The organism is Mycobacterium sp. shizuoka-1, from assembly GCF_002723835.1.
In the GTDB taxonomy this organism is placed as follows: domain Bacteria; phylum Actinomycetota; class Actinomycetes; order Mycobacteriales; family Mycobacteriaceae; genus Mycobacterium.
Map to the genome: position 1 here is coordinate 1 of NZ_BEWG01000006.1, position 57671 is coordinate 57671.

General features: G+C 68.1%; 49 protein-coding genes and 1 pseudogene (1 of these 50 running past the window's edge). 18 read left to right on the forward strand and 32 right to left on the reverse strand.

Annotated features, from left to right (window positions below):
* Positions 1-351 (forward strand): annotated as a pseudogene (locus tag MSZK_RS01155) (MFS transporter); the annotation flags it as partial.
* Here the strand turns inward: MSZK_RS01155 and MSZK_RS01160 are convergent.
* The gene (locus tag MSZK_RS01160) at positions 352-771 is read right to left on the reverse strand and encodes a ChaB family protein (protein ID WP_099243990.1); all 420 of its coding nucleotides are present in this window, start codon (positions 769-771) and stop codon (positions 352-354) included.
* Between the two features lie 227 nt (positions 772-998).
* On the opposite strand from MSZK_RS01160, the gene MSZK_RS01165 reads away from it, so the two are divergent.
* Positions 999-2393, forward strand: a complete 1395-nt coding sequence (locus tag MSZK_RS01165) for an acyl-CoA dehydrogenase family protein (RefSeq protein WP_099243992.1) — start codon at positions 999-1001, stop codon at positions 2391-2393.
* Positions 2394-2477: 84 nt separating this feature from the next.
* On the forward strand, positions 2478-3926 hold the full coding sequence (locus MSZK_RS01170) for a wax ester/triacylglycerol synthase family O-acyltransferase (RefSeq protein ID WP_099243994.1): 1449 nt from the start codon (positions 2478-2480) through the stop codon (positions 3924-3926).
* 2 nt (positions 3927-3928) lie between these two features.
* Here the strand turns inward: MSZK_RS01170 and mgtA are convergent, their stop codons facing one another.
* From mgtA to MSZK_RS01185, 3 genes are read right to left on the reverse strand one after another with little or no spacing between them, the layout of a single operon-like run.
* On the reverse strand, positions 3929-6559 hold the full coding sequence (gene mgtA, locus MSZK_RS01175) for a magnesium-translocating P-type ATPase (RefSeq protein ID WP_099243996.1): 2631 nt from the start codon (positions 6557-6559) through the stop codon (positions 3929-3931).
* Positions 6537-8831 carry a phosphoenolpyruvate synthase gene (gene ppsA, locus MSZK_RS01180; protein ID WP_099243998.1) on the reverse strand — a complete coding sequence of 765 codons (2295 nt, stop codon included), beginning with the start codon at positions 8829-8831 and terminating at the stop codon, positions 6537-6539. Before ppsA ends, mgtA begins: the two co-directional genes overlap by 23 nt.
* A 29-nt stretch (positions 8832-8860) precedes the next feature.
* A complete protein-coding gene (locus MSZK_RS01185; RefSeq protein ID WP_099244000.1) occupies positions 8861-10318 on the reverse strand; it encodes an AAA family ATPase in 1458 nt (485 codons plus the stop codon).
* Positions 10319-10449: 131 nt separating this feature from the next.
* Here MSZK_RS01185 and MSZK_RS01190 point away from each other — a divergent pair, with 131 nt between their 5' ends.
* Complete coding sequence (locus MSZK_RS01190) at positions 10450-11433, forward strand: NAD(P)H nitroreductase (protein WP_099244003.1); 984 nt, start codon at positions 10450-10452, stop codon at positions 11431-11433.
* Between the two features lies 1 nt (position 11434).
* Here MSZK_RS01190 and MSZK_RS01195 read toward each other — a convergent pair whose 3' ends face one another.
* Entirely contained in the window at positions 11435-12070 is a 636-nt protein-coding gene (locus MSZK_RS01195) for a hypothetical protein (RefSeq protein WP_099244006.1), read from the reverse strand.
* A 121-nt stretch (positions 12071-12191) separates the two neighbouring features.
* On the opposite strand from MSZK_RS01195, the gene MSZK_RS01200 reads away from it, so the two are divergent.
* The 6 genes from MSZK_RS01200 (at position 12192) to MSZK_RS01225 (ending at position 18904) form a co-directional block, all read left to right on the forward strand.
* Complete coding sequence (locus MSZK_RS01200) at positions 12192-12482, forward strand: dsRBD fold-containing protein (RefSeq protein ID WP_099244008.1); 291 nt, start codon at positions 12192-12194, stop codon at positions 12480-12482.
* Positions 12479-14515: an erythromycin esterase family protein gene (locus MSZK_RS01205; RefSeq protein WP_099244010.1), complete on the forward strand. Its 2037-nt coding sequence runs from the start codon at positions 12479-12481 to the stop codon at positions 14513-14515. The genes MSZK_RS01200 and MSZK_RS01205 overlap by 4 nt, the downstream gene beginning before the upstream one ends.
* A gap of 3 nt (positions 14516-14518) precedes the next feature.
* Positions 14519-15493 (forward strand): 1-phosphofructokinase family hexose kinase, encoded by a 975-nt coding sequence (locus tag MSZK_RS01210; RefSeq protein WP_099244012.1) that lies wholly within the window; start codon positions 14519-14521, stop codon positions 15491-15493.
* A 99-nt stretch (positions 15494-15592) separates the two neighbouring features.
* Positions 15593-16462, forward strand: a complete 870-nt coding sequence (locus MSZK_RS01215; RefSeq protein WP_099244014.1) for a universal stress protein — start codon at positions 15593-15595, stop codon at positions 16460-16462.
* A gap of 34 nt (positions 16463-16496) precedes the next feature.
* Positions 16497-17144, forward strand: a complete 648-nt coding sequence (locus tag MSZK_RS01220; RefSeq protein WP_099244016.1) for a response regulator transcription factor — start codon at positions 16497-16499, stop codon at positions 17142-17144.
* 26 nt (positions 17145-17170) lie between these two features.
* Positions 17171-18904, forward strand: a complete 1734-nt coding sequence (locus MSZK_RS01225) for a GAF domain-containing protein (RefSeq protein WP_099244018.1) — start codon at positions 17171-17173, stop codon at positions 18902-18904.
* Between the two features lie 3 nt (positions 18905-18907).
* Here MSZK_RS01225 and MSZK_RS01230 read toward each other — a convergent pair whose 3' ends face one another.
* On the reverse strand, positions 18908-19789 hold the full coding sequence (locus MSZK_RS01230; RefSeq protein WP_099244020.1) for a universal stress protein: 882 nt from the start codon (positions 19787-19789) through the stop codon (positions 18908-18910).
* 168 nt (positions 19790-19957) lie between these two features.
* Between MSZK_RS01230 and otsB the strand changes: the two genes are divergently transcribed.
* The gene (otsB, locus tag MSZK_RS01235) at positions 19958-23965 is read left to right on the forward strand and encodes a trehalose-phosphatase (protein WP_099244022.1); all 4008 of its coding nucleotides are present in this window, start codon (positions 19958-19960) and stop codon (positions 23963-23965) included.
* Positions 23966-23986: 21 nt separating this feature from the next.
* Here the strand turns inward: otsB and MSZK_RS01240 are convergent, their stop codons facing one another.
* From MSZK_RS01240 to MSZK_RS01345, 21 genes are all read right to left on the reverse strand, one after another.
* Positions 23987-24991 carry a nitroreductase family protein gene (locus tag MSZK_RS01240; protein WP_099244024.1) on the reverse strand — a complete coding sequence of 335 codons (1005 nt, stop codon included), beginning with the start codon at positions 24989-24991 and terminating at the stop codon, positions 23987-23989.
* A gap of 224 nt (positions 24992-25215) precedes the next feature.
* On the reverse strand, positions 25216-25539 hold the full coding sequence (locus tag MSZK_RS01245) for a hypothetical protein (protein WP_099244026.1): 324 nt from the start codon (positions 25537-25539) through the stop codon (positions 25216-25218).
* Positions 25540-25881: 342 nt separating this feature from the next.
* Positions 25882-26619 (reverse strand): SDR family NAD(P)-dependent oxidoreductase, encoded by a 738-nt coding sequence (locus tag MSZK_RS01255; RefSeq protein ID WP_099244030.1) that lies wholly within the window; start codon positions 26617-26619, stop codon positions 25882-25884.
* A 4-nt stretch (positions 26620-26623) separates the two neighbouring features.
* On the reverse strand, positions 26624-27070 hold the full coding sequence (locus tag MSZK_RS01260) for a nuclear transport factor 2 family protein (RefSeq protein WP_099244032.1): 447 nt from the start codon (positions 27068-27070) through the stop codon (positions 26624-26626).
* A 3-nt stretch (positions 27071-27073) separates the two neighbouring features.
* Complete coding sequence (locus MSZK_RS01265) at positions 27074-27277, reverse strand: bacterioferritin-associated ferredoxin (protein ID WP_099244034.1); 204 nt, start codon at positions 27275-27277, stop codon at positions 27074-27076.
* A gap of 9 nt (positions 27278-27286) precedes the next feature.
* On the reverse strand, positions 27287-27880 hold the full coding sequence (locus tag MSZK_RS01270; RefSeq protein WP_099244104.1) for a fatty-acid--CoA ligase: 594 nt from the start codon (positions 27878-27880) through the stop codon (positions 27287-27289).
* A 57-nt stretch (positions 27881-27937) separates the two neighbouring features.
* Positions 27938-28240 (reverse strand): hypothetical protein, encoded by a 303-nt coding sequence (locus MSZK_RS01275; protein ID WP_099244036.1) that lies wholly within the window; start codon positions 28238-28240, stop codon positions 27938-27940.
* A gap of 18 nt (positions 28241-28258) precedes the next feature.
* Positions 28259-29752, reverse strand: coding sequence for a class I adenylate-forming enzyme family protein (locus MSZK_RS01280; RefSeq protein ID WP_099244037.1), 1494 nt, complete (start codon positions 29750-29752; stop codon positions 28259-28261).
* Between the two features lie 25 nt (positions 29753-29777).
* Positions 29778-30503 (reverse strand): twin-arginine translocation pathway signal, encoded by a 726-nt coding sequence (locus MSZK_RS01285; protein ID WP_099244039.1) that lies wholly within the window; start codon positions 30501-30503, stop codon positions 29778-29780.
* Positions 30500-31231: a hypothetical protein gene (locus tag MSZK_RS01290; protein WP_142389828.1), complete on the reverse strand. Its 732-nt coding sequence runs from the start codon at positions 31229-31231 to the stop codon at positions 30500-30502. The genes MSZK_RS01285 and MSZK_RS01290 overlap by 4 nt, the downstream gene beginning before the upstream one ends.
* Before the next feature lie 243 nt (positions 31232-31474).
* The gene (locus tag MSZK_RS01295) at positions 31475-32935 is read right to left on the reverse strand and encodes a FadD3 family acyl-CoA ligase (RefSeq protein ID WP_255414173.1); all 1461 of its coding nucleotides are present in this window, start codon (positions 32933-32935) and stop codon (positions 31475-31477) included.
* Positions 32932-34122, reverse strand: a complete 1191-nt coding sequence (locus MSZK_RS01300; RefSeq protein ID WP_099244045.1) for an amidohydrolase family protein — start codon at positions 34120-34122, stop codon at positions 32932-32934. The genes MSZK_RS01295 and MSZK_RS01300 overlap by 4 nt, the downstream gene beginning before the upstream one ends.
* A 96-nt stretch (positions 34123-34218) precedes the next feature.
* Positions 34219-36618 carry a CaiB/BaiF CoA-transferase family protein gene (locus MSZK_RS01305; RefSeq protein ID WP_099244047.1) on the reverse strand — a complete coding sequence of 800 codons (2400 nt, stop codon included), beginning with the start codon at positions 36616-36618 and terminating at the stop codon, positions 34219-34221.
* Positions 36618-37598, reverse strand: a complete 981-nt coding sequence (locus tag MSZK_RS01310; protein WP_099244049.1) for an enoyl-CoA hydratase/isomerase family protein — start codon at positions 37596-37598, stop codon at positions 36618-36620. Before MSZK_RS01310 ends, MSZK_RS01305 begins: the two co-directional genes overlap by 1 nt.
* Positions 37591-38739, reverse strand: a complete 1149-nt coding sequence (locus MSZK_RS01315) for a Xaa-Pro peptidase family protein (protein ID WP_099244051.1) — start codon at positions 38737-38739, stop codon at positions 37591-37593. The genes MSZK_RS01310 and MSZK_RS01315 overlap by 8 nt, the downstream gene beginning before the upstream one ends.
* Entirely contained in the window at positions 38729-40000 is a 1272-nt protein-coding gene (locus MSZK_RS01320) for a Xaa-Pro peptidase family protein (RefSeq protein ID WP_099244053.1), read from the reverse strand. The genes MSZK_RS01315 and MSZK_RS01320 overlap by 11 nt, the downstream gene beginning before the upstream one ends.
* 77 nt (positions 40001-40077) lie before the next feature.
* On the reverse strand, positions 40078-41247 hold the full coding sequence (locus MSZK_RS01325; protein ID WP_099244055.1) for an amidohydrolase family protein: 1170 nt from the start codon (positions 41245-41247) through the stop codon (positions 40078-40080).
* Positions 41248-41288: 41 nt separating this feature from the next.
* Positions 41289-42527 (reverse strand): cytochrome P450, encoded by a 1239-nt coding sequence (locus MSZK_RS01330; protein WP_099244057.1) that lies wholly within the window; start codon positions 42525-42527, stop codon positions 41289-41291.
* Between the two features lie 3 nt (positions 42528-42530).
* On the reverse strand, positions 42531-42725 hold the full coding sequence (locus MSZK_RS01335; protein WP_099244059.1) for a ferredoxin: 195 nt from the start codon (positions 42723-42725) through the stop codon (positions 42531-42533).
* Between the two features lie 2 nt (positions 42726-42727).
* On the reverse strand, positions 42728-43390 hold the full coding sequence (locus MSZK_RS01340; protein WP_099244061.1) for a TetR/AcrR family transcriptional regulator: 663 nt from the start codon (positions 43388-43390) through the stop codon (positions 42728-42730).
* Positions 43391-43435: 45 nt separating this feature from the next.
* Complete coding sequence (locus tag MSZK_RS01345; RefSeq protein WP_099244063.1) at positions 43436-44251, reverse strand: SDR family NAD(P)-dependent oxidoreductase; 816 nt, start codon at positions 44249-44251, stop codon at positions 43436-43438.
* A gap of 187 nt (positions 44252-44438) precedes the next feature.
* Between MSZK_RS01345 and MSZK_RS01350 the strand changes: the two genes are divergently transcribed.
* The 4 genes from MSZK_RS01350 (at position 44439) to alr (ending at position 49119) form a co-directional block, all read left to right on the forward strand.
* Complete coding sequence (locus MSZK_RS01350) at positions 44439-45320, forward strand: LysR family transcriptional regulator (RefSeq protein WP_099244065.1); 882 nt, start codon at positions 44439-44441, stop codon at positions 45318-45320.
* Positions 45321-45425: 105 nt separating this feature from the next.
* Positions 45426-46952 carry an APC family permease gene (locus tag MSZK_RS01355; RefSeq protein WP_099244106.1) on the forward strand — a complete coding sequence of 509 codons (1527 nt, stop codon included), beginning with the start codon at positions 45426-45428 and terminating at the stop codon, positions 46950-46952.
* A gap of 30 nt (positions 46953-46982) precedes the next feature.
* A complete protein-coding gene (locus MSZK_RS01360) occupies positions 46983-48002 on the forward strand; it encodes an aminotransferase class IV (RefSeq protein ID WP_099244067.1) in 1020 nt (339 codons plus the stop codon).
* Position 48003: 1 nt separating this feature from the next.
* Positions 48004-49119: an alanine racemase gene (gene alr / locus MSZK_RS01365; RefSeq protein ID WP_099244069.1), complete on the forward strand. Its 1116-nt coding sequence runs from the start codon at positions 48004-48006 to the stop codon at positions 49117-49119.
* Here alr and MSZK_RS01370 read toward each other — a convergent pair.
* A complete protein-coding gene (locus MSZK_RS01370) occupies positions 49107-50510 on the reverse strand; it encodes a xylulokinase (RefSeq protein ID WP_099244071.1) in 1404 nt (467 codons plus the stop codon). The two genes, alr and MSZK_RS01370, sit on opposite strands and share 13 nt — an antisense overlap.
* Positions 50511-50728: 218 nt before the next feature.
* Between MSZK_RS01370 and MSZK_RS01375 the strand changes: the two genes are divergently transcribed.
* Genes MSZK_RS01375 through MSZK_RS01385 form a run of 3 tightly spaced genes read left to right on the forward strand, consistent with a single transcriptional unit; the run spans position 50729 to position 53851 of the window.
* Complete coding sequence (locus MSZK_RS01375) at positions 50729-51910, forward strand: cytochrome P450 (protein ID WP_099244073.1); 1182 nt, start codon at positions 50729-50731, stop codon at positions 51908-51910.
* Between the two features lie 34 nt (positions 51911-51944).
* A complete protein-coding gene (locus tag MSZK_RS01380; RefSeq protein WP_099244075.1) occupies positions 51945-52784 on the forward strand; it encodes a mycofactocin-coupled SDR family oxidoreductase in 840 nt (279 codons plus the stop codon).
* The gene (locus MSZK_RS01385) at positions 52781-53851 is read left to right on the forward strand and encodes a phosphotransferase (protein WP_099244077.1); all 1071 of its coding nucleotides are present in this window, start codon (positions 52781-52783) and stop codon (positions 53849-53851) included. The genes MSZK_RS01380 and MSZK_RS01385 overlap by 4 nt, the downstream gene beginning before the upstream one ends.
* A 65-nt stretch (positions 53852-53916) precedes the next feature.
* Here the strand turns inward: MSZK_RS01385 and MSZK_RS01390 are convergent, their stop codons facing one another.
* The 4 genes in view from MSZK_RS01390 to MSZK_RS01405 are tightly spaced (at most 13 nt apart) and all read right to left on the reverse strand, a layout consistent with a single transcriptional unit that may run on beyond the window.
* Positions 53917-54744 carry an alpha/beta fold hydrolase gene (locus tag MSZK_RS01390; RefSeq protein ID WP_099244079.1) on the reverse strand — a complete coding sequence of 276 codons (828 nt, stop codon included), beginning with the start codon at positions 54742-54744 and terminating at the stop codon, positions 53917-53919.
* A complete protein-coding gene (locus MSZK_RS01395) occupies positions 54741-55721 on the reverse strand; it encodes a cyclase family protein (protein WP_371411269.1) in 981 nt (326 codons plus the stop codon). The genes MSZK_RS01390 and MSZK_RS01395 overlap by 4 nt, the downstream gene beginning before the upstream one ends.
* A 13-nt stretch (positions 55722-55734) precedes the next feature.
* Positions 55735-56556 carry a coniferyl-alcohol dehydrogenase gene (locus MSZK_RS01400; RefSeq protein ID WP_099244083.1) on the reverse strand — a complete coding sequence of 274 codons (822 nt, stop codon included), beginning with the start codon at positions 56554-56556 and terminating at the stop codon, positions 55735-55737.
* Positions 56557-56558: 2 nt separating this feature from the next.
* Positions 56559-57671, reverse strand: the 3' portion of a protein-coding gene (locus MSZK_RS01405; RefSeq protein ID WP_099244085.1) for an LLM class flavin-dependent oxidoreductase. Its footprint extends 195 nt past the window's final position; 1113 of the gene's 1308 nt are visible here — the last part of the coding sequence; its start codon lies off the right edge, out of view; the stop codon is at positions 56559-56561.

The following is a 57671-nucleotide window of genomic DNA, read 5'->3' on the forward strand; positions in this document are numbered from 1 at the left end:
ATCTCGGTGGGCGGGCCGGGATCGATGGTCGGCTTCGACTTCGCCCGCACCTTCAACCCGCGGTCCACGCTGGGCACCGCGCAGGGTGCGGTGAACATGGGCGGTTTCCTGGCCTCGCTGCTGGTGATGCAGGCCATGGGCATGATCATCGGCGCCAACGGTGGCTATTCGTTCGAGTCGTTCCGGCTGGCGTGGTGTGTGCAGTACGTGGTCTGGGTGCTGGCCGTGGTCGGCATTCTCATCACCCGCAAGAAGGCCCGCCGCACGATCGGCGACATCGAGGAGAGTCGCTACCTGCTCGAGTTCTTCACCGACAGCGAGTTGCAGCCGGCGTCCCGACGTCCCCGGTGATCAGCGCTTGCGGCTGCTCTCGCGCCGGTTGGCCTTCTCGATCTCGGTGACCAACTGGTCCTTGGTCATCGTCGAGCGGCCACTGATGTCGAGCCGTCTGGCGACGTCCAGCAGATGCTTCTTGCTGGCCGTCGCGTTCACGCCCTCGGCGCTGGTGCCTTTCGGGTTCGGTCCGCCGCTGCGTGCCCGCGAATCCGACGGGCCCTTGACGTCCTTGGGTTCCCAATGGTCGCCGACCTTTTCGTAGCTGTGTTTGAGCGCGCTGTAGGCCACCCGGTGCGCGCGTTGGCCTTCGCCGTACTCCTTGACTGCCGAGTCATGCGCTTTGGCGAAGGTGCGCTGCGCCTTGGCGTCCGACTTTTGCAGTGTGCTGGGCAGCTCGCTCTTCTTGGCGGCGCCCTTCTTGGTTGTCTTGGGCATTTCCGATCACCTCCGTTGCGGTCGGCTACCCCTGCCACAGCGGTCGAAAACGTCCGCGGTAACGCGCCGCCGGCGGCGATCGATATCCCAGTCAGCCCCGAGCTGTCGTGTAAAACCCGACTCCGCGGCAGCCCGGGCTCCAACTTCTCGGCGGTTCCCGTCTCGCGAACGCGACGTTTGGTTACGCGGTACCGGAGGTATCACCCAGGCATCGGAAGGGATGCACCATGGGTTTGGACCTCACGCCGACCACGGCACAGCACGATCTCGCACGCCGCACACATGAGTTCGCCGAACAGTGCATCCGCCCCGTTGCCGGCGAGTACGACCGGCACCAGGAATTCCCCTGGCCGGTGCTCGAGGAAGCGGCAGTCCGGGGCTTCTACAGCCCGCTGTTCTACCGGGACCTGATCGGTGATCCGACGGGTCTGTCACTGCCGATGTTCATGGAGGAGCTGTTCTGGGGTTGCGCCGGAATCGGATTGGCGGTGGTCATGCCGGCGTTGGCGCTCTCCGCGATCGGCCAGGCTGCCACGCCGGAGCAGATGCTCACCTGGGCCCCCGAATGTTTCGGCACGCCGGGCGATCTCAAACTGGCCGCACTGGCCATCTCCGAGCCGGAGGGCGGTAGCGACGTCCGCAACCTGCGCACCCGGGCCCGTCGTGCCGGCCCGGGAAAGGATGCCGACTGGATCATCGACGGACACAAGATGTGGATCGGCAACGGCGGCATCGCCAACGTCCACGTGGTCAATGCCGTGGTCGACCAGGAACTGGGGCATCGCGGGCAGGCGTTGTTCGTGGTTCCCGGCGGCACACCGGGTTTGGAGTTGGTCCGCAAGCTGGACAAGCTGGGTTGTCGCGCCTCGCACACCGCCGAACTGACCTTCACCGAGGTGCGCGTTCCCGCCGAGAACCTGCTCGGCGGGGCGGACCGGCTCGAACACAAGCTGGCCAAGGCCCGGGAAGCGGTCGCCGGCGGTCGGCGCTCGGGCTCGGCCACGCTGGGAACGTTCGAACAGACCCGCCCGATGGTGGCCGCCCAGGCGCTGGGCATCGCACGCGCCGCCCTGGAGTACATGACCGCGTACGCGAATCGCCGGGAGGCGTTCGGCGCCCCCATCATCGACAACCAGGGCATCGCCTTTCCGCTTGCCGATCTGGCCACCGCCATCGACGCCGCCCGGCTGCTGACCTGGCGGGCATCCTGGATGGCGGCCAACGGCGTCCCGTTCGAACGCGGCGAGGGCTCGATGGCCAAGCTGGCCGCCAGTGAGGCCGCGGTACGGACCACCGAGCGGGCCATCCAGACCTTGGGCGGCTGGGGCTACATCAGCGATCATCCGGTGGAGAAGTGGTACCGCGACGCCAAGCTGTACACGATCTTCGAAGGCACCAGCGAGATCCAGCGGATCGTGATCTCCTCCGCCCTCGGCGCCGCCGACGGCGGCCCGCCGCTGCACGTCGAGCTGGAACCGTCCGGCGGTCCGTTCAACCGGCTGTTCGGCCGCGGCACCCCGGCGCGCAGCCGGATCGCCAGCGCCGCACTGGCCATGCGTGACCGGGTGCCGGAGCCGGCCATGCGGGTGGTGATGAAAGCCCTCGCACCGCCGCGGCGATGATTCCCGTCATCCGGTGACTTCCGGCCCTCCCGCGCCCCCGGCGGGTCCGACACACTGACCATCGGGGTTACGGAAAGGCCGGCCATGGCTCGCGAGAAGGCTCACAAGGCGACGCAGCAGGTGGTCAACCACCTCACCACCTTGGACGCCGGCTTCCTCCAACTCGAGGACACCGACCGGCACGTCAGCCTCGCGATCGGCGGTGTCGCGGTGTTGGCCGGCCCGCCGCCGGAATTCAGCGAGCTGATGGAGACCATCGGCACCCGCTGCCTGGCCAACCCGCGCGCCACCCAGGTGCTGCGCACCCACCCGCTGGATCTGGCGGCACCGGAATGGGCCGACGACCCTGCCTTCGACCTGGCCCGGCATGTCCGCCGCACGGCGCTGCCGCACCCCGGCGACGATGCGGCGTTGTCCGCCGAGATCGCCTCGATCATGGAACGCCGGCTGGACCGGTCCCGACCGCTGTGGGAGTGCTGGGTCATCGAGGGTCTGGCCGGCGACCACTGGGCGGTACTGATCAAGGTGCATCACGCGCTGGCCGACGGGATCGCGGCCACCAACCTCCTCACGGCGTTGTGCGATGACGTCGACATCGCGAGCTTCGCCACCGCGATCGGGGCCGCCCAGCATCCGCGCCGCCGGGGTCGCCCACCGCTACCGAGCCTGAATCCGCTGGATTGGCTGGGTGATTCGGTACGGTTCTCGCTCGGCGCGGGCAGGGTCGCGCTGCGCGTCGCGGGTGGCGCCGCCGGACTGACCGCCGGCCTGTTGCGCCCGGCCGCGCGGTCGTCGCTGAACGGGCCGGTGGGTGACTTGCGCCGCTACGGCGCGGCGGTGGTGAAGTTGCGCGACGTCGAAGACATCGCCCATACGTTCGGCGCCACGATCAACGACGTCGCTCTGGCGGCGGTGGCCGACAGCTACCGGGCCGCGCTGCTGCGCCGAGGGCTGCAGCCCCGACCGGATTCACTGCGCACCCTGGTCCCGGTCTCGGTGCGTGGTAGCGACGCCATGGATGTCTCGGACAACCGGGTTTCGCTGATGCTGCCGTTGCTCCCGGTCGATGTCGCTGATCCGCTGCACCGGTTGCGGGCCGTGCACGATCGGCTGTCGGTGGCCAAGTCCAGCGGCCAACGCCAGGCGGGCAGCATGCTGCTGTGGGCGACGAACCTGCTTCCGTTTCCGGTGACGGCGTGGACGGTGCGGCTACTGTCGCTGCTGCCGCAACGGTCGGTGGTCACCGTGGTGACCAATGTGCCGGGTCCGCGGCAACCCTTGACCGTGATGGGGCACAAGGTACTTCGGGTGCTCCCGATCCCGCCGATCGCGGCGGGCTTCCGCACCGGTATCGCGATCTTCAGTTACGCCGACGAGTTGGCCTTCGGACTCCTCGTCGACTTCGACGCCGCGCCGGACGTCGACGAACTCGCAGCGGGGATCGAACGCGGCGTGCAGCGACTGCACCGGCTCACCAGGGCCAGTGGACGCTCGCGACGCAAGGGCGATCTGCTGTTGCTGTCCAACGGCTGAGGTCAGCGCGGCGGGGGTAACCGGCCGCCGTGGCTGAAACGTGCTGCGCGACGCCCGATTCGGTGATCGAGGCCGCGGGTGCGGGCAGTCGGTGCTCCCGAACGGATCGGCTCGGCATAGAACACCACCTTGGTGATCTCCACCAGCACCAGGTATGCGATGGTGAACAACGCCAGCGCGCCGTAGAACTGCCACGGCAGCGGCGTGAAGCCGAGCGGGTGGGCCAGCGCGGACACGGTCAGGCCGACGCCGATCGCGATCACGGTGAAGGTGGCCGCGGTCAGCACCCCGCCCGGCCTGCTCCGCAGGAAGGGCACCCGGCGGGTACGGATCGCGAAGATGATCAGGGTCTGGGTGGCCAGCGACTCCACGAACCAGCCGGTGCGGAATTCCACCGGCCCGGCGTGCAGCACGCCGAGCATCAGCCCGAAGGTCAGGAAATCGAACAGCGAACTGATCGGACCGAAGGTCAGCATGAAGCGCCGGATGAACGCGATGTTCCAGTGCGAGGGCGCGTGCAGTTGTTCCTCGTCGACCCGGTCGGTGGGGATGGCCAGCTGCGAGCTGTCGTAGAGCAGGTTGTTCAACAGGATCTGGCTGGGCAGCATCGGAAGAAATGTCAGGATGGCCGACGCGGCGGCCGCCGAGAACATGTTGCCGAAGTTGCTCGACGTGCCCATCAACACGTATTTGATGGTGTTGGCGAAGATCCGCCTGCCCTCGGCGACCCCGGTGGCCAGCACACCGAGGTCCTTCTCCAGCAGCACCACGTCCGCGGCGTCCTTGGCGACGTCGGTGGCGGTGTCGACGGAGATTCCCACATCGGCGGAGTGCAAGGCCAGCGCGTCGTTGACGCCGTCGCCGAGGAATCCCACCGATCGGCCGGTGCGGCGCAGCACGGTGATCAGCCTGGCCTTCTGTTCCGGTGAGATCCGGGCGAACACGCTGGTGTTCTGCGCTGCGGCTTCGAAGGCGGCGTCGTCGAGTTCGGCCAGCGCGGCTCCGGAGATCGTGCCTTTCGACGGCAAACCCAGGTCGGCGCAGACCTTTTCGGCGACCTGCGGGTTGTCGCCGGTGGCGATCTTGACCTCGATGCCGAGCGCGGCCAGCCGGGCCAGCGAATCACGGGCGGCCTGTTTGGGCGGATCGGCGAACACCAGGAAACCGTCCAGCCTGAGCCCGGTCTCGTCGGCGGCGGTGATCTCGGACAGGTCCGGGGCCGGCCGACTCGCCACCGCGACCACCCGTCTGCCCTGGCCGAACAGCCGGTCCAGGATGGGCTGGGCGCTTTGCGGCACCGACTCGCAGTGTGTGAGGACCTGTTCGGGCGCGCCCTTGACGATCAGCCGCCGGCCACCGGCGTCGTCGACCAATGCCGACGTCGCCCGGCGGGTGTGGTCGAACGGCAGCTCGGCGACCCGGCGGGCATCTCTGGTGACGACCTGGCGACCGGCCTCGCAGTCCCACAGCGCGGCATCCATCTCGTTGGCGCTGGTGCCGCCGCACGCCGGATCGACGTCGGTGGCCAGCAACCCGGTTCGCAGCACCGCGTCCGAGGTCACACCGGCCGCGTCGACGGCCTCGATGAGGGTGATTCGACCTTCGGTCAGCGTGCCGGTTTTGTCGGTGATCAGGATGTCGATGTCGCCGAGGTCCTCGATGCACACCAGCCGTTTGACCAAAACCTTGAGCCGCGCCAGCCGCCGCGACCCGGTGGCCAGGCTGGTGCTGACGACGGCGGGCAGCAGCTGCGGGGTGATGCCGACCGCGATCGCGAGCGCGAACAACACCGAGTCGATCACCGGACGGCGCAACAGCAGGTTGGTGGCCAGGATCACCACGGTCAGCGTGATCGCCACCTGCAGAAGCAGATACGAGAACCGCCGCAGGCCGGTCTGGAAGTCGGTCTCGGGCTGCCGCTCCCCCAGGCCGGCCGCGATCTTGCCGAACTGTGCGTCCAGGCCGGTGGCGTAGACCACCGCGGTGGCATCCCCGGCGCTGACGACGGTGCCCATGAACGCGAGATCGCCACAATCGGCCAGCGCGGCATCCGCGGGTGCGGGTGCGACGGACTTCTCGGCGGCGGTGGACTCACCGGTGAGGATGCTCTCGTTGCATTCCAGACCGTTGACGGCGATCAGCCGCACATCGGCCGGAACCAGCTCGCCGAGGGACAGCGCGATGATGTCGCCGGGTACCAGCTCGTTGACGTCGAGCTTGACGAGGTGGCCGTCGCGGCGCACCACCGCGTTGTGCCGGACCCGCGAGTGCAGTGCGGCGGTCGCCCGCTCTGCGCGGTACTCGTTGAGGAAGCCCAGGCCCACGCTGACCACCAGGATCACCCCGATGATCACGGCCTGGGTGGAGTCACCGAGAAAGAACGACAGCACGGCGGTGGCCGCCAGCAACGCCAGGACAGCGTTGTTGAGCTGTCTGCGCAGCACCGCCCAGGCGCTGACCTGATGCGTGCGAAGCGAATTGGGACCCCAGCGGGCCAGCCGCGTGGCCGCCTCCGCGCCGGACAGTCCATCGGTACCGGTGTGCAGCCAGTCCAGCACCTCGGCCACCGGCGCCGCCGCGACGGCGGCAGCGGTCAGCGACGCAGAGCGTTCATCGGGGACGGTTGCCGTCACCGGCCAGCGCCGCTTCCAGGAGCAGATGTCGCTCGGCGGCGGCGACGGTGCGCCGGGCGCGACCGGCCGCGTCGGGATTGACCGAGATCGACGTGATGCCCATCCGGACAAGATGTTCGGCGAAGGCTGGTTTGGTCGATGGCGCCTGCCCGCACAGCGAGGATGTTATGCCCAACCGGCGGGCGGTGGAAATGATGCGGCCGATCGCGTCCAGGACGGCGGCGTCGGACTCGTCGAACAACTCCGCGCACAGATCGGAGTCGCGGTCCACACCGAGCATCAGCTGGGTCAGGTCGTTGCTGCCGATGGACACGCCGTCGATCCCCATCCCCACGTACTCGGGCAGCCAGTGCACCACCGACGGCACCTCCGCCATCACCCAGCGGTGCAGGCCGCGTTGCCGGCCCAACGGGCTGGCGTCGACCAGCGACAAGCATTCCTCGAGCTCCCAGCGGGTGCGCACGAAGGGAATCATCAAGTGCAGGTTGGGGTTCTGCTCACGGACCCGGGCCAGGGCACGCAACTCCAAGGCGAAGACGTCGGGCTCTTTGACATACCGGTAGCAGCCGCGGTAGCCGATCATCGGGTTGTGTTCGACGGGTTCGTAGGCGTCGCCGCCCTGCAGCCCGCGGAACTCGTTGGTCCGGAAATCAGTGGCGCGGTAGACCACCGGCCGGGGGGCGAAGGCCGCGGCGATCCGCCCGACCGCCGCCGCCAGCGCATCCACCAACGTCTCCTGCTCGCCGCGGGCGATCAGGTCACGCGGATGCCGGTTGCGCAGGGCGTCGGTGAGGATGAACTCCGCACGCAGCAGGCCGACTCCGTCGACGTCCTGGGCGGCAACGCGTTCGGCGCTGTCGGGCATGGCCAGGTTGACGTAGATCTTGGTGGCGGTGACCTCGGCGGGCGCCACGCCGACCGAGTCGGCCGCCGGCGCGGCGGCGGGTGCGGTCTGGGCGCCGCCGGTCGCGCGGCCGGCCAGTACCCGGCCGTGCGTGCCGTCGACGGTGACGACCATGCCGTCTTTGAGATCGGCGGTGGCGGTGCGCGCTCCGACAATGCACGGCACCCCGAGCTCGCGAGCGACGATCGCGGCGTGGCAGGTCATTCCGCCGGTGTCGGTCACCAGCGCGCAGGCCCGGCGCATCGTGGGCAGCCAGTCCGGATTAGTCATCTGGGCCACCAGCACCTCACCGTCCTGCAGGCGGGCGCCGTCGGCGACATCGGTGAGCACGCGCACGACGCCGACCGCCTCGCCGGGTACCGCGGGAAGGCCCTGGGCGACCACGTCGTGGGTCTCTGGCACGGGCTTACCCACCCGGTGCAGTGTGGTGATCGGACGGGTCTGCACGATCCACGTCTTCCCGTCGGCGATCGCCCACTCGGTGTCCTGCGGGCAGCCGCTGTGCCGTTCGCTGCGGACCGCGATCTCGGCGATCAGCCGCACCTCGTCGTCGGACAACACCTGCGCCAGCCGGTCCGGCTCGGGCAGGTCGATGTTCTGGTCGCTGCCGTCGGCGCCGCGGATGATCTTGAAGGACTTGTATCCGATCCGCCGGGACAGAATCTCACCGGTTTCCTTGGCGATCACATAGGTGTCGGGCTCCACCGAGCCGGAGACGACGACTTCACCCTGGCCGAACGCCGCCTCGATGACCACCCGGTCCTCGGCGTCGGTGGTGGGGTCGGCGGTGAACGCCACACCGGCGCGCTCCGAGGCGATCATCGTCTGCACCACCACCGCCATCGCGGGGTCCGCGGAGAAGCCCCGGCTGGCCCGGTAGGCCACCACCCGCGGGGCGAACAACGATGCCCAGCAGCGCTGGACGGCATCCAGCAGTTCGTCCTCACCGCAGATGTTGGTGAAGGTCGCGTTCATGCCCGCGAACGATGCGTCGGCACCATCCTCTCCGGTGGCCGAGGACCGCACGGCAACACTCGTGCCCGGCCCGAGCCGCCGATAAGCGCCGAGCACCAGCTCGCGAACCTCGTCGGCAATCCCCGCCTCCAGGACCAGGCTCTGCATCTGCTGGCACATCGCGGTCAACTTGTCGGTATCGCCGATCTGGGTCATCGCCTCCCGGTGCGCCGCGTTGAGCTCGTCGGCGACACCGGCACCGTTCATCGACGCCAGGTAGCAGTCGCGCAGCAGGACGAAGCCCGGCGGGACGGGCAGTCCCGCGGACACCATCTCGCCCATGTTGGCGCCCTTGCCGCCGGCCTCCTCGGCGTCGCTCATCCGCAGCTCGGCGATGTCTTCGACGAAATGCATCTCAGATCTCCTCCATGGTCACAGGGTGCTCAGCTGGCCGGCGAACAGGCGTGCCGGGCCTGCGCCACGGCATCGGCCAGCGGCGCGGTGGTGTCGATGCGTACTGCGCCGGCCCATGCCTGCTCGGTGCGCTCGGCCAGCGCGGTGGTGATCTCCGGCGTCACTTGCGAGGTGGTGTGGGTGCGGTCCCGAACCCGGGCCAGGGTGGCGTCCAGCGATGCGGTGCAGGCGAATTCGATCTCCGTCGCGCCGGCTTCGGCAGCGATGTGCCGGGCCATTTCGCGGTGGCGCGGATCGTGCCACGTCCCGTCCAGGACGACGCTGCGGCCCTCGCACAGTCCCAGGTGGGCCCGGCGCAGCACCCCCTCGTACACCGCGTCGATGTTCTCCCGGGTGTAGATGCCCTCGTCGAGCACCCCTGGTTCTCCGGTGATCTCGCCACGGCGGACCATCTCGGCCCGCACGTCGTCCGTGGAAATAACCTGTGCTCCAAGCTCTTCGGCCAACGCCCGAGACAACGTCGTCTTACCGGTGCCGGGGCCACCGCCCACCAAGATCAACCGGACCGCCCCGGCCCGCAGATGAGCGCGAGCGATGTCCAGATGCCGCCGCGCATCCGCGGCCGCCGCGCCATCACCCTGAAGGTGGCGCACACAGTCCACCTTCGCTCGCACCACCGCGCGGTAGGCGATATAGAAGTCCAGCAGGGCGACCGGCGCGTCATCCTCGGCAAGCCGCAGGTACGTACGCAGGAACTGCTCGGCCAACTCGGTGTGGCCGAGGAATTCCAGATCCATGGCCAGGAACGCGGCGTCGTCGACGATGTCGACATAGCGCAGGTGGTCGTCGAACTCCAGGCAGTCCAGCAGCGCGGGACCGTCGTCGAGACAGAAGATGTCGTCGGCCAACAGGTCGGCGTGGCCGTCGACGATCTTGCGTTCGGCGATCCTGCGGGCGAACAGTACCGACCGACCTGTGATGAAATCGATTGCCAGTCGGGCGATATCGGCGACCACGTCCGGCTCCAGCCCCGGGACGACGCCGTCGGCGTAATGCCGGAGCTCGGCGAGGTTCTCCTGCCAGCGCGCGGTGATCGCGTCCACCCTGGCCTGGGCGTCCACCTCGCGGCCGCGGGCGGCCGAGGCATGGAAGCGGGCCAGCACCAGCGCCACCGCCGTCAACTGCGGCCCGACCGGTTCGCCGCCGCGCACCAACGTCGACAGCCGCAGCTCGTCGGGATGGCGGACCATGACGATCACCGGTTCCGGACTGCCACCGGGTGCCGTGAAATGGGCGACCCCACGATAACTCTCGGGAGCCAGCCGGCTGTTCAGAGCGACCTCGTGCGCGCAGGCGCGTTCACGGCTCTGCAGAGTGGAGAAGTCGAGAAAATCGGTGACGACCGGCTTCTTGATTTTGTAGGCCCGATCGCCGATCAGGAACACCATTCCGGTGTGGGTTTCGGCGATCTCGGGGCGGAATCCCATGACGTCGATCCTGACCCACCACCAGCGGGGACACAGCGGCACTACGGCCACTTCTGAAGTGACTTCTGGCCCCTGCCTGCCGGGCACAGCGGTCCTATCGTGGACCACGGAACAGAAAGCGGTGGTTGCCCATGGCCGAATCGGCGCTCGATCCCCAGGTGTTGGCGAACGCGGTGGAGCTGGCCTGCCGGGCTCCTTCGGTGCACAACAGCCAGCCGTGGCACTGGGTGGCCGAAGGGTCCTGCATCAAACTCTTTCTCGAGGCCCATCGGGTGCCGCACGCCACCGACCTGAGCGGCCGCGAGGCGATCATCAGTTGCGGGGCCGTGCTGGATCACCTGCGGGTGGCTGTCGCCGCGTCGGGCTGGCAGGCCCACGTGTCACGGTTCCCCAATCCCAATGATCCCGACCACTTGGCCACCGTCGACTTCACTCCACGGGAGTTCGTCACCGATGCCGACCGGGCGCGCGCCGACGCGATCCTGACCCGGCACACCGACCGGCTGCCGTTCGCGCCGCCACCGGCCTGGGCGACCTTCGAGCCGGTCTTGCGCAGCACGATCGACACCGATCTGGCGGCATTGCACGTGCTGCCCGCCGCGGTACGGCCGCAGCTGGCCGAGGCATCCCGGTTGACCGAGTCGCTGCGTCGGTACGACCCCTCCTACCATGCTGAATTACATTGGTGGACAGCCCCGTACGAAGTATCCGACGGTGTTCCCTACAGCAGCCTGGTGTCGGTGGCCGAGCGCGACCGGGTCGACGTCGCGCGGGCGTTCCCGGCCGGCGAGCACCCTGACCGACGTCCGGAGGTCGACCACGACCAGTCCACGATCGTGGTGCTGTCGACCTACGGCGACTCCCGCCGCGACGCCCTCGGCTGCGGCGAGGTGCTCTCCGACGTGCTGCTCGAAGCCACCCTGGCCGGACTGGCCACCTGCACGCTGACCCACATGACCGAACTGGCCGCCAGCCGCGACATCGTCCGGGCGCTGACCGGAGCCGACGACGATCCGCAGCTGCTCATCCGGATCGGCCTGGTGCCGTCGATCGCGCAGCTGCCCCCGGCCACTCCGCGTCGCCCGCTGGCCGACGTGCTGGAAGTTCGCGGCTGAGTCAGGTGGCGGCGTGGGCCGCCTCCGCACGCCGCTTGATCCCCAACAGCATTCCGCGGGTCATCAACGACACCACAGGGCCGGACAATTCGGCGCCGAGCACCTCACCGGGCAGCCGCATCCGCGAGCGGTTGCGCACCAGGAGCCGGCAGCGGTCCTGCCAGCGCGGCTCGATATGGAACGACCACACCCCGTCCCACGGCAGCCGGCCCGGATCGGCCCGCAGCACGATCGACTGACCTTCGATGACCTGTGCCACCGGCAACGCCAGCCCGTCGCGCAGCCCCATCCAGCCGCGCGGTGCCAGCCTGATCACATCCCCGACGGCGAGCTGTTGCCACTCGGGATGGATGCGATCGGCGTTGCGGAACTTCAGCCCCACCGAGTTCTCCACCGCCTCGTAGGTGTACAGCCCGCCGCGGTCCTGGCCCATCTGGACCAGCCACGGCCACACCTCCTCGGCCGGTGCGTCCACCCACACCCCCTCGGTCGTCTGCACCGCCGGGCGGCCGACGAGTTCGTCACCGGGAAGGGGTGTTTCGCATTCCTGCTTGGTGGTCCCCCAGTTCCGGTAGAAGCGCCGCGCCCCATAGAGTCCGGCCCCGGCGAGCACCGTCGCCATCACGCTCTTCCACATGCCGTCAGTGTGGCCCAGATCGCCGGCACGCCGTAGGGCCTTCTGCCCACCGCGACAGGACTTCGGTCCCTACCGACGACCTGGGCGCAGTGGTCGGATCGAGGGGAACGAGGGGGCAGTGATGGACGAGAACGACACCAAACATTCGCTAGTGCTGATCGCCGTCGACGAGGACGCCGACCGAACCCGGGCAACGGCCCGGCTGTCCTGGCGCGACACCGTGCTGGTGGGGATGGGGACCGCCCGGATGGCGGCCGGTGACGAGCACGCAGTGGAGCTTCGCGACGAGGTGGCTGTCGCCCGGGCGTTGTCGAACCTGGCCAATCAGCTGTTCGCCACCTCCATGTCGGAGATCGAGACCGTTGGGAGCCGACGGCGTCCGTTGACCGCGCTCACCGGGGGCCGGCGATGACACCGTCCACCGGTGTACGGCGCCAGCAGCCACGCCGGGTGTTCAAGGACCGACGCGAGGCCGGCCAGGTGCTGGCCGGGATGCTGCAGGCGTACCGTGGCAAACCCGGCGTGGTCGTGCTCGGGCTGGCCCGCGGCGGCATCCCGGTCGCTTTCGAGGTGGCCAGTTCGCTGGGCGCGCCGCTGGATGCGTTCATCGTGCGCAAGCTCGGCGCGCCCGGGCACGAGGAGTTCGCCGTCGGCGCGCTGGCCAGCGGCGGCCGGGTGGTGGTCAACGACGACATCCTGCGGGGCCTGCGGATCACCCCCGAGCAGTTGCGCGAGATCGCCGAGCGGGAGGCCCGCGAATTGGCCCGCCGCGAGGCGACCTATCGGGAAGGCCGTCCGCCACTGCAGCTCACGGGTAAGACCGTGATCCTCGTCGACGACGGATTGGCCACCGGGTCGAGCATGCTGGCTGCCGTGCAGGCCCTTCGGGAAGCCCAGCCCGCCGAGATCGTGATCGCTGTGCCCGCCGCCCCCGAGTCCACCTGCCGTGAGTTCGCCGGCATCGTCGACGACGTGGTGTGCGCCTCCATGCCCACCCCATTTCTGGCGGTGGGCGAATCATTCTGGGACTTCACCCAAGTCAGCGACGACGAGGTGCGCGAGCTGCTGGCGCGGCCGACCACCGGGGTGCCTGCGCCGGGCCCGCAGCGCCCCGCCGATCTGGTGGCCCGCGCCGCGATCGACGCCCCCGGCGGAGTGCCGCCGCGGGACGTGCTCGAGGACCTGATCGGCGACGCGCGGGTGGTCCTGATCGGCGAGAGTTCACACGGAACGCACGAGTTCTACCAGGCTCGGGCCGAGATCACCAAGTGGTTGATCGAGGCGAAGGGCTTCAACGCCGTTGCCGCGGAAGCGGATTGGCCCGATGCCTACCGGGTCAACCGCTATGTGCGCGGTCTGTCGGGCGATTCCACCCCGGAGGAGGCTCTGCGCGGGTTCGAGCGCTTCCCGGCCTGGATGTGGCGCAACTCCGTCGTCGAGGACTTCGTCGGGTGGTTGCGCTGGCACAACGGACGCTGCGCCGCCGACGGGCGGCGCCAAACCGGTTTCTACGGGCTTGACCTCTACAGCCTGCACCGGTCGATGCAGGAGGTCGTCGCCTACCTGGACACCATCGATCCGAGCGCGGCAGCACGGGCCCGGGCCCGCTACGCCTGTTTCGATCATTCCGACGGCGACGACGGTCAGGCCTACGGTTATGCGGCGGCCTTCGGTGCCGGCGCGTCCTGTGAACGCCAGGCCGTCGAGCAGCTGGTGGAGATGCAGCGCAACGCATTGCAGTATCTGGCCGCTGACGGCGAGCTCGCCGAGGACGAGCTGTTCTACGCCCAGCAGAACGCGGTGACGGTACGCAACGCCGAGGCCTACTACCGCGGGATGTTCGGTGGCCGGGTCACCTCGTGGAACATGCGCGACAAGCACATGGCCAAGACACTGGAGGCTCTGCTCGCCCACTTGGACAAACACTCTGCCGCCGAACCGGCCCGAGTCGTGGTGTGGGCACACAACTCTCACGTCGGTGATGCCCGCGCCACCGAAGTCAGCGCCGACGGCCAACTGACCATCGGCCAGCTGGCCCGCGAACAGTACGGCGATCAGTGCCGGCTGATCGGCTTCTCGACCTACCGCGGTACCGTCACCGCGGCCAGCGACTGGGGCGGCATCGCCGAGCGCAAAGCGGTGCGCCCGGCCTTGGCGGGCAGTATCGAGGAGCTTCTGCACGAGACCGGCAAACCGGCGTTCCTGGTACCCATGCACGACGGCTCCCCGGCCGCCCACGTGCTGGAGGTCGTGCGGCTGGGGCGCGCGATCGGCGTGATCTACCTGCCCCGGACCGAACGGCAGAGCCATTACTTCCACGTGCGACCGTCCGACCAGTTCGACGCGATGATTCACATCGACTCCACCCGTGCCTTGGAACCACTGGAACCGACCAGCGTGTGGATCGCCGGGGAAACCCCGGAAACCTATCCGAGCGGCCTGTAATCGATGGACACACTGACCGTCGCGGGGCACCGCATCGTCACACTCACGATGAATCCGGCCCTGGACATCACCACCAGCACCGACCGGGTGCATTCGACCGACAAACTCCGATGTTCGGCGGCCCGCTACGACCCGGGCGGCGGGGGCATCAACGTGGCGCACGTGGCCGAGGTGCTGGGGGCCCCGGCCACCGCCATCTACCCGGCCGGCGGTTCGGCGGGCGACATGATCACCCGGCTGCTGACCGCTGAAGCGGTGTCGGTGCACCCCATTCGCATCGGCGGTTCGACGCGGGAAAGCATCACCGTCAACGAACTCAGCACCGGCAAGCAATTCCGGTTCGTACTGCCCGGTCCCGAGCTCACACTCGCCGAGCAGACCGAATGTCTGCTGCAGCTGCGCCGGGCGGCGGCGTCGGCGGCGATCGTGGTGGCCAGCGGCAGCCTTCCGCCCGGGGTGCCGGCGGACTTCTATCAGCAGGTCGCCAACGTGTGCCAGGAGATCGGGGCGCTGTTCCTCCTGGACACCTCCGGTGGCGGGCTCCAGCACGTCACCTCGGGCGTGTTCCTGCTCAAACCCAGCGTCAGGGAGCTGCGGGAGTGCGTCGGCCGCGACCTGGCGACCGAGGCCGAGCAGCTCGGCGCCGCCCGTGAGCTGATCGGCCGGGGCTGCGCCCACCACATCGTGGTGTCGCTCGGCGCGCAGGGCGCCCTGCTGGTGACGGCCGACGGGGCCTACCGGTTCGCCGCCGTCCCGGTGCCGCCCGGCAGCGGTGTGGGTGCCGGCGATGCCATGGTCGCCGGCATCGCCGTGGGCCTGACCCGGGGTTGGCCGCTGGTCAAGGCGGTCCGGTTGGGTGTCGCCGCCGGAGCGGCGAAATTGCTCACGCCAGGTACGGCGCCGTGCACCCGGGAAGACACCGAGCGGCTCTTCGAGCTGGCCGATCATCCTGTCGAGCTGGCGCCGGCCGCCGGCTAGGGCCGTTTTCGCACCACTTGGGGACCTTTTCCCCTCAGACTCGCAGCACGGCACCGATAACGTCGGCACAATAGAAGTCGCCGTCCCGTGGAGCCAGAGATGCCCGAACCATTCGCAGCGCCGTCGATAGTCGTCGGCGTGGACGGGTCCCGGGGCGCCGTGCGGGCCGCGGTGTGGGCCATCGACGAGGCGGTCAGCCGCGACATCCCACTGCGGCTGGTGTACGCGATCGACTCTCCCGGCGACGCGGCGGTCGACCCGCAGGACGAGGCTCGCCAGCTGGCCAGCGCCGAGTTGGCGCTCCGTTACGCGGCGGGCGCCGTGGAGGCCACCGAGCGGGCGGTCAAGGTCGAGGTCGAGATCCTGCACGGCCGGCCGATCGCCACGCTGGTGGATGCCTCCCGCTCGGCGGCGATGGTCTGCGTCGGGGCCGTCGGGATCAAACATTTCGACCACAACCGGATCGGGTCGACGGCCACCACGCTGGTGGCTTCCGCGCACTGTCCCGTCACGATCGTGCGTGGCGCCGACCGGTCCGCAGCGCACGAGGCCGGCTGGATCGTCGTCGAGCTCGACGACTCCCCCGACAGCGCGGCGGTGTTGCAGTTCGGGGTCGAGGAGGCACGCCTGCGGTCGGCGCCGCTGCGGGTACTGAGCTCATGGCAGTCGCGCTACACCGACGTGCACGACTCGCATGCGGTCTCCGACGGCAACCGGATGGTGCGGGCCCAGCTCGACCGCCGGCTGTCGAACTGGAAGCACCGCTACCCGGACCTCGATGCGCGGCCGGTCGCTGTCCACGGCAGCGTGCTGCACTACCTAGCCAAGCACGGCGAGGAGATCCAGCTGGTCGTGGTGGGTGCGCGCAACGCCGACGGGATCGAGGAGCTGCTGGGCCCGACCGGGTCGGCGGCGCTGCACAACACCGAGTGCTCGGTACTGGTGGTCGATCGGCAACGCCTGTTGTGACGAATATGGGCTGACCGACCGATATCGTTAGCCCATGGTCAAGGTGTTTCTCGTCGACGACCACGAAGTCGTTCGCCGTGGACTGATCGACTTGCTGTCGGCGGACCCCGAACTCGAGGTCATCGGCGAGGCCGGTTCGGTCGCCCACGCGCTGGCGCAGATCCCGGCGCTGAGGCCCGACGTCGCGGTGCTCGACGTGCGCCTCCCCGACGGCAACGGCATCGAACTGTGCCGGGACCTGCTGTCCAAGATGCCCGACCTGCGGTGCCTGATGCTGACGTCGTTCACCTCCGATGAGGCGATGCTGGACGCCATCCTGGCCGGCGCCAGCGGTTATGTCGTCAAAGACATCAAGGGGATGGAGCTGGCCCAGGCGATCAAGGATGTCGGCGCGGGCCGCTCGCTGCTGGACAACCGGGCGGCGGCGGCGTTGATGGCCAAGCTCCGCGGGGCCGCCGAGCGCTCCGATCCGCTGTCCGGCCTGACCGAGCAGGAGCGAGTGTTGCTGGGGCTACTCGGCGAGGGACTGACGAACAAGCAAATCGCGGCGCGGATGTTCCTGGCCGAGAAGACGGTGAAAAACTACGTCTCGCGATTGCTGGCAAAGCTTGGCATGGAGCGGCGCACCCAGGCGGCCGTGTTCATCTCGAAGCTCGACCACAATCACCACACCGAAGACTGAAGCGCCGCCGCCGATCTGGTGGCAGCATGTATTCCGTGTCCGACAGGGTCCGCCCGAACGGCAGTCACCAGAGTGCGCCACCGGTGCGCGACACCCTGTCGCAGCTGCGCCTACGCGAACTGCTGGTCGAGGTCCAGGATCGGGTCGAGCAGATCGTCAAGGGCCGCGATCGCCTCGACGGCCTGGTGGAAGCGATGCTGGTGGTCACCTCCGGCCTCGAACTCGATGTCACCCTGCGCACCATCGTGCACACCGCGATCGACCTGGTCGACGCCCGCTACGGCGCGCTGGGCGTGCGGGGCCACGACCATGAGCTGACCGAATTCATCTACGAGGGCATCGACGCCGAGACCCGTGAGCGGATCGGTCCGCTGCCCGAGGGCCGCGGTGTGCTCGGCCACCTGATCGACGAGCCGAAACCGATACGACTGGACAACATCCTGCAGCATCCGGCTTCGGTGGGTTTCCCGCCCAACCACCCGCCGATGCGGACCTTCCTCGGTGTTCCGGTGCGCATCCGCGACGAGGTGTACGGAAACCTCTACCTCACCGAGAAGGCCGACGGACAGCCGTTCAGCGAAGACGACGAGGTGCTGGTCGAAGCCTTGGCCGCCGCCGCAGGCATCGCCATCGACAACGCCCGGCTGTACGCGCAGTCCCGCACTCGGCAATCCTGGATCGAGGCCACCCGCGATATCGGCACCGAACTGCTGGGTGGCACCGATCCGGCCCGGGTCTTCCGGCTCATCGCCGACGAGGCGCTCGATCTCACCGCGGCCGACGCGGTCATCGTCGCGGTGCCCACCGACACCGAACTCCCCACCGACCGGGTCCGCGAACTCCTCGTGGTCGAGACGGCCGGCGTAGTCGGCCCCGCGCTGTCGACGCAGCCAATCCCAGTGGCGGGCAGCGTGATCGGTAACGCCTTCGCCACCCAGACGCCGCACCGCTTCGACAGCATCGGCGACGAGTTGACGGCCATGCCCGAGGCGGGTGCCGCGCTGGTGCTCCCGCTGCGCACCACCGACACCGTCGCGGGGGTGGTGGTGATAGTCCGCCGCCGCGGCCGGCAGACGTTCACCGACGAACAGCTCGACATGATGGCGGCGTTCGCCGATCAGGCCACGCTGGCCTGGCAGCTGGCCACCACCCAGCGGCACCTGCGCGAGCTCGACGTGCTCTCCGACCGCGACCGTATCGCCCGCGACCTGCACGATCACGTGATCCAGCGGCTGTTCGCGATCGGGCTGTCGCTGCAGGGGACGATCCCACGCACCCGGGTGCCCGAGGTCCAGCAGCGCCTGATCGACACCGTCGACGAGTTGCAGGGGGTGATCCAGGAAATCCGGACCGCGATCTTCGACCTGCACGGCGGGTCGGCGGGCACCACGCGACTGCGACAGCGCCTCGACGAGGCGGTCGGCGCGTTCGCCAGTGCGGACCTGCGCACCACGGTGCAATACATCGGGCCGTTGTCGGTGATCGAACCCCCACTCGCCGATCACGCCGAAGCGGTGGTCCGGGAGGCGGTCAGCAACGCGGTACGACACGCCAATGCCCGCACCCTGACCGTCAATGTGCGGGTGGAGGACGAACTGGCGATCGAGGTGGCCGACGACGGATGCGGCATGCCCGCCGACGTCACCGCCAGCGGGCTGAACAACCTGCGCCGCCGAGCCGAGGAGGTCGGTGGGACCCTGCAGATCGGGTCCGCGCCGGACGGCGGCACCGTCCTTCGGTGGACGGCACCGCTGCCCTGAGGGTCAGCGGGCCACGATGACCGGCATCCGCACGCCGTGCACCACCGCGGTGCCGACCGAGCCGAGCAGCATGCCGGCGAACCCGCCTCGTCCGTGGCTGCCGACCACCACCAGCTGCGCCGATTCCGACTGCTCGATGAGCTGGCGGGCCGGCCGGTCGGCCACGACCACCCGGCGGACGGGAACGTCAGGGTAGCGCTCCTGCCAGCCCGCGAGCCGCTCGGAGAGGGTCTCCTCCCCGATCGACTGCATGGTCGACCAGTCGACGCCGGGAAACTCGAACACCCCGGTGTCGCTCCAGGCGTGCACCGCGACGAGATCGACGCCGCGGAACGACGCCTGCTCGAACGCGATGGCCAGCGCCCGCTCCGACGCCGGCGACCCGTCGACACCGACGACCACCGGCGCCTTGGACGGGTGCGCCATCAGGGGATCCTCGTCGTGGATGATCGCCACCGGGCAATGCGCATGATGTACCAGCCCGGTGCTGACCGAACCGAGCAGACCGCGGGCCAGCGCACCACGGCCACGGCAGCCCACGACCACCAGCTGCGCGTCCTTGGACAGGTCCACCAGTGCCGGCACCGCCACCCCGGAGACCATCTCCGTGGTCACCTCCACCGCACGGTCCTGGGTGGCCAGCTGGACCGTCTTGCGCGCGTCCTCGAGGATTTCCCGACCGGAGTCCTCCTGCCACTGCAGGTAGCTCGACGGCATCGGGACCTCGGGAAAGGTCATCACGACGGGCGGAACGAGGACGTGCACCAGCCGTACCGACACCCCGCGCAGCGCTGCGTCGCGCGCCGCCCAGTCGACGGCGACCTTCGACTCCGGGGATCCGTCGACCCCGACCACAGTCTCATATTTCGTTGCAGGAGTAGACATTTGATGCTCCTTCCGACTAGTCACGCGATCCGGCCCCGATATGGGCACTCTGACATCGCTGCTCACCACGGTAGGCCTACCGGTCCTTTTGATCATGAGGCGTTGGTCCCACGCGCGATGGCCACAAGGCCCTGATCGTGACCCGGCCGGTGTGGCAGGGTCGGGTTCATGGCGAGTGAGGGCCTTGACGATGGTGTCGGCTCGGACATCGGTCTGCCGGTCTCGATCGATCCCCGCTATCACGACGCGGTGCTGTTCGACCTCGACGGCGTGGTCACCGACACCGCGTCGCTGCACGAGTCGGCCTGGGCAGAGTTGTTCGACGAGTTCCTGAGCCGGCGCCCGCCCAGCGACACCGAAGACCACACGACCTTCACCAGTGCCGACTATCGGCATCACATCGACGGCAAACCGCGCTATGACGGCGTGCGCGACTTCCTGGCCGCGCGCGGGATCGCGCTGCCGTGGGGCACGCCGTCCGACGACGGCGAGGACACCGTCTGCGGGCTCGGGAACCGCAAACAACGGCTGTATCTGGCCAGGATCGCCGACGGGGTGCCGACGTTCGACTCGACGGTGGCGCTGGTACGCAGACTGGACGAACTCGGGGTCGGAACCGCCGTGTACTCGGCCAGCCGCAATTGCGAGACCGTGCTGGAGTCGGCGGGCATCGGCGGCTTCTTCGCGGTCCGGGTCGACGGCGTGACGGCCGACGAGTTGGGGCTGCCCGGCAAACCGGACCCGGCGATGCTGCTGGAAACCGCGCGCCGACTCGGTGCCAACCCAGGCCGGTGCGTGGTGGTCGAAGACGCCGAGGCCGGGGTGAGCGCCGGGCGCACCGGCGGGTTCGGACTGGTGATCGGGGTCGATCGGACCGGGACTGCCGGCCCGAACCTACTGCGGTGCGGCGCCGACGTGGTGATCGGCGACCTGGCCGATGTCACGGTGCGTGCGATCGATCGCCGGATGTCGACCCTGCCCGACGCCCTGCTGTCCTTCGGTCAGGTGGCCGGCGTGGTCGGGGCCCGCACGCCGGCGTTGTTCTTCGACTTCGACGGCACGGTGTCCGAGATCGTCGGCGATCCGGCGGCGGCCACCCTGGTGCCCGGCGCGGACAAGGCGCTGCAGGCGCTGGCCGCGTTGTATCCGGTTGCCGTGCTGTCCGGTCGCGACCTGGCCGATGTCCGCGCTCGGGTGGGCATCCCCGGATTGTGGTATGCCGGCAGTCACGGGTTCGAGATGGTGGCACCCGACGGCACCCACCACCAGAACGAGGTCGCCGCCGCGGCGGTGCCGGTGCTGGCCGCGGCGGCCGGCGAACTCACCGCCGAGCTGGCGTCGATCCCCGGAGTCAGCGTGGAGCACAAGCGATTCGCCGTCGCCGTGCACTACCGCAACGCCGCCGAAGGGGCTGCCGCCGCCGTGACCGCCGCCGTCCACCGCGCCGGAGCGCGTCACCACCTCAAGGTGACGGCCGGCCGCAAGGTCGTCGAGCTGCGGCCGAACCTGGACTGGGACAAAGGCGCAACGCTGGAGTGGATCACCGCGCAGGTCGCGGGCGCCGACCCGATACTGCCGATCTACATCGGTGACGACCTGACCGACGAGGACGCCTTCGACGCCGTCCTGCACGACGGGATCGGCATCGTGGTGCGCCACGACGAGGACGGCGACCGCTCGACCGCCGCGCGGTTTTCGCTGGCCGACCCGGTCCAGGTCGCCGTGTTCCTCGACCGGCTGGTCGACGAGTGCGCCGTGGACCGGCACATGTCGTACAGCCCGTGGTCGTTCACCTTCGGCGGCTACCTCCCCGAACAGGAGCGGTTGCGCGAGGCGCTGTGCACCGTCGGCAACGGGTACCGGGCGACCCGGGGCTGCGCGCCGGAGGCCGACGCGGGCCCCTTCCACTATCCGGGGACCTATGCGGCCGGCCTGTTCAACCGGCTGGCCGACGAGATCGGCGGCGTCCGGATCGAGAACGAAAGCATGGTCAACCTGCCGAACTGGCTGTCGCTGAAGTTCCGGATCGACGGCGGGGACTGGTTCGACATCGACACCGCCGAGATCCTGTCCTACCGGCAGTCGCTGGATCTGCGGCACGCCGAGCTGACTCGCGAGTTCCGGTTCCGCGACCCGTCGGGGCGGACCAGCAGGGTGCGCCAGCGCCGTATCGCGGCGATGCACCTGCCACACGCCTGCGCGCTGGAAACCACGATCTCGGCCGAGGACTGGTCGGGCACTGTCGAATTCCTGTCGGTTGTCGACGGCGACGTCCGCAACAGCGGTGTCGAGCGGTACGCCGACCTGGCCAGCGACCACCTGGTCGCCACCACGACACGGGAGCTGTCGCCGAATTCGGTGCTGCTGGTGTGCGAGACGGTGCAGTCACGCGTACCGATCGCGGTGGCGGCGCGCACCCGGGTGTGGCTCGGTCAGTCGCGGATCGAGGCCGACGGCCGGTTCGTCGACGAACACCGGCGCACCGGGCACGACTACGTGGTGAGCCTGCAGGCCGGGGAGTCGGTGGTGGTGGAGAAAATGGCCGCCATCTTCTCCGGCCGCGACCACGCGATCTCCGATCCCGGTGACGCCGCGCAGCGGCTGCTGAGCCAGCTGGGCCGCTACGGCGACCTGCGCGCGGGTCACGTCCGCGAATGGGCGCACCTGTGGGAGCGATTCGACATCGCGTTCGAGGACAACCCGGATGCCCTGCGCGTGGTCCGACTGCACTTGCTGCAACTGCTGCAAACCGTGCCCAACCGGGCGGCGGACCTCGACGCCGGCGTGCCCGCCCGGGGCCTGCACGGTGAGGCCTACCGGGGCCACATCTTCTGGGACGAGCTGTTCGTCTTTCCCGTGCTCAACATGCGGGCGCCGGAGACCACCCGCTCGTTGCTGCGGTACCGCTACCGGCGGCTGCCCGAGGCCCGCCGCGCCGCCAGGGAGGCCGGTCTGGCCGGCGCCATGTTCCCGTGGCAATCCGGCAGCGACGGTCGTGAGGAGAGCCAGAAGCTGCACCTCAACCCGAATTCGGGCCGGTGGAATCCGGACGCCAGCGCCCGTGCCCACCACATCGGCAGCGCGGTCGCCTACAACGTGTGGCAGTACTACCAGGTGACCGGTGACCTGGAGTATCTGATCGAGAACGGCGCGGAGATGCTCGCCGAGATCGCCCGATTCTGGGTCAGCCGAAGCGAATTCGACGAGAAGCTCGACCGCTATGTGATCCGCGGTGTGATCGGACCCGACGAGTTCCATTCCGGCTACCCCGGCGCACCGTTCGACGGCGTCGACAACAACGCCTACACCAATGTGATGGCGGTCTGGACGATCGTGCGGGCCCTGGATGCCCTGGATGCCCTGCCGTTGCGCGACCGGTTGGACCTCATGGAGCGGCTGAACATTCGCGGCCGCGAACTGGACACCTGGGACGAGGTCAGTCGCCGGATGTACGTCCCGTTCCACGCTGCCGGTGATTCGGGTGCGCTGGTGATCAGCCAGTTCGAGGGGTACGGCGATCTCGCCGAACTCGATTGGCACGGCTACCGGGAACGCTATGGCAACATCCAGCGACTCGACCGGATCCTGGAAGCCGAGAACGACAGCGTCAACCGCTACCAGGCGTCCAAGCAGGCCGACGTGCTGATGCTGTTCTATCTGCTGTCTTCCGATGAGCTGCGAGAGCTGTTCGCCCGGTTGGGATACCGCTTCACCGGCGATCAGATTCCGAAGACCGTCGACTACTACCTGCACCGGACTTCGCACGGCTCGACGCTGAGCGGGGTGGTGCACGCCTGGGTGCTGGCGCGCGGTGACCGCGAGCGCGCGATGCGGTATTTCCAGCAGGTGTTGATGTCCGACGTCGCCGACATCCAGGGCGGCACCACTGCCGAAGGCATCCACATCGCGGCGATGGCCGGCAGCATCGATCTACTGCAACGCTGCTTCACCGGCTTGGAAACCCGCGCCGACCGGCTCATCTTGTCCCCGATGTGGCCGGAAAGCCTTGGTGCCCTTCGGCTTCCGATCTATTACCGGGGTTACCGGCTACACCTGACCATCCACGGCCGGACGGCCGAGATCAGCGTCGACCCCACCGACCATCCCGCGATCGAGATCGAGTGCCGGGGCAAGGTGGCGCGGCTGACGCCCGGATCGTCGCTGAAGTTCTGCTGAGCAGCAGCCGGTGACGGCGGGTCAGACCGCACCGACGACGAAGGCGCCGTCGTTGAGCCAGTCGGCCACTTCCGCAAGCGGGCGGCGCGGCGTCGCGGGCAGCGGGTCGGCGTTGACCGCGGCCCAGCCGACCCGCAGCATCATCTGCGGGTAGCCGCTGGTGCCGAAGACGTCCGCCCGGATCGCTTCGCGGGTCTCGGCGATCTCGAGCGGCTCGGTCACCGGGCAACTCGCCAGGCCCATCGCCGTCGCCGACAACAGCACCAGACTCGTCGCCTCCCCGGCGCGCAACCGTGCCATGTCGTCGTCGGTCTCGGTGCCGAGCGCGAGCAGGACGGCGTTGTCGTCCCCGGGCGACGTCTGTGCCGGCTGAGGCAGTGCCGCACCGGCGAACAGTCGGGCGGGGATCGCCGCCTGCGAGTCCGACACCGGGGTGTTGCGCGCGGGTACACCGGCCACCGACCCGTACCGGCCGCTCCACGCGTTGAGTTCGCTCAGGTAGTCGGTGTCGCTGGTGTGCTTCCAGACCGACTGCGCGATGATTGCCGACAGGTGCGGGAGCAGATCCAGCTGACGTAGCATCACTCCGGCTCGCGCCGCCCGGGCACCCATCAACGTGATGTCACCGCCGGGCACCGGCCACGAGCTGTAGTTGCGGCGGTCGGTGCGCCTGCGCGCGATCGCGGCGGCCAGCGTGATGTCGAGTTCTCCCGGTTGCTGGCGGTGCACCTCGATGGACGCCAGGTGGTCGGGTTCGGCGGGATTGGGGAAGCGATGGACCTTGGCCTGCCAGCCCATCGCGGCCAGCGCAACGGTGCAGTGGTGCAGGGCGGCCCCACAGCTGACGAGCAGGTCACGCCGATCGGGGTCGGTCTTGGGCAGTGCGCGACTGGGATCGGCGTACAACTGCAGACTGTGCGGCCCGACGCGCCAATGCCACGGCTGTGAGTTGTGCACCGAGGGCGCCCGGCTAGCCAGAGTCAGGACGGCCCGAACCGTCTCGGCGTCGGGAAAGTACGCGCTCATGGTCTAACTGTCGCCCGGCCCTGCACAGATCGGACAGAGACGTAAGTCCTCTGCAGCGAGGACTTGTGCAGCACGATCGCGGGTGCTCAGCCGGCCCCGGACGACGCCGACTGCGGCACGATGGTGGCGACCCGGTGGAAAGCCGGTGGCGTCGGCCGACAACGTCCCGCCGGCCAATCCCACGGTGCCGTGCCGGGCGGAACCGTAGGCGACCAGTATCCGGGTCATCGCGCGGCCTCGGCGTTCGCCTTGATCTGGCGCAGGGTGGCGCGCAGGATGTGCGCGACGAACGGGCGGATCAGCCACCAGTACCGCGCGAACCGCCGACGCGATCTTGGATCGGTTGTCGCCGTCCGGCATTCGTAACTGAGCAGGGTTGCACCCGGGCCGTAGGGGCGGACCGAGAAGTTGGCGGCGATCTTGCCCCAGCCGGGCTCGTCGAATCCCCGAAACGTGGTGGGGTCGACGCTTCGCCACTCGATCACCGGCTGCCAGAATCGTCCGACCGCGCCGAAGGCGATCTCCGCGCCGTCGCGTTCGCCGAGCACGAGCCACCCCCGGCAGGCCTACTCCCTCCCCGATGACCAGCCTCGGCAGGCTGGGAAGCCGGTGCCCGGTCAGCCGGGATGGCAGCTGGCGCAACCACATGGACGTATCGAGGAGCGGGCTGTGCACCGTCAGCAGATCCAGCCCCCGGGCCGCCCGATAGACGATGTCGGGATCGGCGCGCACCACGAGGTGTTCGGCGATGGCCACGTCATAGTGCGGCAGCGCCGAATCGATGACCATGCCCTCGATGCCGGTCGTCATGGGCCCCAATCCTGCGCACCGCCGGCGGCGGCGCGGAAGGGCCTGACGTCCCTCGCGTAAGGGACCACCGCCCCCGAGGTTCAGGCGTGCCTGCTGGTCACTCCGCCGTCGACGACCAGGTGCGAGCCGGTGATGAACGAGGCTTTGGGCGACATCAGGAAGGCCACCGCCGCGCCGACCTCGGCGGGGTCGCCAAGCCGGCCCAACGGTGCGGCGGCTTCGAAGCCCTGGCGCACCTCGTCGACGTCCAGCGCGATCTGCAGCATCGGGGTGCGGATGAACCCGGGACACACCGCGTTGACCCGGATTCCGTCCGGGCCCAGCTGCGCGGCCATCGAGCGGGTCAGGCCGAGCAGGCCCGCCTTGGACGCGCAGTAGGCGGGGATGAACGGGTTCGCGGTCAGTCCCTCGATGCTGGAGATCCCGACGATGGCCGGTCCGGCGCCGGCGCGCGCGGCCTGCTGCAGGTGCGGCAGCAGAAGCTGCGCGAGGATCGCCTGGGCCTTGAGGTTGACGTCGAGGACGGCGTCCCAGGATTCCTCGGTGTAGGCGCCGACCGGTTCGGGGATGACCCGACCGGCGGCGTGGACCAGTCCGTCGATGCCGTCCAGTTCGGCGGCCGCGGCGTCGACCGCCGCGCGGCACGCCGAGCTGTCACACACGTCGAGCACGGCGTGCGGCATGCCGAGTTCGGCGGCGACCTCGGCCACGGCCGGGGCGATGTCCCACAGCGCCACGCGGCGCCCGTCGGCGATCAGCGCCTCGGCGGAAGCCCGGCCGATTCCCGATGCCGCCCCGGTGACCACGATGCCGCTCATGCGTTCACTCCTTGCCCGAAGCCCGCAGCTCCGCACTCGGCGGGTTGTCGAACCAGAGGTTCTCCTCACGCAGCCGGCTGCTGCGCCATCCGCTTGCGGTGCGCACCATAACGTGGTGGTAGTAGCCCCCGCATGCGCTTGTCTCATTCGCACCGGGCAGGAGCATCGGGTTGTAGAACATCGCCGTCACGGTGGCGGTGTCACCGTCGATGTCGACATCGACGTTGGTGATGTAATGCTGGGTCATCGGCATCAGCGCCAGGCAGCGTTCGAGCCAGGCAGACACCTCGTCGCGCCCGCCGACCGGCCCGCCGGCGGAGCGGTAGTCGATCTGCGCGTCGTCGGTGAACAGCGAGCGCCACAGCTCCCAGTCCTTGCCGTCGACGGCGCGCGCGTAGCGGGTGAGTACCCCGGCGATCTCGAGTTCGTCACTGATGCGCTGCAGATCCATCCCTCACCCTTTGTTGAGAAAGCCTCTGTGCCGCTTGGCTTCCGCCGACGCGGTGGCGTCGATGATCGCCCGCACCGTGCGCCGGCAGCGACCGCATTCCGCGCCCGCGCCACAGGCCTTGGCGACTTTCTTGGTCGTGGTCGCCCCGGCCTCGACCGCCTCGGCCACCACTTGGCTGGTGACCCCGTTGCACAGACAGACGAACATGGTGCGCGCTCAGGCGTTCTCGTCCATGCGCATGATGTGCTGCAGCCGGCCGACGAAGACCGGCGGGTAGGCCCCGATTCCGGTGCGGCCCATCCACTCGGCCGCGACATCGGGGTGGTCCACCCACGCGATCGCGTCGGCCTCGTCGTCGAGTTCCTGCAGGATCATCAGTTCGTGGTCGTCGTCGAAGGCCTGGAAGATCCGGACCGCGCGCACCCCGGCGGCCGCGAATCGCGGCAGTCCGTCGTGTACTCCGCCGATCAGGGCCGGGACGTCCTCGATCGCGGCGATCGCGCCGACGATCACCCCCGGCGGCGTGTCCCCCGACGGCTCGACCAGGGTGACTTTGTCCACCGTCTCACCGGCGAAGATGGCCGGAATGTCGTCGAGGCCGACGGCATCGAACCAGTTGAGAAAGACGCGCGAGCGCAGCACCTGCAGAATCGGCTCTTTGCTGCGCAGCGAGATCGTCACCATGACCCGGCCATGATCCCGCATCGAGGTGTAGACCAGGACGTAGTGGGCACCGAGGTCGGCGAGCGCGGACCTGCTGCGCTGCAGCACCGGCCACACCCGGCTGGGGTCGGGCACCCGGTAATCCATGGCGAGAACGAGCGTGTGGAGCTGACCATCCGCGGTGCCGTTCACGCCGACACCCGCCTAGTCGCTGGCCGGCAACGGTTTTGCGGTCTTCTGTTCCAGCAGCGTGGTGCCCACGCTCAGGCTGCCCGCGCCGGCCTTGGTGACCAGGAGCTCGGCGCCCTCGGCGTCGACGTAGCGCTTGCCCATCACGGTGCCGCCGGAGAATTCCGGATCCAGTTGGACTCCTTCAGTTTTCGCGGCATCGAGCGGGATCATCGGGACACCGCCGGCGCGCAGGTCGTCGAGGCTCTCCGACGAGCGCACGACGATCACCTGGGTGTCACAGACCTGACTCTGCAGCCGGGTGCCGGTCTTGATCATGGTTGTCCCTCCTGGGGTCTAGGTTGCGGTCGGCGACGTGAGCTCGTCGGCCAGCTGGCGGCGCAGCACCTTGCCGGTCGGTGTGGTGGGCAGTTCGTGGCGGAACACCACCCGGTCGGGTGTGCGTGAGCCGCGCAGCTGGGCGCGCACATGGGCACGCAGGTCTTCGGGGTCGGGGGTGATGTCGGCGACCGGCACGACCACGGCGACCATGATCTGGCCCCATTCGTCGTCCTCGACTCCGACGACGGCGACGTCGCGGACGTGCGGATGTTCGACGAGCACGTCCTCGACCTCGGCTGGGGCGATGTTCTCCCCACCGCGGATGATCGTGTCGTCCGACCGCCCACCGATGAACAGATACCCATCGGCGTCGAGGTAGGCGACGTCCTTGGTCGGGAACCAGCCGTCGGCGTCGAGCACCGAGCCGATCTCGGCGTAGCGCCCCGACACCTGATCACCGCGCACGAAGAGCTCGCCGACCTCTTCAGGCCCCAGGACCGTGCCGTCCTCGGCGCGAATCTGGACCTCGATCCCCGGCACCGGCTGTCCGACGGAGCCCAGTCGCCGGCGCGCGACCTCGTCGTCGGCCCGGTGGGCCGACCGGTGATCGTCGGGGGTGAGCACGGCGATGGTGGAACTGGTTTCGGTCAAGCCGTAGGCGTTGACGAAGCCCACACCGGGCAGTAGTTCGAGTGCCTTGCGCACCAGTGGGAGCGCGACTTTGGAGCCGCCGTAGGCCAGGGTGCGCAGCGCGGGCAGCGGGGTGGGGCTGGCCTCCAGCTCGGTGATGATGCGGTCGAGCATGGTCGGCACCACCGTGGCACTGGTGACCTTCTCGGCGGCGGCCAGCGCGATCCACCGTCGGGCGTCGAACGTCGGCAGGTACACCATCGTGCGACCGGCGTACAGATTCGACAACGCCGCGCCGACACCGGCGATGTGATACGGCGGCACACAGATCAGTGCGGCGTCACCGGGCTCGGCGGAGGCGAACTCCACCGTCCCGGTCACATAGCTGGTGAGGTTGTTGTGAGTGAGCTCGACAGCTTTGGGCCGCGAGGTGGTGCCCGAGGTGAACAGCACCACGGCCACGTCGTCGGGGTCGGGGAACTCGGTGGCCGGTTCGGCGGTCGCGGCGGCGGCGATGAAGTCCTGCGATTCCAGCCGGGCGACGCCCAGACCCGCCACCACGTCGGCGTATTCGGCATCGAACACCACGAGCGGCTCGGGTAGCCGCTCGATCAGTTCGGCCAGCGCCTCACCGGAGAGCCGATAGTTCAGCGGGGTGAAGGCCCGCGCGGCGCGGGCTGAGGCGAAGATCAGCAGCGGCAGCATCGCGCCGCCGAGGCCCACGTACACCACGCTGCCCGCCCCGGAGGCGGCGATGACGCCCGCGCCGCCGTCGGCCAGGGAGTTCATCTCGCCGACGGACAACCGCTGGCTGTCGGTGACCACCCCCACCCGGTCGGGGTCGGAGGCTGCCATCTCCAGCAACAGTGCCACGCTCATCGATCGACTCCCCTGTCGCTCGCGATCAGATCGGGTTGAACTCGGAAATCAGCCAGCGACCGTCGGTCTTGGTCAGCTTCACCATCACGCTGCTGGTCGCCAGCGCCGGGTCGGGCCGATCCTTGCTCGTGGTCACCTGATTGACGAACACCAGCACCGTCGCGTTGTCGGGATTCAAGTCGGAGACCGCCGCGCGTGCGACGGTCGCCTCGGTCTTGACGCCCTTCTGCTTGGCTGCCGGTGCCACGATCTGGTCGGTGAATTGGCTGTAGTACTTGAGGAATTCACCGGTCAGGTGCGACTTCGCGTTGGCGAGATCCTTGTCCAGGGTGTCCGGCGCATAGCTCAGCAGCGCCACCGTGCCGTCGCGTGCGGCGTCAGCGACTTGTTTCTGCCGTTCTTGCATCTGGCTGTCGATGGATGCGGTGCTGAACAGCTTCAGGCCGAAGGCCTGCTGGTCCGGTCGGTACAGCCACCAGTACACCCCGCCTGCGGCGCCGGCGGATGCGACCAGCAACACCACGAGCAGGATCGCCGCCCAGTGCCGGCCGGCCCAGCCCAGGGCACCTCGTCGGGCTCCGGACTCCTGCGGGTCGGTATCGGCCACCGCCTCGTCGCTCGCGGCGACCTCGTCGACACCGGCCGCGTCGAGTTCCGTTGCGGTGGAACCCTCGTCGGCCACGGTTACCTCGGTGTCCTGGTCATCGGTGTGGCCGCTCTCGTCGGGCGACTCGGTCTTGTCACTGCTCATGGCACGAACTCCACATTCGACATCTTGTATTGGTCCCCGTCGCGCGCCACCGTGACGCTCATCCGCCAGGCGCGCGGATCCTGATGTGCCCCATTGACGTTCGTCACCGTCGAGGACGCCGCCAGCAACACGACTGCGGTATCGCCGGCGTCCTTCTCCAGTGCGGCCGACTTGACCGAGCCGACGGTCACGGCCTTGGACTGCTCGGCTGTCTTCACAAAGTCGTCTGCTCCGCGGGAAAAGTCCGCCTTGAAGGTGCCGGTGGACAAGTCGATGACGTGCTGGACGTCCGCCCTGGCACGGTTGTAGTCGATCGACAACAGCGCTATCACCCCTTGCCGCGCCGCCTCGACCAACTCGGCTCGGTGCTTCTGTTGCGCCGCGACCTTCTGGTGGGCCAGAACCATCAGGCCGGTCACCACCAACGCCGCGATGGCCACGATCACCGTCGCGGCGACCGCGACGGTCACCGCCCCGATGCTCGCCCACCATCCACGGGGCTCGAGTTCGACGTCCTCGAGGTCTTCGTCGTCGGTTTCGGTGTCCTCGGTGTCCTCGGTGTCCTGGGCGGCCCCGGCGTCGGGTTCCACGCCCCGCAGCCGCGCTGCGGTGGCCTTGGCCCGGGCCGCCTCGGCGAGGGCTTCGGCCTCCGCGGCCTCGGCCTCGGCGAGCTCGGCCAGCGCCTCTGCGACAGCATCGTCGTTGAGCTCAGCCACCATGGCACTCACACACGTCGTTCGCGTTCGGCACGCGGCGCACTACAGCCGCTGAGCGTCGCATGTCGAACTCCTCTCTGGTCCAAACATCCCGCCAGCGTACGGGCGAGCGCTGGGCGATCGGCCACGCGCACGGCCGACGCGCGACAACTGATGAGAATGAGATTATCACCAGACGATAAGACACTTGCTGCTGCCCGCGGTTACCACCCTCCGATACCGGAGAATTAGTGCGGAAATGGCATTTCCGATAACTCAGCGCAGCTGATCCTTCATCACCTTGCCGGTGGCATTCAGCGGCAGGGCATCGACGAACACGACGGTGCGCGGCACCTTGAATCCGGCCATCCGCTCCCTACTCCAAGCGATCAGGTCCTGCGCCGACACCTCGCGATCGCCCTGGAGTACCACGAACGCCTTACCCACCTGGCCGAGGCGTTCGTCGGGCACGCCGATCACGGCGGCCTGCGCGACGGCCGGATGTTCCATCAGGAAGCCTTCGATCTCGGCCGGGTAGGCGTTGAACCCGCCGACGATGAACATGTCCTTCTTGCGACCCACGATCTTGAGGCGCCCGGAGTCGGTGAAGCTGCCCAGATCGCCGGTGTGCAGCCAACCATCGGCGTCGATCGCTTCGGCGGTCGCCGCCGGATCGTCGAAGTAGCCCTGCATCACGCTGTACCCGCGCACCAGCACCTCGCCGTCCTCGGCGATGCGCACCTCGACACCGTCGCACGGCACGCCGGCCGTGGTGGCGACATCCTCGATCGAGTCCCCCGGCCGAGACAGCGTCGCCGTCCCCGCCTCGGTGAGGCCGTACCCCGTGGCCAGCGTCTGAAAGGGCAGCTCGTCGTGCACCCGCCGGATCAGCTCGACGGGGATGTCGGCCGCCCCCGTCACCCCGGCCCGCAACGTGGCCAACTTGCTCTTGTCCGGTACCGCCAGCAGCGAGTGGTACAGCGTCGGCGGACCCGGCAACATCGTGATCCGCTCGGTCGCGATCAGTTCCACGACGCGCTCGATGTCGAAGACCGGTACCGGCACCATGGTGGCGCCCCGGATGAACGACGCCAGGCAGCCGGCCTTGTAGCCGAACGTGTGGAAGAACGGGTTCACGATCAGGTAGCGATCCCCGCGGCGCAGGTCGGCCAGGTCGCACCACTCGGCGTACATCCGCAGGTTCTGCCGGTGGTTCATCATCACGCCCTTCGGGCGGCCGGTGGTGCCCGAGGTGTAGATGATGTCGGCGATGTCGGTGCCGCTGAGCTCCCGCTGCAAGGGTTCGCCGTCTTCGAGGAAGCCGGACGTCAGGTCGATCGCCGGCACACCAGGTGGGGCGGCGAAATCCTCTCCCAGGAAACCTTTCTCGATCAGGACCGCCTTGGCGCCGCTGCGGGTGATGATGTCGGCGGCCTCGGCCTGTTTGTAGCGGGTGCTGACCGGGACCACGATGCCGCCTGCGGTGAGCATGCCGAACGCCGCGATCATCCAGTGCGCGGAGTTGGGCGCCCAGATCGCGACCCGGTCGCCCTTGTCGACGCCCAGCTTCGCGAACGCGCCTGCCGCACATCGCACGCGGTCGGCGACCGCCGCGAACGACAGACGCAGCGGGCCGTCGACGACCGCTTCGGAGTCGCCGAACTCCTCCGCGGCGCTGCAGACCATCTCGGGGATGGTCTGCCACCCCGGCTCGGTTGGCCGGCCCGCTTGTGTCACACCGTGACGAGTCGGGACAGGTTGCCGCCCATGATCTTTGCCTGATCCTCGGCGGGCAGATGCTGCAGTGCTTCGACGTAGTAGGTCGGCTCGGCCAGCCCTTCGGGGTGCGGCCAGTCCGAGCCGTACAGCACCTGATCCACGCCGACGAGCTTGACCAGATCGTCGATGCCGTCCTCGAAGAACGGGCTGACGTGGATGCGGCTCTTGACCATCTCGACAGGATCGCTCGGGAACGCTTCCGGCGCCTTGCGGAAAACCTCGGCCAGACCGTCCAGCAGTGGGGTCATCCACTTCGAACCGGCCTCGACGATCGCCACCTTGAGCTTGGGGTGCCGGTAGAGCGCGCCGTGAATCACCCACGAGCCCACCGAATCCTGGATCGGCCGCCACTCGTTGAGGATGCCCATCGCGTTGGTCTGGAAGGGCAGCATCTCCTGGTCGGCGCCGTCCCATTCCGAGGTGTACCGCGAGTAGCCGCTGTCGGAAGAGTGCATGCCGACCAGCAGGTCGTACTCCACGACCCGCTCCCAGAACGGATCGAACTCGGGCAGCGCGAACGAGCGCGGACCGCGGAAGCCGGGCACTGGGGCCGGGCGCACGAGGATGCAGCGGGCGCCACGCTTGACCACCCACTCCAGCTCTTCGATCGCCTTCTCCACGATCGGCAGGGTGATCACCGGCGTGGTGAAGATGCGGTTCTGGTAGTTGAAGCCCCACACCTCGTCGAGCCATTGGTTGAGCGAGTGGACGAGGACGTGGATGGCGACCGGATCGTCGCGCAGCCGCTCCTCGATCAGGCTCGCCAGAGTCGGGAACATCAGGGTGCGATCCAGACCCAGCTCGTTCATCACCTCCAGGCGCGGGCCGGGCTCGAAGAACGCCGGGATGGCGCGCATCGGCTCGCCGAAGAGCTCACGCTTGGTCTTACCGTCGGGGTTGCCGTACTTGAAGTACTCCTCCCACGCCCCCGGCCGGGCCACCACCTCGAAGGTCGGGTTGGGAATGTAGTTGCTGATCTGACCGCGCAGCGCGATCTTGGTGCGCCCGTTCACCTGGACGTACTGGACGAAATCCTTGTACTCCTTCGGCAGGAACTTGGTCAGCGCCTCCGGCGGTTCGTAGAGGTGGTTGTCCGCGTCGAAGATCGGAAACGGCACGTCTACCCGGTGCGACAGTTGACCCATGAAATCCTCCTTATGCAGTTGGGGAGAATCATATTCTCATCAACGAGGTCGAGGCAATACGTTCCCGGCGATGGACACCGGGGCGGCGGCCCCGAATCACGCCGGCGGCGCGGTTCCGATCACTCCGGCCGCCTGCAGCTGCGCGATCTGCTCGTCGGACAGGCCGATGGCGCGCAGGATCTCGGCGTTGTGCTGACCGAGCAGTGGCGCAGGCCCGGGGTGCACCGGCCGCGGTCCGCGGGAGAGCCGGAACGGCATCGTGGCGAACCGTGCCGGCGCGTTCACCGGATGGTCGAGGACTTCGAAGAACTCGCGCGCGACGAGCTGGTCGAGTTCGGTCTGCCGATGCGGCTGCATCACTTTGGCCACCGGAACGCCGGCCGGCCACAGCGCGTCGACGATCTCGTCGCCGCTGCGCGACCGGCACCAGGTGCCGAGGTGGCCGTCGACGACGTCGGCCAGCGCCCGCCGGCCGCTCGTCGTGTCGAGCGCGGGATCAGCCGCCCAGTCCGGGTCACCGAGTGCCGCACGCACCGCCCGCCACTGGTCGTCGGTTTCGACCGCCAACGCGACCCAGGAGTCGTCGCGGCCGAACTCGTCCCGGTCGGCTGTGCGGTAGAGGTTCTGCGGGGACGCGCTCGGGCCGCGGTTGCCGGCGCGCTGCAGGATCGCCCCGTACGTGCTGTACTCGATGATCTGTTCGCACGCGATATGCAGTGCCGCATCCACCATCGCCGCCTCGACCAGCGATCCTTCGCCGGTGCGACGCCGGTGCTCCAGCGCGAGTAGAACCGCGTTGAGCGCGTGCAACCCGGCGTTCGGGTCGCCGACGGAATACGGCTCGTTGGGATTTCGGTCCGGGTAGCCGGTGAGCCAGCTGATCCCGGCGGCCGCCTCGATCACGTACGCGAACGCCGGGTTGTCCCGCCACGGCCCGTCGAGACCGAAGCCGGGCATGCGGCACATGACGACATCGGACCGGATCTCGCGCACGGCGGCGTAGTCCAGCCCGAGTTGGTCCAGGACCCGCGGGGTGTAGTTTTCGGCGACGACGTCGGCCGTGGCGATCAACCGGTTCAGCACCTCCCGGCCGCTCTCGGTGCCGAGATCGAGCGTGATGTCCTTCTTCCCGGTGTTCAGTGCCGCGAAGATCGGTTGTTTCTCCCACCAGTGGTCCTCGGTCACCGGCACGCCCGAGATCATCCGGGTACCGTCGGGACGGCGGGCGGATTCAACGTGGATCACTTCGGCGCCGAGCAGCGCCATCAGATGGGTGCAGGACGGACCTGCCCAGAAGGTGGTGAGATCGACCACCCGAATCCCGTTCAGCGGCAACTGCTCCGGGCCTTCCGCCGGCTGTCGAGGAGTGCGTGCAGCCTGCCGGTATCGGTCGGTGTGCTCACCGAGCCGTGGGGCCGGCGACGGGGGACGCAGTTCGACGCCGGAGATGCGGTACGGGTGGGCCGGCTGTCGAAAGCCGGCCGGATGCGTAACGAACGACCGACGGGCGGTGAAGTGTTCCAGGGATTCCACGGTGTCCGGCGTGGCCACCGGTGCGTTGGGGATGCGGAATGCGGTGGCGAGATCCCGCACCTCGTCACCGGTGTGCTCGGCCATCCAGGCGTAGAGGTCACCGGCTTTCTCGTTGGCCCGCTCGGTGATGGTCAGCGAGGTGTCTTCGTCGATCCAGTCTTCGTGTCCGGTCATGGCGCACAGGTCGAACCATTGCTGCGCGGTGCCGCAGCCCACGTCGACGAGGCCGTCCTTGGTGCGGGCGATGCCGGGCACGGTCAACCTGCGCGCGTCCCGCCACGGGCGGCCCAGCATCTCGAAGTAGGTCACCGGGTAATAGGTCAGACCCATGACGTGGCTTTCCAGCATCGACAGGTCGATCAGTTCACCGCCGCCACCTTGGCGCACCCGCATCCGGGAGGCCAGGATCGCCACGCTCGCGTAGCACCCCGACAGGTAGTCACCGACCCGGCCGCCGACGTACACCGGGGCCCGATCCGGGGCTCCCCGGCCCAGTCCGACGATCCCACCGGACCAGGCCTGCAAGGTGAATTCGGTGGCGGCGCGGCCACTCCACGGACCGTCGAGGCCGAAGTTCGTGATCGACGTGACGATCAGATGCGGGTGCGCGCTGTGCAGGGCCGCCGGAGCGAGTGCCTCGTGTTCGGTCAATGACGACCCGGGTGACCAGACGACGGCGTCCGCCCGCTCCAGTAACTCGTGTACCAGCCGCAGGTCAGCCTCGACTCCCCGGTCGGCCACCACGCTGTGTTTACCCCCGGCCAGAAACGAGAACAGCGCACCGTCGTCGTCGGAGCCGAGCTGCGCGCCCGACGCCGACCATCGTCGCAGCGGATCTCCTTCGGGCGGTTCGACTTTGACCACCTCGGCGCCGCCGTCGGCCAGGAGCTTGGTGCAGTACGCACCCGGAATGCCGGACGACAGGTCGACCACCACGAAATCAGTCAGCGGCATGTCCGCCATCACTGCTTCTTCTTCGAGCGGGACTTGGCCTTCTTGCGACCGGATTTCGACAATCGCCACTCCGGCGGGAACTTGCTGTCGTTGTCCTTGACGGCACCGGCCAGTCCGCTGTCGAGGCCCTGGTGCATGTCGAACTCGTCATCGTCGCGGGCGGCCGCACCGCCCAGCGACTCGAATGTGCTTCCCAGCAGACTGCCCAGGTACTCGCCCTGAAACTGCTTGAAGACTTCGAAGAACATCTTCTGCTGAAAGACGGTGTCGGTGGGCCGATTTCGGGCACACGCCAGCGCATAGCGCTCGACTTCGGCTTCGAGGTCGGCGCGCGGCACCACGCTGTTGAGAAAGTTGCACTCGTACATCTCGTCGGCGGTGAACGGCCGGCCGGTGTAAACCATCTCCTGGAACTTGCGGATGCCCATCATCTGGGTCCACCACCACATCCGCGGACCCCACCCGTAGTAGCGGAACGATGGATGGCCGAACAGCGCGTCGTCCGACGAGATCACGAGGTCGGCGTCGGCGGCCTGATAGAAGTGCCAGCCATAGCAGTAGCCTTTGACTTCCAGGATCGAGATCTTCTTGAAGTCCTGCAGGGTGCGAATACCCGACTGGGGGCTGGCATACCAGGCGCCCACGGTGGCGCCGCGCCGAAACGTTCCTTTCGGCGGGTAGTCCACCTCACCGGCAGCGATCCGAAATTCCGCCAGCCGCGGACCGTCGTCAGGTGCGTTCTGGTGTTCCATGAACTCCGGGAGGTCGGCTCCGCTGCCCAGATCGTCACCGGCGCCTCTGATGACCAGAACCTTCACCTGGTCGTCGACACCGGCGCGGTAGAGCAGATCCGAGTACCGCAACCGCGCTGCGGCAGTCGGGGCGTTGAGATACTCGGGTCGATCGAACGTGATCGTGGCGATCTTGGTCTTCGGGTTCTTCTCGTAACGGATGATGTCCTCGGCCGGTGGGCGCTTCGCGTCAGCCATTGCTCGTCGTGACGCTCGCCGCGGCGCTGAACGCCTGGCCAGACGTCAGTACCTCGCACCCGTCGGCCGTGATCAATACGGCATCGCGGGTGATCACCGATCCGACTGACTCCTCCCACACCTGGGCGGTGACGGCCAGCACCATCCCTTCCTCCAGCAGTTCGGCGTCGGCAGTGGCCCGCAGCTGTGGCGAGACAACCGGTGGGTCGAAGCCGAGCCCGAGACCGTGGGCCACCGGCATGACCGGCAGTTGCTCACCAGCGTCGGCGTAGGCATCCAACAGCGCGCTCGAAGGTGTACCGGGCCGGCATGCCTCGACCAGGCTGCCCCACAAAGCATCTCGGCGCCGGTAAAGGCCGCGCACGGCATCCGTCGGCTCGCCGACGTAGAGCGTGCGGGCCACTTCGGCGACGTATCCGTCGGCCAGTACCCCAGCCGACAACACCACCAGGTCACCCTCGCGTATCAGATCACCACCCTCGGCGCGGCGCCACGGATGCTCCTTCGACGTCACCCAGGCAGCCTCCTGGGTTGCCGGGGTGCTCACCCCACCGGCGGCCTCCGCCTCCAGCACCGCAGCGGTGATGACCTTTGTGGTGGTTGCCGGACCGAGCGCAGCCACACCTGTAGCCAGGCCCTTCTCGGCGATCGCCAGCGCGTGCCGCAACGCCCGAATCTCCTCGGGGGTCTTGACCCGGCGGGCAGCCTGCATGGCCTGTTCGGCGTCCACCAACTCCGCGTTCGGGAACGCCATCGGCAGCAATGTGGCGAAAGTCGGTGTCAGGGCGTCGGTGCCGACTCGACGTGCGGTATCGGCGCCCTTGATGCCCTTCAGGATCTCGACCAATGTCATGGGATTCCAGGCGAACCCGTAGAGGTTCTCGTGCGGGATCTCGTCGGGGATCCCCTCGTCCCACGTGCTGTTGAGGTGGATCTCGCCGGTGGCGCGCACGAATTCGCAGATCGGCCCGAACGGGCGGGTGCCCACCACCCACAGCTGGGGAGCACCGGAAACGTAGCGGACGTTGGCCTGACGACCGAGCACCAGCACGTCGAGGTCGTGGGCCTCCATCTGGGCGACGGCGCGCTCACGACGGCTGAGCCGCAGCGCCCGGGCGTCGGCCTCGATCTCAATTCCCATTGGACACCTCGTACGGATCGTAGGGATAGGCGGTCAGCGGCATCCAGCCGCCCTCGGTGACGACCACGATCTCCTCGCCGCGATAGCCGCCGGTGCCGTCCTCCCACACCACCGGCTCGAACACCAACAACATGCCGGACGGAAAGACGAAGTTGTCATCCCACTGCTGGCCGAGGTCCGTTCCGATCATCGGCATTTCGGCCGCGCTCGTTCCGATCCCATGGCCCAGATAGAAATGCGGCAGCCACGGCTTGTCCCCGCCGGCGGCGGCGATTGCCGCGCGTCCGAGGTCACCGCAGGTGGCGCCGGCCTTCGTGACCGCCAGCACGCGATCGACTATCCGGCTCCACTTGTCGAACTGGCGCTGCTGCGCCGGTGTCGGTTCCTGACCGACGATCCAGGTGCGCCCGTGGTCGGAGCAGTAGCCGTGGTAGGAGATGGACACGTCGGTCCACAACACGTCGCCGCGCGCGAGCTCGCGCTCGGTCGTCAGCAGCGGAAGGGCGAGATCGCCGGTGGTGGTCCAGGTTCCCTGCGCCTTCGAGGCAGGCATCACCTGCCAGATCGAGTCGAACATGTTCGTGGTCGCGCCGAGTTCGAAGGTACGACGGACGAATTCCGCGGACAGGTCGATCTGACGAGCTCCGGGTGCCAGCGATTCCTGAATGCCGGCAACGGCCAGTTCGGTGATCTGGCAAGCGCGACGGATGCAAGCAATCTGGTCGATGGTCTTGACCAGTTTCGCCGCACCGATCACCGGGGCGGCGTCGCTCGGCGCGATGGGGAACAACGCACTGCCCGCACGTCGCATGGCGCCAGTCAACTCATCGGTCGCAACGACCGCATCCGCTGGGAGCAGTCCGGCCAAAATCTTCGCGAATTCCGCTACGCCCTCGTCGAATTCGAGGTAGACCGGCCCGTGCAGATGGTCCTCGGGCAAGTCGGATTCCATTGCCGCGCCTTCGCGGAACGGCAGGAACAGGTGCGGATACTCATCGTCGGCCAAGACCACCGCCACGGGCCGCTCGACATGCGACAAACCGGCGTCCGCCAGCGGCCAACTGATACCGGTGGCGTAGATGACGTTGCCGTTGCCCAGCAGCACCAGCGCGTCGACGCCCTGATCGGCCATCGCGGCATGCAGCCGCTCGCCGACTTCACTGCGCATCCTGGCGAAGTCGGGCTCGGCCGGAATGTCCAGCCAGGTGTACCCGGTCCGGGCGATCTGGGTGACCCCGGAATGGGTGGACGTCGTGGTCATGATTCGCTCGCAAGGGCGCTCAGATCCATGGTTCGCTCGCATGCTCGCTCAGATCCATGATTCGCTCGCATGCTCGCTCATGCGATCCCCAGGAATCTCTGAACATTGGTGCTGACAATCTTCACGGCCGCCTCGGCGCCCACCGCCTCCACGACCGATGCCAACGACTTCTCCGAGTAGCCGAATGTGCTCTCGTTGTGCGGATAATCCGACGACCACATCACGTGGTCGACGCCGATCTGATCGATCAGCTGCAGCCCCAGCGGGTCGACCATGAATGACGCGCTCATGTGCTCCGACCAGTAGTCGCGCACCGGACGTTGCAGCTCGTGATTGAACATGTGCCGGTAGGACGCCAACATGTGCTCCGCATCCTGCAATGCGGTTGGCACCCAGGCGATGCCACCCTCGAACCAGCCGATCTTCAGTCCCGGATGACGATCCAAAATGCCCGAGAACACGTACTTGGCGAACTGCTCGCGAAACGAGTCGACATTGACCATCATGCCGACCACCACGCTGTTGTTCTGGCACGGCGTCTTTGGCGGAGTCTCGCCGATGTGGTGGCTGACCGGCACGCCGGCTGCTTCGATCTCGTCCCACACGGCATCCATGTCGGTGCTGCCGTAGTCGTAGATGTTGCCGTCGTCATCCTTGCCGGGGTTCAGCGGCAGTAGGAACGTCTTGAGCCCCAGCGACTTGAGCTCTTCCAGCGTGCTGCGTGTGCCCTTGGGGTCCCACCAGTTGATCAGCCCGACGCCGTAGAAATGACCGTTGGAGCGCTCCTGGAGATCGGCGATGTGCTCGTTGTAGATCCGAAAGACCCGCTCCCGCAAGGCTTTGTCGGGGTAATGAAATAAGGCGAGAACAGCGTTGGGGAAGGCGAGCTCCTTGTCGATACCGTCCTCTTTGAGCTCGCGGATACGGGCGTCGATATTGTTCGACGCCGCGCCGGCAAGGTCGTCGTACTGCATGAGCACGCGGCCGAAGTCACCTCCGGTCCAGGCCTTGCCCTTCATACCGACCATGTAGGCGCCGTCCTCGTACCAGATACGCGGGGCAGAACCTTTGAGCTCTTCTGGGAAACGGTCGTAGAAGATATCGTCGGCCACCGAGATGTGGTTGTCGGCCGAGAAGATCTCGGTCCCGGCCGGAAGGCCTAGTACTCCCCCGGTGGACTGTCCGTGGCGGTTCTTGGGCGCACCGAATCCTTCAGGCGGATAGAGCGTGGCTGTTGCGCTGGTCATCCGGGTCTCCAATCAGGGCTGTGGGACGGGTTTTCGGCTCGCTACCAGGTAACGGGGACTTCGTAGACGCCGTAGGCGAGGTGGTCCTCGGCGAACGGCACCTCCTCGAATGGGATCGCCAACTTCATGTCGGGCATCCGGCGCAGAACGGTCGGGAACACGATCTGCATCTCGGCACGGGCCAGCTGCTGGCCGACACACTGGTGCCGGCCGTACCCGAACCCGAGCTGCTGGCTGGCATCACGGGTCAGATCCAGCGCGCCGGGATCGGCGTACACGGCGGGATCCCAGTTGGCCGGGGCCAGATCCAGGATGACGCCCTCGCCGGCCTTGATCGTCTCGCCGGCGATCTCGATATCCTCCAGGGCCACCCGGCGCTGACCGGTCTGGATGATCGAGAGGTAGCGCATCAACTCCTCGACGGCATTCGCGATGAACTTGGGATCATCGGAATCACGCAGCAGCGCAGCCTGTTCGGGGTTTTCCAACAACGCCAGCAGACCGAGCCCAACCATGTTGGCGGTGGTCTCGTGCCCGGCGATGAGCAGTCCGGTGCCCAACTGCGCGGCCTCCTTGACGTCGATCTCGCCGGCGGTGACGCGTTCGGCGAGATCGGAGATCGCGTCCTCGGCGGGCTCTTCCTGCTTCTTGCGCACCAGATCGATCAGGTACTGGTGCAGCGTCATCGCACCCTTTTGCATGGCGTCGGCCGCGGCGTACCGGGCCAGCCCGGCGTTGGCATGTTCTTGGAAGAACTCATGATCCGCGTACGGCACGCCGAGCATGTCGCTGATCACTCGGGTCGGCACCGGCAGGGCGAGCTTGGCGACCAAGTCGGCGGGCTGCGGCCCGGCCAGGATCTCGTCGATGCACTCGTCGGTGACCTGCTGGATGACACCGCGCAGCGTCTCCACCCGGCGAAAAGTGAACGGCTTGGACAGCATCCGCCGGAACCGGGTGTGCTCCTCGGCATCGGAGGTGAACACCGAACGCGGCCGCTTGTCCACCGTGGACAGCATGTGCTCGTTCCAGTGCGGAAAGCCCGCCTTGCGGTCGTCGACGCTGATCCGCGAATCGGCGAACAGCGACCGGGCCGCTTCGTATCCGGTCACCAGCCACGGGGTGCTGCCGTCCCAGATCCGTACCCGCGACAGTGGCTTGATCTCGTTCATCTGAAGCAGTCCGGGAGGTGGGGCGAACGGGCAGCTCGCCGCGCGCGCCATCGGATAGGCCGGGACGGCGGCCGCCTCGGCCGGGTCAGACGTCAAGATGCCCGACATGCTTCACTCCTCGCAGTAGATGGCCTGCGCGGGACAGGCTGCGGCGGCCCGGCGCACGTTGTCGGCCTGATCGGCCGGGGGGTGGTCGGCGAGCAGAACAACCACGCCGTCCTCGTCGCGCTGGTCGAAGACCTCGGCCGCGTTCAGCACGCACTGGCCGGAAGAAACACACTTGTCCTGGTCGACGGTGACCTTCATCGTCAGCCCTGTCGTGTCACGGGGGCCAGCCACAGTCCGACGATCGCGTCGACCAGACCGGAAGCGGCTGCGCGCCAACTGGTTGGCGGTAGCGGGGAGCCTTCGGCGAAGGCCCGCTCATATTCGGCGCAGGTGTGCATCAGCAGATTGCGCGCCATCACGTTGCGTTCGACGCGCACGTGGCCCGGCAGATCCGGCAGACAGCGATTGATGCCGTCGAGCACGGTCACCAGCGCAGGCAGCGTCAGCGCATCGCGGGTCACGGTGTGCTGGTAGGCCGGGTCGGCCATCACCTGCGCGGCGAACCGGGCGTACCAGGTGGGATTGCCCAGTGCGGTCAGGTGGTCGGTCAGCGGAAGGACCAGGCATTCGACCCAGTCGCGCAAGTCGGCGCCGGTGAGCGCGGCGACCCGCTGCTCCCGCAGCTTCTCCACCGGGATGGCGTGCTTGTGTTCGATGGCGCGGACGAGGTCGGTCTTGGTGCCGAAGTGGTAGCCGACGGCGGCGTTGTTGCCCTGCCCGGCGGCCTCGCTCACCTGCCGGTTCGACACCGCGAACACGCCGTGTTCGGCGAAGAGTCGCTCGGCGGCGGTCAGGATCGCCTCCCGGGTCAGACTGGCCCGGTCGGTGCGGGTGCCCCGAGAAGGGGTGGTCGCGGTGGTCATCGTCGCCAGTCAACCCTCCGGCCGGTATTAAGTCAAGCGATTGATTTAAGGATTCGGCGGGTCCTTCTTCGGCAGCGGCTTGCCCGCCGCGGTGCCCCCGTCGACCGGCAGCACCGTCCCGGTGACGTAGGGCGAGCGGTCGCCGGCGAAGAACAACGCCGCCTCCGCGACGTCGGCGGCGGTACCCTCGCGCTCCAGCGGCCGGTCGGCGCGCATGGTCGCCCGGATACCGGCCTCGAACGCGGCGACCTTGTCGGCGTCGACGCCGTGTGCCGACTTCGCGACGATCGCCGTCCGGATGTGCCCCGGCGCAAGACAATTCACCCGGATCTCATAGTTCGCCAGTTCAATTGCCGCACACTTGGTGAAGTGGATGACCGCAGCCTTGGAGGCCCGGTAGGTCATCACCCCACCGCCGGCCTGGATTCCGCCGATCGAGGTCAGGTTGATGATCGAGCCGCCCCCGCCGGCCTTCATCTGCCGGGCGGCGTCGCGCGTGCCCGCCATCACCGCTTTGAGGTTGACGGCAAGCACGGTCTCGAAGTCGCCGAGGTCGTCGGCGAGGAAACTGCGGTGCATCCTCCCCGAGATCCCGGCATTGTTGACCATCACGTCGAGCCCGCCGAAGCGATCCACCGCGGTGTCGATCAGCCGGCCGATCTGCTCGGTCACAGCGACATCAGTCGGCGCGAACACGACTGCCGCGCCGAGCCGTTCGGCCAGCGCCCGCCCTTGGTCGGCGTCGATGTCACCGAACACCACGCTCGCGCCTTCGGCCACGAACCGCTCGACGATGCCCGCGCCGAGTCCCGACGCACCGCCGGTGACGACCGCGACCTTGCCTGCCATTTCGTTGCCCATGCCGGCCCAATCCCTCTCGTCCGCACGCCGATCCGGTGCGCGTACGCAGTCAACGCGGTGAGCCCGACCCGAGTCAAGCGGTTGCTTTAAATGAGTACAAACGGCGGCACGCGACGCACACTGGAGTGGCTGCCCCACCCCGCCGATCCCGGAGGACACCACGACCACCGATGTCACGCTGCGCCAGCTGCGGTACTTCGCCGTCCTCGGTACCGAACTGAACTATCGGCGCGCTGCCGACAAGTTGTTCATCACCCAGCCCGCGCTGTCGACGGCGATCAAACAACTCGAGCACCAGTTCGGCGTCGTGCTGTTCACCCGCAACACCCGCGAAGTCGCGCTGACCGACCTCGGAGCGGCATGGTTGCCGCAGGTGCAGCAGGCCCTGGCCGGCGTCGACGCCGTCGTCACCAACCTGGTGACACTGTCGGGCACCCAGCAGGGCGTGCTGCGACTCGGCTATCTCATCGGCACCGGAGCCGATCTGCTGTTCCGGATCGTCCGGCACTTCGAAGCCGCCCACCCCGGCGTCGTGGTCGAGCCCAGCGAATACGACTTCGCCGACCCCACCGCGGGGTTGGGCGACGGCAGCATGGAGGTCGCCCTCATCCGGCCACCGGTGGATCTGCCCGAACACCGGATGCTGGTCCTGGACGCCGAGGCCTGGGTGGCCTGCCTGCCTCGGGACCATCGGTTCGCCACCCGCGCCGACGTCGATATCACCGAACTCCTCGACGAGCCGATCGTCTGTGCGCCGCTGACCGCCGGCAGCTGGCGCGACTACTGGATGGCGATGGACGTCCGGGGCAACCGGCCGCCGAGCATTGCCGGGGTCGCCGCCACCTACGAAGCCGAGACCACCATGATCGCCCGCGGTCTCGGCATCAGCTTCACGACCTCGTCGGTGGCTCATTTCTACGATCGCCCGGGCATCGTTTACGTGCCGATAACCGGCCGGCCGCCCAGTTACACCGCGCTGGCATGGCATCCCGGACGGCTCTCACCGCAGGCAGAGGCCCTGGTGTCGCATGTCCAGGAGCACTGGAACTTCGGCGATGAGCGCGGGTGATAACCCACGTTTATCAGTCCATTGAAAGGTGGAACTTCCGAAACCGTTCACGGCGGGTTTTCCTGGCTTCAGCCGTAATGACAGCCGCGCTGACCTGGAGTGACCATGACCGATGCACTGACACCCACCACTCATTCATCGTCGCCGCTACCGCCCCCGTCCCGGCCGGGTGAAAGCGAGGACGCCCGGCTCGCCGAATTCGGCTACCAGCAGCGGCTCGACCGGTCGGTCGGCTCGCTGGCATCCTTCGCCATCGGGTTCGCCACGATCAGCGCCACCACCGCGGTGTTCACCGGCTTCGGCGCGGGTTACTTCACCGCCGGGGGTCCGTTCGTATGGACGCTTCTGCTGGCGGGCGTGGTGTTCTCGCTGTGGGCGTTCATCGCCGCTGATCTGACCGCCAAGATCCCGCTCGCCGGGTACGCCTACCAGTGGACCAGCCGCATCAACGGCCCCAGCCTCGGGTGGTTCACCGGATTCGTGGCCCTGCTGGGCTGGATCAGCGGCATGACCGGTGTCGGATTCATTCTCTCGGGCTACCTCGGAGGGCTGTTCGGCTGGAACATGACCCAGAGCGAGCAGATCCTGGTCGCGATCGGCGTGGTGTTCCTGTGCGTGCTGATCAACATCTACGGCGTGCGCTTCGCCACCATGGTCAACAACATCGGGGTCAGCCTGGAGTTGATCATCACCGTCGGCGCCACGCTCTTCGTGGCCATCGTCGCCTTCTCCGCACCCGAGCACCACCAGCCGATCTCGGTACTGTTCACCGGCGGCCAATCGGGCGACAAGGACTCCTACGTGCTGGCCTGGTTGGCCGCGGCACTCGGGCCGTTCTTCGGGCTGATCGGTGTCGAGTCCGGTGCCGACGTGGCCGAGGAGACCAAGAACGCGCGATATGTGGTGCCGCGCACCATGTTCTACGCGCTGGTCACCTCGGTGGTGATCGAACTGCTGATGTACATCGTCTACGTTCTGGCCATCCGGGACGAAGCGGCGGTGCAGGCCAACTCCGCGGCACCGATCGAGGAGATCATCAACCAGCAGGCCGGCCCCGTCGTCACCAAAATCGTTGTCGCCGTGGCACTGACCAACATCTTGGCGTGCCTGTTGTCCAACATCCTGGTCGCTACCCGGCTCACATACTCGATGGCGCGCGACAACATGCTGCCGTTCTCCCATCTGTGGCGGCACGTCTCCCCCAAGAGCAAGGCCCCCACCTACGCCGTCATCGGGCTGGGCTGCCTGTCCACGGTGCTGCTGCTGTCGGCACTGGTCAACGAAAAAGCGTTCAACTACATCCTCGGCATCGCCTCGCTGCTGTTCTTCTCGGTATACATCCTGCAGACCGTCGGACTGCTGATCGGCGTCCGCAAAGGCACTATTCCGCAGGGCGAGCCGGGAACCTTCGACCTCGGCCGGTTCCGCCTCCCGGTCTACCTCACCGCCCTCGTCGTGTTCGTGGGCGTGGCCGTCGCACTGATCTTCCTGCCCCAGTTCGCAGGCAACGGCTGGGTATTCGCAGGCATCCTCGTGGTCGGGGCGCTCTGGTGGGGCACCGGACTGCGCGGCCGGCTGCGCCGGGGTGAAGCCGGATCGGACTTCGCCCGCACCCATCTCGTCAACGACTAGAGCACCGGAAAACAAAGGAATTCATCTGTCATGGCAATCAGCACCGATTTCTCCACCAGCAACCTGGTCAGCGTCGAGCCCGGCGCCATCCGCGAGGACACCCCGCCCGGCTCGGTGATCCAGTACTCCGACTACGAGCTCGACTACTCCAGCGAATTCGCCGGCGGAGCCGCGTGGATCGAGGGCGAGTACGTGCCGGCTTCCGAGGCTCGAATCTCGATCTTCGACACCGGATTCGGGCATTCCGACCTGACCTACACCGTCGCACATGTGTGGCACGGCAACATCTTCCGCCTCGATGACCATCTGGACCGCCTCCTCGACGGCGCACACAAGCTGCGGCTGGAGCCCGGACTGACCAAGGACGAACTAGCCGAGATCACCAAGCGCTGTGTCGCCCTGTCCCAGCTGCGAGAGTCCTTCGTCAACCTGACCCTCACCAGGGGATACGGAAAACGCAAGGGCGAGAAAGACTTGTCGAAGCTCAATCATCAGGTCTACATCTACGCGATCCCCTACCTGTGGGCCTTCCCGCCCGCCGAACAGATCTTCGGCACCACCGCGATCGTCCCGCGCCATGTCCGCCGGGCCGGACGCAACACCGTCGACCCCACCATCAAGAACTACCAGTGGGGCGATCTCACCGCCGCCAGCTTCGAAGCCAAGGATCGCGGCGCACGCACCGCGATCCTGCTCGACGCCGACAACTGCGTGGCCGAGGGACCGGGCTTCAACGTGGTGATCGTCAAAGACGGCAAGCTGTTCTCGCCGTCGCGCAATGCCCTGCCCGGCATCACCCGCAAGACGGTGTTCGAGATCGCCGACGCGATGGGCGTCGAGGCCACCCTGTGCGACGTGACCAGCCGGGAACTCTACGACGCCGACGAACTGATGGCCGTGACCACCGCCGGCGGGGTGACGCCGATCGTCTCGCTCGACGGTGACGAGTTCGGCGACGGCGGCCCCGGGCCGTTGACCTTGGCGATCCGGGATCGCTTCTGGGCCTTGATGGACGAACCGTCACCGCTCATCGAAGCCATCGACTACTGACATGGCGGCCGTCGAGGCCGTCGTCGACCTCCGCGCGATCGCCCACAACGTCGCGGTGGTGGCGGCCCACGCCCGTGCGAGGGTGATGGCGGTGGTGAAGGCGGACGGCTACGGCCACGGCGCCACCGCCGTCGCCCACGCGGCACTGGACGCCGGCGCCGGCGAGCTCGGCGTGGCCACCGTCGACGAGGCGCTGGCGCTACGTCGCGACGGCGTATCCGCTCCGGTTGTGGCGTGGTTGCACACCCCGGCAACGGATTTCGCCGCCGCGGTCGCGGCAGACATCGAGATCGTGGTGTCCGGTACCCGGCAGCTGGGCGAGGTGGCCGCGGCCGCCGAGGCCGTCGGGGCGGCCGCGATGATCGGGGTCAAAGTCGACACCGGACTCGGGCGCGGCGGTGCGGCGCCGGCGGACTGGCCGGAACTGTGCGACGCGGTGGCGAAATACTCGGCGTCCGGGGCGATCGTCATGCGGACCGCGATGACCCACCTCGCCCGGGGTGACGAGCCATCGCACCCGCTCAACGACCAGCAGGTGGCCGGCCTGGATGCCTGTGTGGCCGACCTCCGCCGGGCCGGTGCGCCGGCGCAGGTGGTCCACGCCTCGAATTCGGCTGCAGCACTGACACGGCCGGACCTGTCCCGGGATCTGGTCCGGGCCGGGATCGCGGTCTACGGCCGGACGCCGGTGCCTGCGCTCGGCGACTTCGGGCTCATCCCCGCGATGACGCTGACCGCGGAGATCGCCTTGGTCAAACGGATTCCAGCCGGCCAGGGGGTGTCCTACAACCACACCTGGGTGGCTCCCCACGACACCACGATCGCGCTGATCGCGTGCGGTTACGCCGACGGAATCCCCCGGACGATGTCCAACGGGTTGACCGTATCGATCGGCGGACGACGGTTCGGCAATGTGGGGCGAATCTGCATGGACCAGTTCGCCGTCGACGTGGGGCCGGACGGCAGTGGGGTTGCCGAGGGCGACCGGGCGGTGTTGTTCGGCACCGGCGCGGCCGGCGAGAACACGGCGGCGGACTGGGCGCGCGCGACAAACACGATCGACTACGAGATCCTCTCCGGGATCCGCGGACGCACCGCCCGCCGCTACGTGTCCTGACCGAACGTCAGAACCCTTGCCTGGTGGTAGCGCTCGATGATCCAGGGCGTGGGCTCGGCCTCGTAGCGGGTGCTGCGCCCCGCCGACCACACCGGTGGGCCATCGCCACCGGAGAGCACCCAGGCGGCCTGGCGGGCGGCGCCCAGCGCGACGTACTCACCCGGTTCGGGCACCTCGACGGGTCGCCCCAACACGGCTGGAGCGATCCGGCGAACCGCCTCCGATCGCGCCCCGCCGCCGACCATCAGCACCCGGTCGGCCTCGATGCCCTGTTCGGCGATCTTGTCCAGGCAGAACGCCATCGATGCGAGCAGACCCTCGACCGCGGCGCGAGCGACGTTGGCCGGCAGTAAGTTCCGGCCGGTCACTCCGTGCAGTGCGCCGGTCGCGGTGGGCAGGTTCGGCGACCGTTCGCCGTCGAAGTACGGAACCCAGACCAGGCCATCGGCACCGGCCGGAGCGCTGCAGGCCAGCCGGGAGAACTCGTCGATGTCGACACCGAGCATCGCCGCGACGGCGGCCAGCACCGGCGCACCGTTCAGCGTGCACACCAGTGGCAGGTAGCGACCGGTCGCGTCGGCGAAACCGGCCACCAGCCCGTCGGGGTCGTCGGGTTTCACCTCGCCCACGGCGCTGACCACGCCGGAGGTGCCCAGTGAGATCACGCAGTCCCCAACGCCGGCGCCGAGTCCCAGCGCCGCCGCGGCGTTGTCGCCGGCCCCCGGACCCAGTATCGCTCCCGTCCGGCTGGTCCCGGCCGGTTCGTGAGGAGCCAGGACCCGGGGCAGCGCAGGCCGGCGGCCGAGCATCGCGGCGGTCACCACATCGTCGCGATAGACACCGGCGGCGACCGAGTAATAACCCGTGCCGCTGGCGTCGCTGCGGTCGGTGCACAACGCGTCGAGATCGGTCGTATCCCGCAGTCGCCAGGTCAGCCAGTCGTGGGGCAGACACACCGCGGCCGTGGCATCGGCGTTGGCGGGCTCGTGCTCGGCGAGCCAGCGAATCTTGGTCACGGTGAACGACGCGACGGGGACGACGCCGAGCTCACCGGACCACCAGGCCGCTCCGCCGAACTCACGCACCAGGTCCGCCGCGGCCGGGCCCGAGCGGGTGTCGTTCCACAGCAGCGCCGGGCGCACGACGGCGCCGTCCTGGTCCAGGCACACCATGCCGTGTTGCTGTCCACCGACCGACACCGCGGCCACGTCGTCGAGTCCGCCGGCCTCGTCGATGCTGTCCCGCAGGGCACGCCACCAGTGTTCGGGGTCGACCTCGGTGCCCGGCGGGTGCGCCGTGCTGGCCGAGCGCACCACCGCGCCGGAGTCGGCGTCACAGACCAGGAGCTTGCACGACTGGGTGGACGAGTCGATGCCGGCCACCAGCGTCATGCGCCGGTCACCGCGATCAGAGATATCAGCGCCACCAGCCCATTCAACCCGCCGGACGGCCCGCCGATCAAACCTCGTTCGGCGGCTAACCGAGCGACAGGAGAACCGTGTTCTCTCACTTGGTCAGCAAACCTCGCGTAATGCGGCATACGGCATTGACACTCGTTGAACTCAACTGCAACAGTGGCTCCACCGAGGGCCATGGGAGGAACATTCCGGTGACAGTCAGTGCCGCTCACGATCTTCACTACGATCCCTACGACGTCGAGCAGAACATCAACCCGTTCCCGATGTTCGCGCGACTGCGCGAGCAGGCGCCGCTGTACTACAACGCCGAACTCGACTTCTACGCACTGAGCCGCTTCGACGATGTCAACAAGGCCGTCATCGACCACGAGACGTTCATCTCGGGCCGCGGCGCCCTGCTCGAGATCATCAAGTCCGGCATGGAGATCCCGCCGGGCACACTGATTTTCGAGGATCCCCCGATCCACAACATCCACCGCAACCTGCTGTCCCGGGTGTTCACGCCGCGCAAAGTCGCCGCCCTGGAGCCGCAGATCCGGGAGTTCACCACCCGGTGTCTGGATCCACTGGTCGGCACCGGACGATTCGACTTCGTCAACGACCTCGGCGAGCAGATGCCGATGCGGGTGATCGGCATGCTGCTCGGCATTCCCGAAGACCGGCAGCGCGCGATCACCGACCACGGCGAGGCGACCCTGCAATCGGAGAAGGTCGACCTGCTGGCCACCGGTGAGGTGTTCGCCGAGTTCATCGACTACCGCCGTGAGCACCCGTCGGACGACATCATGACCGACCTGCTCAACGCCGAGTTCACCGACGAGACCGGCACGGTGCGGCGGCTGCACCGCGAGGAACTGCTGCTGTATCTGACGGTGATCGCGACCGCGGGAGCCGAAACCACCACCCGCCTGATCGGCTGGGCCGGCAAGACGCTCGCCGAATATCCCGATCAGCGCCGCGAGCTCGCCGAGAATCCGGCGCTGATCCCACAGGCGATCGAGGAGATCCTGCGCTGGGAGCCACCCGCGCTGCAGATCGCGCGCTACGTCACCCGAGATGTCGAATACTACGGGCAGACGGTGCCCGAGGGCTCAGCGATGCTGATGCTCGTGGGCGCCGCAAACCGCGACCACCGCCGGTTCGCCCCGGATGGCGACGTGTTCGACATCCATCGGGAACTGAAGTCGCACATGACATTCGGTGCTGGCACCCACTTCTGCATGGGCAACGCGCTGGCTCGAATGGAGGGGCGCATCGCGCTCGAGGAGATCCTCAAGCGCTTCCCGACCTGGGAGGTCGACTGGCCCCATGCGGTCAAGTCGCAGACCACGGCGGTGCGCGGCTGGGACGCGCTGCCCACGATCGTTGCCTGACACCCATCCACGACGACACGAGGACCGAGAAACCATGGCAGGACGCGTAGAAGGCAAGGTCGCATTCATCACCGGTGCAGCCCGCGGGCAGGGCCGTGCCCACGCGGTGCGGCTGGCGCAAGAAGGCGCCGACATCATCGCCGTCGACATCTGCAAGAAGGTCGACACGGTCGACCTGATCGCCGCCTCGACGCCCGAGGACCTGGCCGAGACCGCCGACCTGGTGAAGGGGCACAACCGCCGCATCTACACCGCGGAGGTCGACGTCCGCGACTACGACGCGTTGAAGTCGGCGGTCGACACCGGTGTGGAGCAGCTGGGCCGACTCGACATCATCGTGGCCAACGCCGGTATCGGCAACGGCGGCCAGACACTGGACAAGACCAGTGAGACCGACTGGACCGCGATGATCGACATCAACCTCGGCGGGGTGTGGAAGACGGTGAAAGCTGGTGTGCCGCACATCCTGGAGGGCGGGCGCGGCGGCTCGATCATCCTGACCAGCTCGGTCGGCGGGCTCAAGGCCTACCCGCACACCGGCCATTACGTCGCCGCCAAACACGGTGTCGTCGGTCTGATGCGCACGTTCGCCGTCGAGCTGGGGGCCCAGAATATCCGGGTCAACTCGGTGCACCCGACCAATGTGAACACACCGCTGTTCATGAACGAGCCCACGATGAGGCTGTTCCGCCCCGACCTGGAAAACCCGGGTCCGGAGGACATGAAGGTCGTGGGCCAGTTGATGCACACGCTGCCGATCGGTTGGGTCGAGCCCGAGGACATCGCCAACGCGGTGCTGTTCCTGGCCTCCGACGAGGCCCGCTTCATCACCGGGGTCACGCTGCCGGTCGACGGCGGCAGCTGCCTGAAGTGACCGCCGCTGATCTCACCGTCCCCAGCGAGTGGGACGAGATCACCCCGCAGTGGATGACAGCGGCGATCCGCAGCCATTTCCCCGACGCCGAGGTGGGCGCCGTTGAGGTCGCGATGCGCGACGACGGGACCAATCGGCGGGCCCGGTTGCGGCTGTCCTACACGGCGGGCAGCGGGCCCGAGACGGTGTTCGCCAAGGCCGTCGACCCGGCGCACGCCGAGCTGGTCGCGCTCACCAGCGGCCTGTTCCACGAGCCGCGGCTGTTCGCCTCGGGAGTGACTCTGCCCCTTGCCCATCCGCAGGTCTACGCCGCCGTGTACGACGAGGCCGCGTCGACCTTCCTGATGGTCATGCAAGACGTCACCGCACTGGGGGCCGACCCGCGTGACTCGACACGACCACTCACCGTCGAGCAGGCCGCCAGCGGCGTGCGCGGGCTGGCCAGGATGCACAGCCAGTTCTGGGGCGCGCGGCTGACGAGCGATCAGCAGCTGGACTGGGTGGAACCGTTCGTCCCGTTCGCCGGCCTGGAGCTGGCCCCGCTGGAGATCGCCTACGAACGCCTCGGCGACACAGTGCCCGCCGAGATCCCGGCGATGACCGGCACCGACCTGTTCGTCGACATCTGGGCGCGCTACATCACCACACTCACCACGACCGCGCCGACCCTGCTGCACGGCGACCCGCACATCGGCAACACCTACGTCCTGCCCGACGGCGAAGTCGGATTCCTGGACTGGCAGATGGTTCGGCGCGGCAACTGGTCGCTGGACCTGGGCTACTTCCTGCAGGGCGCGCTGACCATCGACGATCGGCGCTCGGCGGAACGCGACCTGGTCGAGGAATACCGGGCCGCGCTGACCCTGCCCGCCGACGAACTGCCCTCGGTCGACGAGGTGTGGTTGCGCTATCGCGCCTCGGTGGCGCACGGGCTGGCCATCTGGATCGCCACCCTCAGCGGGGGCGACGCCTGGCAGCGCCCGGACATCTGCCTCGCCTTCGCCCAACGCTACGCGGCGGCCTTCGTGGAATTGGAGACTCGCGCTGCCCTGGACGACATCGCCTGACCGCCCTTCTTTTCTCGCGAGATTGAACTGGCGCGGAGGCTTACTCGACCTTTGTCTGCGAGAGTTCAATCTCGGCAACTGCCGAAGAACTCCAGTAGCAGCGCGGCCAGCGCCTCGGGCTGCTCGATCTGTGGGCAGTGCCCGGCCCCCTCGACGACCGCCGAGCGGGCACCGGTGATCTGCCCGGCGATGGCTGCGGCCCACCCGGAAGGCAACAACTTGTCGGCCGCACCCTCGACCACCAGAACCGGGACACCGATGCGCTCGTAGGCCCGCGTGCTCGACGGGGTCGGCGGAGGCTGGAGCCCGGGCCGGCGAAACCGGGCTGCCGCCAACGCCTCCCACGCCCCGGGCGCGATGCTCGACTCATGGCGCCGCCGCACGTAGTCCTCGTCGGCGGGATAGGCCGGGTCGGCGAACAACGCTTCGACGATGGCCCGCATCCCCTCGACGGTGGCGTCGTACTCGTACAAAGCGGTGGTGTGCCGGTTCTTCTGGATCTCGCCACCACCGCAGATCGTGACCGCGCTGCGCACCGGCAGCACCGGCACCGCCGACGTCTGGTCCACCAACAGATTGATGGCCCCCATCGAGTTGCCGACGAAATGCGCGGAGTCGATACCCAGCAGGGCACAGAGCCGCGCGATATGCCGGATCCGCATCCCACGCCCGTCGACGAAGTCGACGACCTTGGCCGACTCCCCGAACCCCAGCATGTCCGGCGCCAGCACCCGATACTTCTGCGACAGCAACGGAATGAGCTTCTCCCAGCCGATTTCGGCGCTGACCCCGAATTCGCCGCCGTGCAGCAGGACGACCGGCTCGCCCTCCCCCGCCTCGAGAAAGTGGGTTGCCAATCCGTCGACGACGACCGTGCGATGGTGATAGCTCACTTGATCGCGATCGGGTTGACCGGCGAGCCGACCGCACCGGTGACCGACAGCGGCGGCGCGACGAGCTGAAATTCATAGCGGCCGTCGGCCGCGCAATCCGCGGCCAACTCGGTGAGGTTCCAGTACTCGCCCAACATCAGGCCCATGTCACGCAGGCACAGCATGTGCATCGGCAGGATCGCGCCGTCCACCGCCGACACCGGGTTCTCCACCATCAAGTTGTCGGCCGCGACCGCGGCGACCTGGTGGTCGGCCAGCCACGACGCGCAGGTCCAGTCCAGTCCCGCGCCGGGCTCGGAACCGTCCCGGGTATCCAGAAAGCGCGCCCACCAGCCGGTTCGGACCAGCACGATATCGCCAGGCTCGATGCTCACGCCCTGCGTCCTGGCCGCCTCGTCGAGTTCGGCCGGAGTGATCGGCTCGCCGAGTTCGCAGAACGTCGGCACGCCCCGCAACTTCACAATGTCCAGCAGCACACCGCGCGACGTGATGCCCTTGAGGACAACCTTGTCGATGCCGAGGTGGTAGGCGCCCAGGCTGGTCACCGAATCTGCCGGAAAGCCGTTGTACAGCTTGTCTTCGTAGTAGACGTGCGACAGCGCGTCCCATTGCGTGGCTGCCTGCAGCGGCATGATGATCATGTCGTCGTTGAAGCGCATCGGACCGGCCGTGCTGTAGCCGCTCAATTGCTTCGCCGCCGGGTTCTTCAGCCACGTGGGCCCGTATTTCATCAGCGTGTGCGCATCACCGCCGTCGATCGTCATCACATGGGTGGGGTTCTGCCGATACTGGAAAGCCCCCTGCGGGCCCGACGACCCGAAGTCGACGCCGAGCGGAAACACCGTGCCGTGCTGAACCGTCGCGGCTGCCTGGGCGACCTTCTCGGGAGTGATGAAGTTCAGCGTGCCGAGCTCGTCGTCGTCGCCCCACCGGCCCCAGTTACGGACGTCGTCGGCAACCCGGCGGAAATCGCTCATACTGTCCACGCGGTCATCCCTTCTCGTAATCGGCGGCTTGCCGTGCCGCGATGGTGCCGCCATCGGCCCAGACGACCTGTCCGGTGATGTATCCGGCGGCCCGGCTGCCCAGGAACACCAGCACTGCGGCCTGCTCGGCCGGGTTCGACACTCGTCCCAGCGGTTTGGGGATGTCGTCGAGTCGGCCCTGGCCGTAGGCCGACCGCAACTGGTCGAGGATCGGGGTCTCGGTCACGCCCGGTCCGGTGCAGTTGATTCGAATACCTCTGGCGCCCAACGGGACAGCGCTGGTCACCGTGTAACCGATGATCGCCTCCTTGGACAGCCGGTAGCCGCCGTCGGCCAGTGCTTCGGGATGGTCGTGACACCATACGATGCCGTCGGCCATCGACCCGGTCGCCAGCAGACCGGCCGCCTGCGGCAGATTGTCACGGTAGTTCGCCGCAGCCAGCGAGGACACACAAACGACCGAGGAGCCCGAAACGAGCTTGGGCAACATCGCCTCGGTGAACTGCCGGGTGCCCAGGAAGTTGATCGTGACGACCAAGAGCGGATTGCCGATCCCCGACGACACCCCGGCCACGTTGAACAGCCCGTCGAGGGGACCGTCGAGCGTGGTCGCGGCGCGGTCGACGGAACCCGCATCGGCCAGGTCGATCTCGACGAACACGCTCAACTGCGCCGCGCCGGACGCCGGGGGTCGCACGTCAAGGCCGACCACCTCGGCGCCCAGATCGGAGAGCTGGCCGCACAGGTGCGCGCCGATGCCCGACGCGCAGCCGGTGACCACCACCCGGCGGCCGTCATAGCGCAGCAGATCGTCGATGTGGGCCACGTCTACTTGGCGGCTTCCCGCTTCTCCTTCTCCAACTGCGCGGCCTTGACCCGGCCCTCGTTGATCTCGGCCATCGCCTCGGGAATCTCACCGGCGGTGAACTTGTCGCGGCCGGTCGGCAATCCGCCGAAGGCGTAGGTCTCGTCGAACATCGCTGCCTCCGAGGGCCGTCGGCGCGCCTCGACCTTCTCGATCACCGGCTCCAGGCGCTTGGCCTTGTCCGCGACGGCCTTGGCATCCCGCTCGATGAATTCGGGCAGGATCTCCTTGCCCATGATCTCGATGGACTCCATCGTGCCTTCGTGGCTGCGCGGGTTGAGCAGCAGGATGATCTCGTCGACACCGCTGGCCTCGTAGCCGCGCAGAAACTCGCGCACGGTCCCGGGCGAGCCGATGGCCCCGCGGCCCGGGCCGTAGGCCAGCGTCGGATCCTCCTTGACGGCCTCCTGGTAGCGTTCCCAGACCTTGGTCCGACCGGGGGTGTGCATACCGGTCAGGTAGTAGTGCATGATGCCGAACGAGAAGAAGCCGCCGCCGATGCCGATCCGCGCCAGGGCCTCCTCGTCGGTCTTGGCCACCATCATCGACAGGTCGCCGCCGATGGCCAGGATGTTCGGGTTGATCGCGGGAGTGATCGGCGCGCCTTGCTCCGCGAAGTCGCGGTAGTAGCCGTCGACCCGCTCCTTGAGCGCCTCCGGGCCGGTATAGGCGAAGCTCAGCGCCCCGATGGCTTTCTGCGCGGCCATCTCGACCGACGAGGGGCGGGTGCAGGCCACCCACACCGGCGGGTGCGGCTTCTGCAGCGGTTTGGGAACCACGTTGCGGGGCGGCATTTCGACATGCTCGCCCTTGAACCCGCTGAACGGCTCTTCGGTCATACAGCGGATCGACACCTCGAGTGCCTCTTCCCACTGGGCACGTTTGTCCGCGGGGTCGACGTTGAAGCCGCCGAGCTCGGCCACCGACGAACCCTCACCGGTGCCGTATTCCACCCTGCCGTTGGACAGGTGGTCGAGGGTGGCGACGCGTTCGGCGATGCGGGCCGGCGGGTTGATGGCGGGCAGCAGGTGCATCACGCCGAAGCCGAGCCGGATGTCCTTCGTGCGCTGGCTGGC

Coding starts and splice junctions, on each gene's coding strand:
- MSZK_RS01225 (WP_099244018.1), top strand. CDS start 17,171: ATGTATTCCGTGTCCGACAGGGTCCGCCCGAACGGCAGTCACCAGAGT.
- MSZK_RS01320 (WP_099244053.1), bottom strand. CDS start 40,000: ATGACCACGACGTCCACCCATTCCGGGGTCACCCAGATCGCCCGGACC.
- MSZK_RS01310 (WP_099244049.1), bottom strand. CDS start 37,598: ATGGCTGACGCGAAGCGCCCACCGGCCGAGGACATCATCCGTTACGAG.
- MSZK_RS01275 (WP_099244036.1), bottom strand. CDS start 28,240: ATGATCAAGACCGGCACCCGGCTGCAGAGTCAGGTCTGTGACACCCAG.
- MSZK_RS01190 (WP_099244003.1), top strand. CDS start 10,450: ATGGCCGAATCGGCGCTCGATCCCCAGGTGTTGGCGAACGCGGTGGAG.
- MSZK_RS01200 (WP_099244008.1), top strand. CDS start 12,192: ATGGACGAGAACGACACCAAACATTCGCTAGTGCTGATCGCCGTCGAC.
- MSZK_RS01300 (WP_099244045.1), bottom strand. CDS start 34,122: ATGGGTCAACTGTCGCACCGGGTAGACGTGCCGTTTCCGATCTTCGAC.
- MSZK_RS01240 (WP_099244024.1), bottom strand. CDS start 24,991: ATGAGCGCGTACTTTCCCGACGCCGAGACGGTTCGGGCCGTCCTGACT.
- MSZK_RS01170 (WP_099243994.1), top strand. CDS start 2,478: ATGGCTCGCGAGAAGGCTCACAAGGCGACGCAGCAGGTGGTCAACCAC.
- MSZK_RS01285 (WP_099244039.1), bottom strand. CDS start 30,503: ATGAGCAGTGACAAGACCGAGTCGCCCGACGAGAGCGGCCACACCGAT.
- MSZK_RS01195 (WP_099244006.1), bottom strand. CDS start 12,070: ATGTGGAAGAGCGTGATGGCGACGGTGCTCGCCGGGGCCGGACTCTAT.
- MSZK_RS01265 (WP_099244034.1), bottom strand. CDS start 27,277: ATGTTCGTCTGTCTGTGCAACGGGGTCACCAGCCAAGTGGTGGCCGAG.
- ppsA (WP_099243998.1), bottom strand. CDS start 8,831: ATGCATTTCGTCGAAGACATCGCCGAGCTGCGGATGAGCGACGCCGAG.
- MSZK_RS01315 (WP_099244051.1), bottom strand. CDS start 38,739: ATGGGAATTGAGATCGAGGCCGACGCCCGGGCGCTGCGGCTCAGCCGT.
- MSZK_RS01370 (WP_099244071.1), bottom strand. CDS start 50,510: ATGACGCTGGTGGCCGGCATCGACTCGTCCACCCAGTCGTGCAAGCTC.
- MSZK_RS01260 (WP_099244032.1), bottom strand. CDS start 27,070: ATGGATCTGCAGCGCATCAGTGACGAACTCGAGATCGCCGGGGTACTC.
- MSZK_RS01215 (WP_099244014.1), top strand. CDS start 15,593: ATGCCCGAACCATTCGCAGCGCCGTCGATAGTCGTCGGCGTGGACGGG.
- MSZK_RS01270 (WP_099244104.1), bottom strand. CDS start 27,880: ATGGATTACCGGGTGCCCGACCCCAGCCGGGTGTGGCCGGTGCTGCAG.
- MSZK_RS01345 (WP_099244063.1), bottom strand. CDS start 44,251: ATGGGCAACGAAATGGCAGGCAAGGTCGCGGTCGTCACCGGCGGTGCG.
- MSZK_RS01160 (WP_099243990.1), bottom strand. CDS start 771: ATGCCCAAGACAACCAAGAAGGGCGCCGCCAAGAAGAGCGAGCTGCCC.
- MSZK_RS01210 (WP_099244012.1), top strand. CDS start 14,519: ATGGACACACTGACCGTCGCGGGGCACCGCATCGTCACACTCACGATG.
- MSZK_RS01220 (WP_099244016.1), top strand. CDS start 16,497: ATGGTCAAGGTGTTTCTCGTCGACGACCACGAAGTCGTTCGCCGTGGA.
- MSZK_RS01380 (WP_099244075.1), top strand. CDS start 51,945: ATGGCAGGACGCGTAGAAGGCAAGGTCGCATTCATCACCGGTGCAGCC.
- MSZK_RS01355 (WP_099244106.1), top strand. CDS start 45,426: ATGACCGATGCACTGACACCCACCACTCATTCATCGTCGCCGCTACCG.
- MSZK_RS01305 (WP_099244047.1), bottom strand. CDS start 36,618: ATGGCGGACATGCCGCTGACTGATTTCGTGGTGGTCGACCTGTCGTCC.
- otsB (WP_099244022.1), top strand. CDS start 19,958: ATGGCGAGTGAGGGCCTTGACGATGGTGTCGGCTCGGACATCGGTCTG.
- MSZK_RS01335 (WP_099244059.1), bottom strand. CDS start 42,725: ATGAAGGTCACCGTCGACCAGGACAAGTGTGTTTCTTCCGGCCAGTGC.
- MSZK_RS01185 (WP_099244000.1), bottom strand. CDS start 10,318: ATGGGATTCCGCCCCGAGATCGCCGAAACCCACACCGGAATGGTGTTC.
- MSZK_RS01330 (WP_099244057.1), bottom strand. CDS start 42,527: ATGTCGGGCATCTTGACGTCTGACCCGGCCGAGGCGGCCGCCGTCCCG.
- MSZK_RS01395 (WP_371411269.1), bottom strand. CDS start 55,721: ATGAGCGATTTCCGCCGGGTTGCCGACGACGTCCGTAACTGGGGCCGG.
- MSZK_RS01280 (WP_099244037.1), bottom strand. CDS start 29,752: ATGAGCGTGGCACTGTTGCTGGAGATGGCAGCCTCCGACCCCGACCGG.
- MSZK_RS01165 (WP_099243992.1), top strand. CDS start 999: ATGGGTTTGGACCTCACGCCGACCACGGCACAGCACGATCTCGCACGC.
- alr (WP_099244069.1), top strand. CDS start 48,004: ATGGCGGCCGTCGAGGCCGTCGTCGACCTCCGCGCGATCGCCCACAAC.
- MSZK_RS01230 (WP_099244020.1), bottom strand. CDS start 19,789: ATGTCTACTCCTGCAACGAAATATGAGACTGTGGTCGGGGTCGACGGA.
- MSZK_RS01340 (WP_099244061.1), bottom strand. CDS start 43,390: ATGACCACCGCGACCACCCCTTCTCGGGGCACCCGCACCGACCGGGCC.
- MSZK_RS01205 (WP_099244010.1), top strand. CDS start 12,479: ATGACACCGTCCACCGGTGTACGGCGCCAGCAGCCACGCCGGGTGTTC.
- MSZK_RS01255 (WP_099244030.1), bottom strand. CDS start 26,619: ATGAGCGGCATCGTGGTCACCGGGGCGGCATCGGGAATCGGCCGGGCT.
- MSZK_RS01325 (WP_099244055.1), bottom strand. CDS start 41,247: ATGACCAGCGCAACAGCCACGCTCTATCCGCCTGAAGGATTCGGTGCG.
- MSZK_RS01360 (WP_099244067.1), top strand. CDS start 46,983: ATGGCAATCAGCACCGATTTCTCCACCAGCAACCTGGTCAGCGTCGAG.